Origin of the sequence: Serratia nevei (assembly GCF_024160145.1) — a bacterium.
GTDB classification, from domain to species: domain Bacteria; phylum Pseudomonadota; class Gammaproteobacteria; order Enterobacterales; family Enterobacteriaceae; genus Serratia; species Serratia nevei_A.
On sequence record NZ_JAMYWQ010000007.1, the window covers coordinates 57,319 to 113,061 of the forward strand.

Here is a 55,743-nt window from a genome sequence, read left to right on the forward strand (position 1 = left end):
ACCGCCCCTTTTCGCTGGTGACTACCCTGGAAAAAAGGCTCGAAAATCATGGCTCTTTCAGCTTCGGGGATCGGCGTGCCGGTATTGGCGACGTCGATTTGCACCCGTTGCCCAACCTGACGGCTGCGGATCCAAATGTTACCGGATTCCTTGCCGTAGTGCACCGCATTGGAGTAGAGATTATCCAGCACGCGCATTAATAGCGTAGGCTCTGCCCAGCAGATTTCCGCTTCCAGCGTAATTTCGGTGGAAATCATCTTCGCCCGCGCCGGCAAACTGTGCGCGGCAACCACCAAATCGACCATTTCGCGTAGCGCGACGTTCTCGTGTTCCGCCGGGCCATCGGCCAGTTTGCGGTTGTAATCCAACAGCTGTTCAATCAGCTGCTGCAAATGGCGGCTGCTGTTGTCGAGGATCGCCACCACCTCTTTCTGATCGGAAGTCAGCGGCCCCGCCACCTCGTCGGCCAGCAGTTCGGTGCCTTCGCGCATGCTGGCCAGCGGCGTTTTCAGCTCGTGCGAAATATGGCGCAAGAACTCGTGGCGCTGCGACTCCAGCCACGCCAGGCGCTCGCTCAGCCAGATAATGCGCTGCGCCAGCGAACGCAGCTCGCGCGGCCCTTTGAACGAGGCAGTGCTGCCCAGCGCACGCCCTTCCCCCAGGCGGTTGATCATCCGCTCCACGGCCTTGACCGGCCCGATGATCATGCGGGTGAACAGTACCACCAGCAGCACGCTGACCAGGAACAGCAGCAGCGCCTGCCAGCCGAAGAACTGGCCCCGCTCGGCGATGGCCTGCTGCAGCTGCTGGCCACGTGAGTACACGACCGCGCGCGTGGCCTGCACCATTTCGGCATTGGAACGCGAAAATGACTCGAGCAAAGCGGAAGCGTCTTTATCCGGCCCGCTGTTTTGGCATTTGATCGCCGCCAGCTGGGTCAGCAACTGGCGCAGCGTTTGGTAATAGCGCTCATCCGGCAGGATCGGCGCATGGGCGTCCAGCATCTGCGAATACTGCTTGCGTTGGTTCTGGTACAGCTTCTGCAGCGTAGGATCGACCAGCACGCAATATTGACGATAGCTGCGCTCCATCTCCAGCGCTACGCTGGTCATCGCCTCGCTGCGCCGCGCGTCCACCAGCGTGGTGCGGTTGATGTCCGCCGCCTGCGCGCTGAGGTGATCCAGGCTCTGGTAGGCCTGATAGGCCAACACCAGCAGCGGCAGCAGCACCAACAGGAACGCCAGCAGCACCAATTGCCGCAGCGAACGGGGGAATAAACGCCATTTTTTCAACGAAATCATCTCATTCTCTCAGCTCTGTTACGATGCTAACTGACTCGCCGGAAAGAGAAAAGCCCGGCAAGAGAGAATCCTGAACGCACAAGGAAAAAGCCGTGGGATCGGCGAACCGCGCCCATCGGCCTGGCCTGCCGACAGCACGCGGCCTCGGCAACATCAACCGATACGCAAGCGAGAATGTGGGAATAGCGTCTGCGTTCGCGGGCATAAGCAACGAAATGGGGGATAAGCGCAGCATTGAGAATTGACGCCGGGGCAAGCAGTTTGCCCCGCCGCAAGGAAAGTGTGGATGCCCTTGAATCTCGTCCCCAGGGTGATGTAGCGCAGCGGCTGGCATCGAACAGGACGAATAGCATCCGTAAGTATCCAGGATTGATGAACCCTTCATCACAGTTGGATACAGGCGGTGCCTCACTCCACGTGTCGCCCGATGCTTGATAAAGCCGTTTGCACGGTCTGTTATCGGTTTGGTTGGACGATAGGCACCATTTCTTTGGCATCATTCGGAGGCTTATGAGGCGATTTGCCGCTAATTGCGGCGCCGTCATAAAAAGGTGAATGAGCAGCCGCCGAGAATAATGCACGTTGCGTGCCAACTTTGCAATAAAAATCATAATCAATTGATTTTATTTAAAAATAAACAAAAAACAACAATTTCCCTTACCCATTACGCAGCGATGAGCAATGAAAAAAACGCCGCATTGTCGCCAAATGCAGACAACTAAAGCCAAACCCGCTTACTATCAATAAAATCAAACAGTTAAATGTCTCCATTTGGAGACAGAGAAAATGGCGGTTGTCGCAAAATGCAGACACTGCCGCCGGGCGGCGAACGCCGGCCATAAAAAAGGGCGCAATTGCTTGCGCCCTCTGTCCCGTAGCAGCCGTTTTAGCCCAGCTGCTTACGGGCGTTGCGGAACATGCGCATCCACGGGCTGTCCTCGCCCCACTCTTCCGGGTGCCAGGAGTTGCTGACGGTGCGGAACACGCGTTCCGGGTGCGGCATCATCACCGTGGCACGCCCGCTGGCGCTGGTCACGGCGGTAATGCCGTTCGGCGATCCGTTCGGGTTGGCCGGGTAGGCTTCCGTCACCTGACCGGCGTTGTTGACGAAGCGCAGCGCCACCAGGCCGTGGCTTTCCAGCGCCGCCAGATGCGCCGCATCGCGCACTTCGACATGCCCTTCACCGTGGGAAACGGCGATTGGCATGCGCGAACCGGTCATGCCCTGCAGGAACAGCGACGGGCTGGCCGCCACTTCCACCAGGCTGAAGCGCGCCTCGAAGCGATCCGACAGGTTGCGCACGAAGCGCGGCCAGTGTTCTGCCCCCGGGATCAGCTCGCGCAGGTTGGACATCATCTGGCAACCGTTGCACACGCCCAGCGCCAGCGTCTGCGGACGGTGGAAGAACGCTTCGAACTCGTCGCGTACCCGCTCGTTGAACAGGATAGACTTCGCCCAGCCTTCGCCGGCGCCCAGCACGTCGCCGTAAGAGAAGCCGCCGCAGGCCACCAGCGTGTGGAAGTCCTGCAGATCGCGGCGCCCTGCCAGCAGATCGCTCATGTGCACGTCCACCGCGTCAAAGCCGGCGCGGTGGAACGCCGCCGCCATTTCAACGTGGGAGTTCACCCCCTGCTCGCGCAGCACCGCCACTTTCGGGCGAGCGCCCTTGGCGATGTACGGCGCGGCGATGTCTTCCTCCGGTGCGAAGGTCAGTTTCACGTTCAGGCCGGGATCTTGTTCATCCTGCTTGGCCTGATGTTCCTGATCGGCGCACGCCGGGTTATCGCGCAGGCGCTGCATCTGCCAGGTAGTTTCCGCCCACCAGGTGCGCAGCGTATTGCGGCTTTCGCTGTACAGCGCCTTGCCGTGTTGGGTGATGACGAAACGATCGCCGGCCTGCACGCTGCCGATGTGATGCACATTGTCGGTCAGGCCGTGCTGCGCGAACGCCTGCTTCACGTCGTCGAGACGTTCGGCGCTCACCTGGATCACCGCGCCCAGCTCTTCGTTGAACAGCACCGCCAGCGCATCGTCGCCGAGGCCGTCGAGATTGACGTCCACGCCGCAGTGACCGGCGAAGGCCATCTCCGCCAGCGTCACCAGCAGGCCGCCGTCGGCGCGGTCGTGGTAAGCCAGCAGCGCCTGATCGGCCACCAGCTGCTGCATGGCGTTGAAGAAGCCCGCCAGCTGCGCAACGTTGCGCACGTCGGCCGGTTTGTCGCCCAGTTGGCGGTAAACCTGCGCCAGCGCGGTAGCACCCAGCGCGTTATGGCCGTTGCCCAGGTCGATCAACAGCAGCGCGCTGTCGCCCTTATCGGTGCGCAGCTGCGGCGTCACGGTGTGGCGCACGTCCTCCACGCGGGCGAAGGCGGTGATGACCAGCGACAGCGGCGAGGTCATTTCGCGCTGTTCGTTGCCTTCCTGCCAGCGGGTCTTCATCGACATGGAGTCTTTGCCCACCGGGATGGTGATGCCCAGCGCCGGGCACAGTTCTTCACCCACCGCTTTCACCGCTTCGTACAGGCCGGCGTCTTCGCCCGGGTGGCCGGCGGCGGCCATCCAGTTGGCGGACAGCTTCACGCGCTTCAGGCTGCCGATCTCGGTGGCCGCCAGGTTGGTCAGCGCTTCCCCGACCGCCAGGCGGCCGGAGGCGGCGAAGTCCAGCAGCGCCACCGGCGCACGTTCGCCGAGCGACATCGCTTCGCCGTAATAGCTGTCCAGGCTGGCGGTGGTCACCGCGCAGTCGGCTACCGGGATCTGCCACGGGCCGACCATCTGATCGCGCGCTACCATGCCGGTAACGGTGCGATCGCCGATGGTGATCAGGAAGGTTTTCTCCGCCACGGCCGGCAGATGCAGCACGCGTTTCACCGCGTCGGCCAACGTGATGTTTTCACGCTGCACCGCCTGGCCACGCGCCTGCAGACGGGTCACGTCGCGGGTCATCTTCGGCGTCTTGCCGAGCAGCACGTCCAGCGGCATGTCGATCGGCTGGTTGTCGAAGTGGCGGTCGTTCAACGTCAGGTGCTGTTCTTCGGTCGCTTCACCGATCACCGCGTAAGGTGCACGCTCGCGGCGGCAGATCTCGTCGAACTGCGCCATCTGCGCCGGGGCGATCGCCATCACATAACGTTCCTGCGATTCGTTGCACCACACTTCCAGCGGGCTCATGCCCGGCTCGTCGTTGAGGATGTCGCGCAGCTCGAAGCGGCCGCCGCGGCCGCCGTCGCTCACCAGCTCCGGCATGGCGTTGGACAGGCCGCCGGCGCCGACGTCATGAATAAACAGGATCGGGTTGTGGTCGCCCAGCTGCCAGCAGCGGTCGATCACTTCCTGACAGCGGCGCTCCATTTCCGGGTTGTCGCGCTGCACCGAAGCGAAGTCCAGATCGGCATCGGACTGGCCGGAAGCCATCGACGAGGCCGCGCCGCCGCCCAGGCCGATATTCATCGCCGGGCCGCCCAGCACCACCAGCTTGGCGCCGACGGTGATTTCCCCTTTCTGCACGTGATCGGCGCGGATGTTGCCGATACCGCCCGCCAGCATGATCGGTTTGTGGTAGCCGCGCAGCTCAACGCCGTTGTGGCTGTTGACGCGCTCTTCATAGGTACGGAAGTAGCCCAGCAGCGCCGGACGACCGAATTCGTTGTTGAACGCCGCGCCGCCCAGCGGGCCTTCGGTCATGATATCCAGCGCGGTGACGATGCGTTCCGGCTTGCCGAAATCCTGCTCCCACGGCTGTTCAAAGCCGGGAATACGCAGGTTGGACACCGAGAAGCCCACCAGGCCGGCTTTCGGCTTGGCGCCGCGGCCGGTAGCCCCCTCGTCGCGGATCTCGCCGCCGGAGCCGGTCGCGGCGCCCGGCCACGGCGAGATCGCCGTCGGGTGGTTGTGGGTTTCTACCTTCATCAGGATGTGCGCGTCTTCCTGATGGTAGTCGTAGGTGCCGTTGTCCGGCGCAGCGAAGAAGCGGCCGACCTGCGAACCTTCCATCACCGCGGCGTTATCTTTATACGCCGACAGCACGTAGTCCGGCGTCTGCTCATAGGTGTTCTTGATCATCTTGAACAGCGATTTAGGCTGCTGTTCGCCGTCGATGATCCAATCGGCGTTGAAAATCTTGTGGCGACAGTGCTCGGAGTTGGCCTGCGCGAACATATAAAGTTCGATATCCGTCGGGTTGCGCCCCAAACCGGTAAAGGCATTCAGCAGGTAGTCGATCTCGTCCTGCGCCAGCGCCAGGCCGAGCCGGACGTTGGCCTGCTCCAGCGCGGTGCGCCCTGCGCCCAGCACGTCGACCGACTGATACGGCGCCGGCTGATGGTGCGCGAACAGCTGTTCGGCCTGTTGCAGCTCGCTGAAGACGGTTTCCATCATGCGATCGTGCAGCAGCGCGGCGAGCTGGCGCCACTGGGTCTCCGTCAGCTCGGGCGCCTTGACGTAGAACGCCAGGCCGCGCTCCAGGCGCACCACCTGCTGCAGACCGCAGTTGTGGGCGATGTCGGTGGCTTTGGAAGACCAGGGAGAAATGGTGCCCGGGCGCGGCGTGACCAGCAGCAACCGGCCTTCAGGGGCATGTTCGGCGAGAGAAGGGCCGTACTTGAGCAGCCGCTGAAGTTTGGCGTGTTCTTCGGCACTGAGCGGTGCGCTAACATCGGCAAAGTGGACGTACTCGGCGTAGATATCACTGACGGGCAGGTGGGCGTCCTGGCAGCGGGACAGCAGTTTGGTAATGCGAAAAGCCGACAAAGCGGGCGAACCACGCAGAATTTCCATAATCAAAGTTCTCTCGTCTTCGAAGCGACGGATAAGACGCTTCATTGGGCGCAACAGGGGAAAACGCGCGCCATTATAGAGAATCCTCGCCGCCGACGAAACCGTTTGCGTAGGGATTATTGATAAAAGCGTGCCGCACCGTCGAATTGTCATAACGTGTCAATAAAGTTGCACACTGGCGTTTTGTTGCGCAAAATGCCCCCCGCACTGGTGATTTAACCATGAGAAAAGTCGCGGTTGTCGTCACCGGTGTACCTGTGCCACCACTGGATAACTATTTGAAACGTCTTAAAATAAACTACATCCTCATCGGCGTTGTCACCCTGCTTCTGGCTCTCGCGCTGTGGCCCAATATCACCTGGCGCAGCGGCCAGGGCGGGCAACTCCAGGAGATCATTTCCCGCGGCGAGTTGCGTATCAGCACGCTGAATTCACCGCTGACCTATTTCAACACCAAGCAAGGGCCGGGTGGGCTCGACTACGAACTGGCGAAGCGCTTCGCCAACTACCTCGGGGTGAAGCTGGTGGTGATCCCCCATCAGAACATCAATGACCTGTTCGACGATCTGGACGATGACGACGCCGACCTGCTGGCGGCGGGCCTTATCTACAACCAGGAACGCCTCAGCCGCGCGCGTACCGGCCCGGCCTACTACTCCGTTTCCCAACAGCTGGTGTACCGGCTGGGCACCCCGCGGCCGAAAAACTTCGCCGACATTAAAGGCAAGCTGGCGGTCGCCTCCGGTTCCGCGCACGTCAGCACGCTAAAACAGCTCAAGCAGGACAAATACCCGGATCTCGCCTGGGAGTCCTCCAGCGATCTCACCTCCAAAGAGCTGCTGGAGCGGGTAGCCGACGGCAAGCTGGACTACACCCTCGGCGATTCGGTGACCATCGCGCTGCTGCAGCGCATCCATCCGCAGCTGGCGGTGGCGTTCGACGTCACCGACGAGGAACCGGTCACCTGGTACCTCAAACGCGACGGCGACGACAGCCTGTACGCGGCGATGCTGGACTTCTACAGCCAGATGGTGGACGACGGCACCCTGGCGCGGCTCGAAGAGAAATACCTCGGCCACGTCGGCAGCTTCGACTATGTGGACACCAAAACCTTCCTGTCAGCCATCGATTCGGTGCTGCCCAACTTCCGCCCGCTGTTCGAGAAGCACGCCAACGAGATCGACTGGAAGCTGCTGGCGGCCATCGCCTATCAGGAATCGCACTGGAATCCGCAGGCTACCTCGCCCACCGGCGTGCGCGGCCTGATGATGCTGACCCGCGCCACCGCCGACGGTCTGGGCGTCAACGATCGCCTCGATCCGGAAGAGAGCATTCAGGGCGGCGCACTCTACCTGCAGCGGCTGATGGCCAAGGTGCCGGACAGCGTGCCGGAAGACGAGCGTATCTGGTTCTCGCTGGCGGCCTACAATATGGGCTGGGGCCACATGCTGGACGCGCGCAAGCTGACCAAGACGCAAAAAGGCAACCCGGACAGCTGGGTCGACGTCAAACAGCGCCTGCCGATGCTCAGCCAGAAGCGCTACTACCCGCAGCTGACCTACGGCTATGCGCGCGGGCGTGAAGCCTACAACTATGTAGAAAACATCCGCCGCTACCAGGTCAGCCTGGTAGGCTATCTGCAGGAAAAAGAGAGAAAGGCGGCGCAAGCGGCCGCCGAGCAGGAAGCGTTGGGGAAAGGCTACCCGACGGTGATGCCGGAACTGGCGCTCAACTACTGATTACTGCGGCTTATCCGCCGCCCGCTGCGCCAGTCTGAGCGCTTTTTTCTGTTCGCGGCGCAGGCGGAAGAAATTGCTCAGGGTGGCGGCGCATTCGTCCGCCAGCACGCCCGAGACGATCTCCACCTGATGGTTCATGCCCGGATGGCGCAGAATGTCCACCAGCGAACCGGCCGCGCCGGTTTTCTCGTCGGCGGCGCCATACACCAACCGGCGGATACGGCTGTGCACCATCGCACCGGCGCACATCACGCACGGCTCCAGCGTGACGTACAGCGTAGCGTTCAGCAGGCGGTAATTTTGCAGCACCGCGCCGCCCTGGCGCAGCGCCATGATCTCGGCGTGTGCGGTAGGATCGTGTCGGCCGATCGGGCGGTTCCAGCCCTCACCGATGACCTGATTGTCCAGCACCAGCAGCGCACCCACCGGCACCTCGCCCTCTTCCTGCGCGCGCAGGGCCAGCTGCAATGCCTGACGCATCCAGTACTCATCGTTATATTCAGTCATCGCATAATTCCTCGTGCGCTTTTGCGGCGGGCATTATACACACTAGCCTCCCTTTGTCGTAGCCGCCCGCCAATGGCTATACTGGCCGAATCAGCGTGTAATTCAGGGACAAGAAGCATGAAACTCAGTAAAAAGAACGCCACCGTGGTGCGCAAGGCGCTGGACGGCTGGGTGGGAGAAGGCGCCTTGACGCCCGAACAACGGCAGCAACTGCTGCAGCATGTGGCCGTGCAGCCTTTCGACTGGCGGCGGCTGGCGCGCTATGCGTTTCTCGCCGCGCTGGCCTCGCTGCTGATCGCCGTCACCAGCCTGTTCGCCGACAGCGCACTGCTTGCGTGGCTCAGCACGCTGTTCCGCTTCGACGCGCCGGTACGTATGGCGATCGCCGGCGTACTGGCGGCGCTGGCCTACGTCTGGGCGCTGCGCCGCCGCCAGCGCCACCCGGAAAAACGCTACGGCAACGAGGCGGCGCTGTTTGTCGCCGTGTTGCTTACCGCCTGCGCCTTATGGCAGCTGGGGGTCTGGCTGGATAACGGCAGCGGCCGGGTTTCCGTACTGCTGCTGTTCGCCGCGCTGCTGTACGGCGCGATCGGCTGGTTCAGCCGCTCCGGGCTGGTGTGGTGGTTCGCCCTGCTGTCGCTCGGCAACGCCTTCGGCGCCGAGACCGGCTACCTGTCCGGCTGGGGCGCCTACTGGCTCGGCATGAGCTACCCGATTCGCTTTATCGCCTTTGGTGCGGTGCTGATCGCCGCCGCACTGCTGCTGCGGCCGCTGTTGGCGCAGCGCGGCCTGCAGCGGGTGTCGCTGGCGATGGGCCTGCTGTACCTGTTTATCGCCCTGTGGCTGCTGTCTATCTTCGGCAACTACGGCGATCTCGACAGCTGGTACAACGCGCGCCAGATAGAGCTGTTCCACTGGAGCCTGCTGTTCGGGCTGGCCGCCCTCGCCGCCATCTGGCTGGGGTTGAAGCATGACGACGCCATGCTGCGCGGCTTCGGGCTGACCTTCCTCGGCATTAACCTTTACACCCGTCTGTTCGAGTTTTTCTGGGACAGCATGCCGAAGGCGGTTTTCTTCGTGCTGCTCGGCCTGAGCCTGTGGGCGCTGGGGCATTATGCGGAGAAGATTTGGCAGCTGGGGCGCAAGCCGCACGACGTGACCGACGACTGATCGCGCTGCCGATAGATAAAAGCAGAAAGGGCGGGATCCTCCGCCCTTGGTTTATTCCAGCTGCTGCAGCTCGCCCTGCTTGCTTACCCGCCAGCGGTGCTCGCAAAAGAACAGCAGCGGATTATCCTGCTTGCTGTCGCTGTAACCGCTGTACAGCTTCAGCGGCGCACCGAGCCGCTGCTCCAGCTGCACCACTTTCTGCGCCCCCAGGCAGCGCAGGGTCAAGACCCAGCCGCCGCAGCGGCGCGTGATGCGGCTGCCGATCAACCGCACCTGCGGCAGAAAAGCCGAATCGCGATACACCTGCTCCACCAGCCGTTCCGGCGAGCCGGTAATCAGCCACACCTCGGCATCGTGCTCCTCCAGGTACTGCCGCAGCCGCATTTGCACCACCGGAAACGCGGTCACCTTCTGGCGAAAGGCCTCGATAAACTGCCGCTCCAGCGCCTTTAGCGTCGTTTCGGAACGCCCGAAAGTGATCGCCCACAGCAGCAGGCTCATCGGCCAACGCGCGGCTCGCCCCAGCAGCAGCAGCGCCAGACCGATCGGCAGCAGTAGCGGTATCACCAGCAACAGGTTCAGCGGTAAGCGGCGCAGCAGAAAACGCAAAAAACTGCCGAACATATCCTCCTGATGCAGGGTGCCGTCCAGATCGAAAAAGACCACGCGGCGCCCCTCTGCGGCCGGTTGTTGCTGCTTGTCGCTCAAACGCTACTCCTCGGGATCGTTGAACCCCATCATCCAGGTGAAGAGAAAACCGGCGATAATCGTAATCAGCATCCCCGCCAGATACAACATCACCTTACCTGAGACGATGGTCAACGCCAAAGGCAGCCCCGAAATGCCGAAGGTGATCACCGTCGCCACCTTCCAGTAACTGATCAGCGCACCGCCGACCGCACCGCCGAGGCAGGCGCCGATAAACGGCCGGCCCAGCGGCAACGTCACCCCGAAGATCAGCGGCTCGCCGATGCCGAGAATACCGACCGGCAGCGCCCCTTTAATCACCTTCTTCAGGCGCGCGTTGCGGGTTTTCAACAGCACAGCCAGCGCCGCCCCTACCTGGCCGACGCCGGCCATCGCCAGGATCGGCAGCAGCGGGTTGGAACCGTGCGCCTGCACCAGCTCGACGTGGATCGGCACCAGCCCCTGGTGCAGGCCGGAAAGCACCAGCGGCAGAAACAGCCCCGAGAGCAGTGCTCCCACCAGCAATCCGCCCTTGTCGATCGCCAGATTGGCACCGTGGGCGATGGCGTCGGAGATAATACCGCCGATCGGCTGCAGAATCAGGATCGCTAACGAGGCGGTAACCAGCGTGGTCAGCAGCGGGTTAAGGATCAGCTCGACCGACTCCGGCAGCAGCGTGCGCAGACGTTTCTCTATCCAGCACATCAACGCCACCACCAGCAGCACGGCGATCACCCCGCCGCGCCCCGGCTGCAGCGCCTCGCCGAACAAGGTGATCTGCGCCAGCGCCGGGCTGGAGAGAATGCCGGCCATGACGCCGCCCATCGCCTGTGAGCCGCCGAATACCCGCGCGGCGTTGACCCCGACCAAAATGTTCATGATGGCGAACACCGCGCTGCCGAAGATCGCCAGCAGCCCCAGCACGTTCGGGTAGTCCACCGCCAGCTGGCCGGCGATGTCGGGCCGCTTCAGCAGGTTGATGATGCCGGTGATCAGGCCCGAGGCAATAAACGCCGGGATCAGCGGAATAAAGACATCGGCCAGCTTTTTCAGCGCGCCACTCATCGGCGCAGCGTATTTTTGCTTGGCCTGCGCCTTGGTGCGGGCGGTGTCGCCGACGACGGCAATGGGCTGCGCGTTACCGCTCAGCAACCGGCGCATGGCGTCCACCACCTTGGCGGCGGCGCCCGGGCCGACGATAAACTGATGCTGCTCCCCCTGTTTGATATAGCCCTTCACGCCGGGCAGCTGCCTAAGGGCGGCCAGATCCAGACGCTGCTCGTCGCTGACCTCGACGCGCACTCGCGTCATGCAGTTCTCCAGCTTGAGGATATTGCCCTCGCCCCCCACGCCCGCCAGGATCTGTGTCGCCAATGCCGTTGTCTTGTCCATCGCCGCCCCCAGTGTGGATTAACGCGCCAGCGCCGCGCGCAGGTAGCCGTCGTGCCGCTGCAACCGCTGCTGCGCCTCTTCGGCGCTGACACCGGCTAAAATCATCAGGATCGCCGGTTTGACTTCGAAGCCGGTCTGCGCCAGCGCCGCTTCCGCCTGAGCGCGTTCAGCGCCGGTGGCCTCCATCACAATGCGGCAGGCGCGATCCACCAGTTTGACGTTGGTGGCCTTCACGTCCACCATCAGGTTCTGGTAGACCTTGCCCAGCTTGACCATTGCGCCGGTCGACAGCATGTTGAGCACCAGCTTCTGCGCAGTGCCGGATTTCAGGCGCGTCGAGCCGGTCAGCGCCTCCGGCCCCACCACCGGCGAGATCGCCACCTGCGCTTCATGCGCGATCGGCGAGTCCGGGTTGCAGGAGATAGCCGCCGTCGGGCAGCCCAGCCCGCGCGCATAGCGCAGCGCACCGATCACATAAGGCGTGCGCCCGGAGGCCGCCAGCCCCACCACCATATCGACGGCGGTGAGGTTCAGCGCCCGGAGATCGGCTTCGCCCAGGGCCTCATCGTCTTCCGCCCCTTCTACCGCCTTGAGCAGCGCACCCGGCCCGCCGGCGATCAGCCCCACCACCACGCCGTGCGGCACGCCGAAGGTGGGCGGGCACTCGGAGGCATCCAGCACGCCCAGGCGGCCGCTGGTGCCGGCGCCCAAATAAATCAGCCGCCCACCGGCCTTTAACGCCGCCGCCGCCAAGTCGACCGCCTGCGCGATCGCCGGCAACACCTTTTCGATCGCCTCCGGCACCTTGCGGTCTTCCTGGTTAAAGCAGCGGACCATCTCCAGCGTCGACATCTCATCCAGCCCCATGGTGGCCGGGTTGCGGGTTTCCGATACCAGTGCGCCTAAGTTCATCAGTTCACCTTTGAATTTTTAATTCACAAAATTAAATTAATATTTGAATATTTTATTCAACAAAGCGAGCGCTATTTGCTATTTTAACGACGAGCTCACAAAAATTTTCACCGCGCGTTTTCGCCGCCTGCGTGGCAAAATGGCCGCTGGTTTCCAGGGAAAGATCAATGAGTACCCTTCTGCGCATTCGCCAGATGTATCCGACACTGGCGCAAAACGACCGCAAGCTGGCGGATTTTTTGCTGAACAACGCCGAGCAGGCGCGCCATCTCAGCTCGCAAAAGCTGGCCCAGCTGGCCGGCATCAGCCAGTCGAGCGTGGTCAAGTTCGCCCAAAAGCTGGGTTATAAAGGCTTTCCGGCGCTGAAGCTGGCGTTGAGCGAGACGCTGGCCCAGCCGCAGGCCGAACCGGTAGTGACCGTTCACAACCACATCCTCAGCAGCGACACGCTGAAAATCGTCGGTGAAAAACTGCTGGCGGAAAAGCAGGCGGCGCTGCGCGCGACGCTGGACATCAACAGCGAAGAGCGGCTGCATCAGGCGCTGGACATGCTGCGCCAGGCGCGCCGGGTCATGCTGATCGGCATCGGCGCTTCGGGACTGGTGGCCAAGGATTTTTCCTTCAAGCTGCTGAAAATCGGCGTGATGGCGGTGGCCGAAGCGGACATGCACGTTCAGCTGGCGGCGGTGCAGGCGCTGGACAAACGCGATCTGCTGCTGGCTATCTCCTTCAGCGGCGAACGGCGTGAAATCAATCTGGCGGCGGAAGAGGCGCGCCAGGCCGGCGCCAGGGTGCTGGCGCTAACCAGCTTCTCTCCCAACGGCCTGCAGCAGCGCGCGGACCACTGCCTCTATACCATCGCCGAAGAGCCCCGCACCCGCAGCGCGGCCATCTCCTCCAGCACGGCCCAGTACGCCCTTACCGACCTGCTGTTTATGGCGCTGATCCAGCACGATCTCGATCATGCCCGCGATCGCATCAAACACAGCGAACAGTTAATGAAAAAGCTGGTTTGAGGCGTATAATGGCGGCCGATAAAACGCCGCCGGTTCAATTATTTCCCTTTTCTGCATTCGAAAAATAATGTGCGGGCGGTAATTGCTCATTTATCAATCAATAAATGAGTGGGCAAGAACAGCATTATTTGACGATACCATAATGAATACACACACAGTTATTTTAGATAAGTTACGGCACTCCGTGACTCATCCGCTTCTGCGCACCTTTTTATTTTATTTCATCACCGCTCTGATATTAATCAAAGCGATGGGATACGGCGGTGGAAAAGGCATTGATATTCTTTTTATTGCGCTTACCTTGCTATTATTATCTGCCCATTCGCTTACCCGTTACGGCCTGATCATTCCTTTTATTCTGCTGTGCGCGCTGTATGCACCGGTTGGGGCCATTTACGGTTCCCCGTCAGTGGCAGTAGTGTCCGCCCTGCTGCAAACCAACCGCGCTGAAGCGAGCGAGTTTTTGCATGCCCTTCCGGCCAGCTGTTATCTGCTGCCCACCGTGATATTTATCATGCTTATTATTTTGAAAAGGTTTATTTGGCAAAAAGCCCTACCCCAAAAAGCCATATTATCTTTGCTGGCGCTATTTGCGGTTATCGTCATCACCAGAATCTTCAGCGGCAGCTTGGTCAAGCTTAAGTTACCTGACTTCTTTTTATCCACTTATTCCGCTTACCACCAATACCATCGGCAGATTGATGAATTAAACACCGGCGTTTCAGCACCGGGCGCTTGGTCAGTCACCGCCGGCGCACCGAAGAATGAATACTATGTCATTATCGTCGGCGAAAGTATGCGCAGGGATCACATGTCCCTGTTTGGTTATCCGATACCCACTACGCCTTTTCTTGATCGCGCTAAAGGACGGTTTTACAGCAATTATATTTCCACCGCGCCGAATACCTTCGAATCGCTCCCCCGCACGCTGGCGTTAAGCAACGGCCGCAACATTGCCCTCGGAGATAATATCATCACCCTGGCAAAAGCCGCCGGCCTCAAAACTCACTGGTTGTCCAACCAAGGGATGCTCGGGCAATTCGATACGCCGGTATCAAAAATCGCGATGTTCAGCGATAGCCATTACTTCCTGAAAAAAGGCGACTTCCAATCACGCAGCACCAATGATGATGCGCTGCTGCCGATATTTCACCAATTATTAAGCCACCAGAAGCAAGGCAACCTGTATGTGCTGCATCTGATGGGCTCGCACGCCGACTTTTGTGAGCGGCTCGGCGACGAGCCACCAAGCGTCGAGTCGTCGAATAAGGAGCTGGCCTGCTATCTCTCCACCTATCGCAAAACCGACCATTTTATCGAGCAGGTTTATCACAGTCTGAAACAGACCGGCGCGCCGTTTAAACTGTTCTATTTCTCCGATCACGGACTTTCCCATAAGGATATCGGCGGCACGCGTTCTCTGCGCCACGGCAGTGATACCCGGCAGAATTATCAGGTGCCGCTGCTGGTGCTGAGCGATCGCGACCAACAGCATCAGGTCATTGATGCCCCCTTGAGCGCTTTTGATTTTATCGGGCTATTTGCTCAAGCAACGGGGATACGGGTTGCCCATCCGGAGGTAATGCCCACGACGCGCATGGCGAATGCAGACAAACGCTGGGTGTTTGACGGGCAGAGGATGGTTGATTTCGATCAGTTGGCCGACGACCCGCCTGAGTTACCCTAAGCGGCAAGATGACGAAAAAACGCCCGCCGCGCAGCGATTCTATGATAGATTGCGCGCCAGCCCGAGCACACCGATGGAAAGATAACTGACAATGGCACTGCTGATTACCAAGAAATGCATCAACTGCGACATGTGCGAGCCGGAATGCCCGAACCAGGCGATTTCGATGGGCGATGAGATTTATCAGATCGATACCGATCGCTGCACCGAGTGCGTTGGCCATTACGATACGCCGACCTGCCAACAGGTCTGCCCGATCGACAACACCATCATCACCGATCCGCAGCATTGCGAGACCAACGAACAGCTGTGGGACAAATTCGTGGTGTTGCACCACGCCGATCGCATTTAATCCGCCGCAGGACAGACAAGGGCGCCACAGGCGCCCTTTCTCTTTTCAGCTTTCGACGATCACCGTCGCGCAGGCATAGCGCCGTTCGTCGGCCAGCGAAACGTGGATCGCGGCAACGCCCATCTCCCCCGCCAGCTCGGCGGCGCGGCCGTGCAAACGAATATTCGGCTTGCCCAACGCATCGTTGAACACTTCGAACTGATTGAACGCCAGGCCGTTGCGGATGCCGGTGCCGAACGCCTTGGCGGCGGCCTCTTTCACGGCGAAACGTTTGGCCAGAAAGCGAATCGGCTGCTGGTGCTGCTGATACAGCGCCCATTCGGCGTCGCTCAGCACCCGGCGCGCCAGACGATCGCCGCTGCGCTCCACCACCGCTTCGATACGCGCCATCTCGACGATGTCGGTACCCAGCCCGAGCACCGCCATTACCGGCGCGCTTCCCGCATCAGCACTTTCATGTCGGCAACCGCGGCCGGCAGCCCGCACATCACCGCCTGACCGATAATCGCGTGGCCGATGTTCAGCTCGTGCATTTCCGGCAGCGCGGCGATCGGCTGCACGTTATGATAAGTCAGGCCGTGGCCGGCGTTGACCTTCAGCCCCTTCTCGGCCGCGTAGGCGGCGGCTACCGCGATGCGGCGCAGCTCGGCCTGTACCGCCAGCTCGCCCTGCGCTTCGGCGTAGGCGCCGGTGTGGATCTCGATATAAGGAGCGCCCACCGCCACCGCCGCGTCGATCTGGCGATGATCGGGATCGATGAACAGCGAGACCAAAATGCCCGCCTGCGCCAGGCGCTCAACCGCCACGCTCATTTTGTCCAGTTGGCCGGCGACGTCCAGGCCGCCTTCGGTGGTCACTTCTTCGCGTTTTTCCGGCACCAGGCAGCAGAAATGCGGCTTCAGCTCAATGGCGATGTCCAGCATCTCGTCGGTCACCGCCATCTCCAGATTCATGCGCGTCTGGATAGTCTGGCGCAGCAGGCGCACGTCGCGGTCGGTGATGTGGCGACGGTCTTCGCGCAGATGCACGGTAATGCCGTCGGCCCCCGCCTGTTCGGCAATGAATGCCGCCTGAACCGGATCCGGGTATTGGGTTCCGCGCGCGTTACGTAACGTGGCGATGTGATCGATATTGACGCCCAGCAACAAATCAGCCATGACAACCTCTAAATACGATTTTCAGTGCCAGCAGTTTACACGCGGGCGCAGGGCGGGAAAAGGTCAGGCGTCGTCGACCGGCGTATTCGGCTGTTTGCGCACGAACTGGCGGAACAGTTCGCGGCTCTTTAACGGCTTGCCGCCGAGGTAGGGTTTCAACGCCATGCGGGTGAAACGCTTGGCGGCACGCAGCGTCTCGGCATCGGGAAACTGCCGCTCCGCCAGCGCGCGCAGTTCGCGCCCGGTGAAGCTGTAGTGATCCACCACCAGGCTGGCGATAAAGCCTTTCTCTTCGCGGTAGCGGTAGGTCATAGCGTCATCCACCGGCAGGCCGCTGCCGGCGCAGTGCAGGAAATCGAGGCCGTAGCCCAGGTGGTGCAGCAGGGCCAGTTCGAACTGGCGCAGCGCCTGTTCCGGCGAGCTGTCTTCCGCCGCCAGCGCCTGCAGGCATTGCAGGTAGTCGAAGAACAGCACCGAGTAGTTGGTTTCCTGCTCCAGCACCCGCGCCAGCAGTTCGTTCACGTACAGGCCGCTGTAAAGCATCATGCCGCTGAGGGGTAAACCGAGGGAGACCGCTTCGGCGTTGCGCAGCGTTTTCACTTCGCCGCGGCCGCCCCAGCGCACTAACAGGGGGGTAAAGGGTTGCAGGCAACCCTTCAGATTGGAGCGGCGGCTGCGCGCGCCTTTCGCCAGCAAGCGCACCCGCCCATGACCTTCGGTAAACAGATCCAGCATCAGACTGGTTTCACTGTACGGCCGCCCATGCAGGACGAAAGCGCGCTCCCAGCCGTCCACGGATCGTTACTTCAGATCGTCAACATAGCCCAGGCTGCGCAGCGCACGTTCGTCGTCTGCCCAACCGGATTTCACTTTCACCCACAGCTCCAGATGCACTTTGGCGTCGAACATCTGCTCCATGTCCTGGCGCGCTTCGATGCCGATGGTTTTGATCTTGGCACCCTTGTTGCCGATGACCATTTTCTTCTGGCCTTCGCGCTCGACCAGGATCAGGCCGTGCACATCGTAGCCGCCGCGATCGTTAGCCACGAACTGTTCGATTTCTACCGTCACCGAATACGGCAGCTCTTCGCCCAGGAAACGCATCAGCTTCTCGCGGATGATCTCGGACGCCATAAAGCGCTGGGAGCGATCGGTGATGTAATCTTCCGGGAAGTGGTGTTCCGCTTCCGGCAGCAGCTTGCGCACGATGCCGGCGATGGTGTCGACGTTCATCCCTTTCTCGGCGGAGATAGGCACCACGTCGAGGAAGTTCATCTGCTGGCTGAGGAACGCGATGTGCGGCAACAGCTTGGATTTGTCGGTAACGTTATCGACCTTGTTGATCGCCAGCAATACCGGGCAGCGCAGGCTGCGCAGCTTGTTGACCACCATTTCGTCGTCGGCGGTCCAGTTGGTGCCTTCGACCACGAAGATCACCAGTTCGACGTCGCCGATCGAGCTGCTGGCCGCGCGGTTCATCAAGCGGTTGATGGCGCGTTTTTCTTCGATGTGCAGCCCAGGGGTGTCGACGTAGATCGCCTGATAGGCGCCATCGGTGTCGATGCCCATGATGCGGTGACGGGTCGTCTGCGGCTTACGCGACGTAATGGAAACCTTCTGCCCCAGCAGTTGGTTCAGCAACGTCGATTTGCCCACGTTCGGGCGGCCGACGATGGCAATAAACCCGCAGTGTTGTTTTACTTCGCTCATTCAAGCTCCAGCTTTTTCAGCGCTTGTTCCGCTGCCGCCTGCTCGGCTTTACGGCGGCTCGAGCCGGTGCCCACCACGGGCTCGCTCAAACCACTCACCTGGCAGTGGATGGTAAACTCCTGGTCGTGCGCTTCACCGCGAACCTGCACCACCAAATAAGAAGGCAACGGCAGATGACGCCCCTGCAAAAACTCCTGCAAACGGGTTTTCGGGTCTTTCTGCTTATCACCGGGGCTGATTTCGTCCAACCGGCTGCGATACCAGTCCAAAATCAGACGCTCGACGGTCTGGATATCGCTGTCCAGGAACACGCCGCCGATCAATGCCTCCACCGTATCCGCCAGGATTGACTCGCGGCGGAACCCACCACTTTTCAATTCGCCCGGCCCCAGCCGCAGACATTCGCCCAGATCAAACTCGCGCGCCATCTCCGCCAGCGTGTTGCCGCGCACCAGCGTGGCGCGCATGCGGCTCATATCGCCCTCGTCTACGCGAGGAAAGCGGTGATAAAGCGCATTGGCGATGACAAAGCTCAGAATCGAGTCACCCAGAAACTCAAGACGTTCATTGTGTTTACTGCTGGCGCTGCGGTGAGTCAAAGCCTGCAGTAAAAGCTCCTGCTGTTGAAAAGTGTAGCCCAGCTTCCGCTGCAGCCTGTTTATTACGATGGGGTTCATGAGTTACCAATAGATCAAGAATGCGTCAAAAACTTGCAGCATACGGAACAGGCCTGCTTCGCCGAAAGCCGATCCAAAGCTGTTTCGTTTGCAGTGGCTCCCAGCAGGAGCCAACTTTTTATCGCTCGAGAAAGTATTCTACAACGAGTGGAAACATAATGCTGTGTTTATATCCCCTTAATCTTTCACGCCGCAGTAAGCTGCGGCGTGAAATTGGCGGAGAATAAGTCAGCGATTAATGAATGCCGCCGATCCGGCTGAAACGCACACCGGTAGGCCACTCACCTTCCTGCTTTTCAAAGCTCATCCAGATGGCCGTGGCTTTACCCACCAGATTCTTCTCCGGCACAAAGCCCCAGTAGCGGCTGTCCGCGCTGTTGTCGCGGTTGTCGCCCATCATGAAGTAATGCCCGGCCGGCACCACCCACTCCGCCAGCTGTTTACCCGGCTGTTGGTAGTAAGCGCCCACCTGATCCTGCGTGCCCGGCACGGTCAGGATGCGGTGCGTGACGTTGCCCAGGCTCTCCTGACGCTCACGCAGACGAATGCCGCCCTGCGGCACGTTGTCGTTCAGCGGGATCTGGTAGAAGCCGTTGCTGGCCTCGCCCATGCCGCTGCGGCTGAACAGCTGCACGAAGTCGCTCGGCTGCGCGTCGGCGTAGGTCACCGCCAGCGCGGTATCGAAGGACGGCCCGCTGTTGCAGGACGGCTGCACCGTGACGCGCTTATTCACCGGATCGTAAGTAATACGATCGCCCGGCAGGCCGATCACGCGCTTGATATAATCCAGTTTCGGATCCAGCGGATATTTAAATACCGCAATATCGCCGCGCTTCGGATGGCCGGTTTCAATGAGCGTGGTCTGGGTAATCGGATCTTTAATGCCGTAGGCATATTTCTCCACCAGAATGAAATCGCCAATCAACAGCGTCGGCATCATTGAGCCGGACGGGATCTGGAACGGTTCGTAAATAAACGAACGCACCACAAAGACCAGCAACAGCACCGGGAACACCGATGCGCCAGTCTCTACCCAACCCGGCTGCTTCGCCACTTTCGCCAGCGTTTTATCGTCTACGGCGCCCGCAGTCTGCTCGTTGACCGCCGCGATCTTCGCGCGGCGGGCCGGCGCCCATTTAAAGCGCTCGAAGCACCAGATGATCCCGGTGACCAGGGTGGCCAACGCCAGGATCAGGGCAAACATATTCGCCATGCAAACTCCCTCGTTTCGCGAACTCGTCGCGGTTACTTGCCGTCTTTACCAACGTGCAGAATGGCCAGGAACGCTTCCTGCGGCAGCTCGACGTTGCCGACCTGCTTCATGCGTTTCTTACCGTCTTTCTGTTTCTGCAGCAGCTTTTTCTTACGGCTGACGTCACCGCCGTAGCATTTCGCCAGCACGTTTTTACGCAGTTGCTTCACGGTGGAACGCGCGATGATGTGCGTGCCGATCGCCGCCTGAATCGCGATGTCGAACTGCTGACGTGGGATCAGATCTTTCATCTTCTCCACCAGCTCACGGCCGCGATACTGCGAGTTGTCGCGGTGGGTGATCAGCGCCAGCGCATCCACGCGCTCGTTGTTGATCAGCACGTCCACGCGCACCATGTCGGAAGCCTGGAAGCGCTTGAAGTTGTAATCCAGCGACGCATAACCGCGCGACGTGGACTTCAGGCGATCGAAGAAGTCGAGCACCACTTCCGCCATCGGGATTTCATAGGTCAACGCCACCTGGTTACCGTGGTAGACCATGTTGGTCTGCACGCCGCGCTTCTCAACGCACAGGGTGATGACGTTGCCCAGGTACTCCTGCGGCATCAGCATGTGACATTCGGCGATCGGCTCGCGCAGTTCCTGGATATTGTTCAACGGCGGCAGCTTGGACGGGCTGTCGACGTAGATCACTTCTTTGCCGGTGGTTTCCACTTCGTAGACGACCGTCGGCGCGGTGGTGATCAGATCCAGATCGTATTCACGCTCCAGACGCTCCTGAATGATCTCCATGTGCAGCAGGCCGAGGAAGCCGCAGCGGAAGCCGAAGCCCAGCGCGGTGGAGCTTTCCGGCTCGTAGAACAGGGAGGCGTCGTTGAGGCTCAGTTTGCCCAGCGCATCGCGGAAGGATTCATAGTCGTCGGAGCTGATCGGGAACAGACCGGCGTACACCTGCGGCTTCACTTTCTTGAAGCCCGGCAGCGCTTTATCCGCCGGCTGACGCGCCTGCGTCAGGGTATCGCCCACCGGCGCGCCGAGGATGTCTTTGATCGCACAGACCAGCCAGCCCACTTCGCCGCAGTTCAGCACATCGCGATCGACCTGCTTCGGCGTGAAGATGCCCAGGCGATCGGCGTTGTACACCTGGCCGGTGCTCATGACCTTGATCTTGTCGCCCTTGCGCAGCGTGCCGTTCTTGACGCGCACCAGAGACACGACGCCCAGGTAGTTATCGAACCAGGAGTCGATGATCAGCGCCTGCAGCGGCGCATCCGGATCGCCCTGCGGCGGTGGGATGTCGCGCACCAGGCGCTCCAGCACGTCGGGCACGCCGACGCCGGTTTTGGCCGAGCAGCGCACCGCATCGGTGGCGTCGATACCGACGATGTCTTCGATTTCCTGTGCGGCGCGATCCGGATCGGCGGCCGGCAGGTCGATTTTGTTCAGTACCGGCACCACTTCCAGATCCATTTCGATCGCGGTGTAGCAGTTGGCCAGCGTCTGAGCTTCTACGCCCTGACCGGCATCCACCACCAGCAGCGCGCCTTCGCAGGCCGCCAGCGAGCGGGAAACTTCATAGGAGAAGTCAACGTGGCCGGGGGTGTCGATAAAGTTGAGCTGATAGGTCTGCCCATCCAGCGCCTTATAATCCAGCGTTACGCTCTGCGCTTTGATGGTGATGCCGCGCTCGCGCTCCAGATCCATGGAATCGAGCACCTGCGCGGCCATTTCACGGTCGGACAAGCCACCGCAGATTTGGATAATGCGGTCAGACAGCGTCGACTTACCGTGGTCAATATGGGCAATAATGGAGAAATTTCGTATATGCTTCATTATAAAAGTTTTTCTGCCTTGGTATTTCTGAATTACTCGCCTATAGAAACCCGCATGGACCTAAAGCGACAGTGAATGGGTTAGGCCGTCTTGCACCTGAATCGCTGCATTCTACATGCCACACCACTGAAAACCTAGCGATCGGTGCAGTGAAGGCATTCTATTATGCGCAGCTAAATGTTACAGGGCACCCCGGCGGGTGAAAACAGATGTTAACACGGCAGATACGGCCTGCAGCCAAGGCCTACAGGTGCTCCGTGGCCGTCAAACTCCGGCGGTAATACATAACCGGCCGCAGCGCAATAAACCCTCTCCGAAATTATAAGAAAAGAATATTTGGATCAACCTGTTAGAATTCCATTTTGCCTCTCTTCCTTTAGGAAAAACCCCATATACGCCACCACCGCCCCTCGGATAGAAAGGGCGTGAACTCCGCGACAAAACATTATTCCGGGCACGACATCGGCAGCTCACCGGGGTTCACCAGCATATCTGCGTACGTTGATTGGAAGGTGCATATGATCGATAAAGGGCAAATGCTGAGCCGACACGATTTTTCGAAGATCAACTGGGGCATTCTGGCGGCGGCGGCGCTGTTGTTTAGCGTGGGGGCCGCGCTGTTGGTGCTGCCGCTGCTGAGCAGCATCGATGAGGGCGAAGTCATCACGCTGTTGCAGGCCGGCGCGGGCACGGTTTTACTCGGCTGTACGCTGCTGGCGCTGCGGCATTATCTGCGCCCGGCGCTGACCTATCGCCTGTACGAGCACGGCGTGCGGGTCTTTGACGGCGACCATCACAAAGAGCGCTTTATCCCGTTTGAGAAGATCGGCGATATCTATCGCTTTCGCGGCGGCAAGGCTTTTGGCGGGCTGTTTGACGTCACGGCGTTCCGCACCGGTGCGGAGCAGCCCTGGTGTACGGTTTTCAGCAACGTCGCCCATTCGTGGCGGCTGGCGGACGTGATCGTCGACCAACAGCTGCAGCAGCGCGGGCCGCTGGCGTTGAATGCGCTCTATCAGGGGGAGACGGTGCCGTTTCACACCGTGGAGGGCGACGCACGCTGGCTGTGGCAGCTGCTGCTGGGCAAGCGGCAAGGCACGCCGACCGAAACGCTGCGGCTGAGCGCCACCATGTTGACCACGGAACGGGGAAACGTGCCGATCGAGCAAATCCGCGCGTTGGAAAACCACCCGCAGCGCGGCATCCGTTTGCTGGACGGCCAGGGAAATGTGCTGTTTGCTATTCACTACGATTCGCTGCTCAGCGCCGATCTGTTCATCGCGCTGCTGGAGCATATGATCCACAACCGCATCCCCGCCTATTACAACCCGGCGATGACGCGGCCATCGGTTTAAATCAGCGGGGAGTTTTCCGCCTGCATGCGCATCGCGGTAGGCGGCAAGCCAATCTGCAGCACCACCGGTTGGTAATCGGCCTGCTCGCCCAGACGCCGGGCCAACCGGCGCGCCAGCATAAAGGCCGCCCCGCCACCCAACACCGCGCCGATCGCCGCCGAGGCGTCGCTGCCGAAACAATATTGCAGCAGCGTGCCACCCAGCATCATGCCCAGTAGCGGCGTCAGGTAAACCAGCATGGCGGAGCGCAGCAGGCTGCCTTCCGCAATGCCGACCTCGACGCGCTGCCCCGGTTCGAGCGGCTGCTCGATATGCACCTGCAGCTGATGCTCGGTTTCCGGCACCAGCTCGTTCAACGCGCGCGCGCCGCAGCCGGAGCGCGCGGTGCAGCTGCCGCAGCCGGCCTTGGGTTCACAGCGCAGCAGCGCTACGCCCTGTTGCCACGAAACCACCGTGGCCCACTCTTTCATCATTACGGCGATACCTTGAAAGAAATGCTGTCGGCGATGCGCTTGGCCGTAGCCGGCGGCAATTCGCCCACGATAGTGATTTCGTTGCCCGAGCGCACTTCGGTCTGAATGGTGCGGCGCCCCTGACGGTAATACTGCTGCCCGGCGCCGCTGCCCGCTGGGCTGACGTTGACCGAGAAGCTGAACAGGCCGTCGCTGTAGAGCCGGGATTCGACCGGCACGGCGACGTTCGGCAATTTGCGGCGATTGCGCGCCACCTCGTCCACCCCGGCCGGTAGCCAGCCGGTGCTCCAACTGAGCTGGACATTTTCTACCGCCGGCAGCGACAGCAGCGGCGGCAGGTTGGCCTTGAGCAGCCCCTGCATCGCGCCCTGCACGTCGGCGCCGACCGCGAAGGAGATCACCCGATATTGCTCCAGCGTTTCGCCGTCGCGATCGAGCAGATCCACCCGCAGCGGCAGCTTGGTGTCCTCATCCATCCAGACGATGTAGCTGTAGCGGGAACCGTCGCGCGCCACCACGCGCAGCACTTCACACGGCCGATCGGCGATACGGGTGCTGCCCACGGAGATGAAGTCGTAATACTTGGCCAGGCGGGTGAAATCGGCATAGACGATCGCCGGCAGCGCATCGACGATGTGATCGCCGGTGAGCGTGAACGGCTCCAGGCCAGGCTCGAAGTAGCTGATCCCGCCGCCACGCTGCAACACTTCGCGGCGCGGGCCGTCCATATGCAACAGCTGGCCGAGCGGCACGTTGCCGATCACCGCGTGGCGATAGCGCAACGACTCGATCCCCTGCTTGCTGATGCTGATGTAGGCGAGCTCATAATTGAGAGAACGGCTGGCGCTGCTCATCTGTTGCAATAACGCCCCGGACGCAGCTGGCTGCGCCGGGGCGATGCTGGAATAGAGCAGGCTGCCCGTCAATAAACAAACGGAGAACCAGATTGGCTTCATTACTGCTGTTGCATTCCTAAAGACTGAGTTCCGGGAACCTGAATGGCAGCCTGTTGCGGGTTGCTTTGTTCAAGCTGCAGCTGATCCGAATGCAGGCGACGTTGCAGTTCATAGTCCTGCAGCATAGCGTTGATGCGCTTGCGCTGTTCCTGCACCTGCTGCTGTTGGCCGCTGCCGGTGGAGAAACTGTCGGCCGGAACGCCCAGGCTGACCGGGGAGGCCTGGCCCATGATCGGCAGCGTGGTAAACGCCGGCGATTCAGGCGCGCTCGATTGCGCGGACGGCTGGTTATAGTGCTGCACACCGACGATCACCGCCAGCGACACGCAGGCCGCCATACCGATTTGCGTAATCTGGCTCGCCCAAGGACGCACTTTGTTCCAGAACGGCATTTTCTGCCAGGTGTGAGGCTGCGGCTGAGATTCCTGGACGGCGGAAGGCACCAGCCGGGCGGGTTCTTTCTCAAGTGCAGCGGCTACGCGATCGGCGATATCGAGATGCATCACTTGCCCGACATCACCTCTCAGCGTGTCACGAATCAGGTGATAGCTCTGCCAGCTTTGTTGAAGCGTTCGATCTTGCGACAGAGAACTCAACAGTTCGCTGTCGAACGATTCACCATCCATCAGAGCGGAAAGCTTTTCTTTCTGCATGCCTAAGTACCCTTCCTGTGCCCGCCATTGCTAACGCTGGATCAGCGGTTGAACTTTATTATCGATAGCTTCCCGGGCGCGGAAAATACGCGAACGTACGGTTCCAACCGGGCAATCCATGATGGCGGCTATCTCTTCGTAGCTTAGACCATCCAACTCCCGCAGGGTAATCGCCATGCGAAGATCCTCGGGGAGCGACTCTATGGTACGGAAAACTATCTGTCTCAGCTCTTCTGACAACATTAAGTTCTCAGGGTTCGAAATTTCTTTCAGTGCGCCCGCACTTTCGTAATTTTCCGCATCGTTGGCGTCCACATCACTGGATGGCGGACGGCGCCCCTGAGCAACCAGATAATTCTTTGCCGTGTTCACGGCGATTCGATACAACCAGGTATAAAAAGCGCTGTCGCCACGGAACGATTCCAGTGCGCGATAGGCCTTGATAAACGACTCCTGCACCACATCGGGCACATCGCCCTGCGGCACATAGCGGGAAACGAGACTCGCCACCTTATGCTGGTAGCGCACTACCAGTAGGTTAAACGATTTCTGATCGCCCTTTTGGACCCGCTCGACCAGAACTTGATCCGTTAACTGCTCGCTCATCCGAGGTAAACTCTCCCCAAATCCGTCTCCACGCGTAAAATTGTACTGCCAGCCATACATTATTTTCCTGAGCAAGCACTCGCTTGGAGTTCATATAGAACACGAAGTTCCATATCGCCATTGTTTTTTCTGTTGATGTCGCCCTATCCGTGGCTTTTGCCCGGACAGTTAGGCTAACATGAAATTCACTCTTCTTCTGCACACATCATACGTTATGCAACCATCATCTGAACATGTTAGCGATGTACTGATCGTCGGCAGCGGCGCTGCGGGCCTGTCACTGGCGCTGCGCCTGGCGCAGCATTGCAAGGTTACCGTTCTCAGCAAGGGCCCGCTCAGCGAGGGCGCCACCTTTTACGCCCAAGGCGGGATCGCCGCGGTGTTCGATGAAACGGACAGCATTGCCTCACACGTTGATGACACTTTGATTGCCGGCGCCGGCCTGTGCGACAAAGAGGCCGTCGAATTCATCGCCGGCAACGCGCGCCACTGCGTGCAGTGGCTGATCGATCAGGGCGTGCTGTTCGACACCGAGGTCAACGCGCAGGGCGAAGAGCATTATCATCTCACGCGCGAAGGCGGCCACAGCCATCGCCGCATTCTGCACGCCGCGGACGCGACCGGTAAGGAAGTAGAGACCACGCTGGTGGGGAAAGCAAGCGCTCACCCCAATATTTGCGTGATGGAGCGCCGCAACGCGGTTGACCTTATCACCTCGAACAAAATCGGCCTGCCGGGCACCCGGCGAGTGGTGGGCGCTTACGTCTGGAACCGCGAGCTGGAACGGGTGGAAACCTACCGCGCCAAAACGGTGGTGCTGGCGACCGGCGGTGCGGCCAAGGTGTACCAATACACCACCAACCCGGACATCTCTTCCGGCGATGGTATCGCCATGGCCTGGCGCGCCGGCTGCCGAGTCGCCAACCTGGAGTTCAACCAGTTCCACCCGACCTGCCTGTTCCATCCGCAGGCGCGCAACTTCCTGCTGACCGAAGCGCTGCGCGGCGAAGGGGCTTACCTGAAGCGCCCGGACGGCAGCCGCTTTATGCCGGAGTTCGACCCGCGCGGCGAACTGGCCCCGCGCGATATCGTCGCCCGTGCCATCGACCATGAAATGAAGCGCCTGGGCGCCGACTGCATGTACCTGGACATCAGCCACAAGCCGGCGGAATTCATCACCCAGCACTTCCCGATGATCCACGAGAAGCTACTGACGCTGGGCTTCGATCTGACCCGGCAGCCGATCCCGATCGTCCCGGCGGCGCACTACACCTGCGGCGGCGTGATGGTCGATCAGCACGGCCGCACCGATCTCGACGGGCTGTACGCCATCGGTGAGGTCAGCTATACCGGCCTGCACGGCGCCAACCGCATGGCGTCAAATTCGCTGCTGGAGTGCCTGGTGTACGGTTGGTCGGCGGCGGAAGACATTCTGCAACGCCTGCCGTTCATTCAGCAGGCCAAACAGGTGCCGCAGTGGGATGAAAGCCGGGTGGACGATGCGGACGAACGGGTGGTGATTCAGCACAACTGGCACGAGCTGCGGCTGTTCATGTGGGATTACGTCGGCATCGTGCGCACCACCAAGCGGCTGGAACGCGCCCTGCGCCGCATCAACACGCTGCAGGCGGAAATCGACGAGTACTACGCTCACTTCCGCATCTCCAACAACCTGCTGGAGTTGCGCAATCTGGTGCAGGTAGCCGAGCTTATCGTGCGCAGCGCCATGGCGCGCAAAGAGAGCCGCGGCCTGCACTACACGCTGGACTACCCGGACTTGCTGCCGGAAGCGCTGCCAACCATATTGCAGCCTTAAACTCTGCGACAGGGCGCCTAATCGGCGCCCTTTTCTTTTCAGTAGAACAGGTAGAAGTCGGCGATCAACCGGCGGAAATCCTCGGTATAGCTGCCATCGGCCTGTTTGATCGCCAGCGCCTGCTCCTGCAGCGGCGTTTCCCGCCGCGTCAGCGCCAGCAGCACCCGGTGCAGCGGCGTATCGGCCCGATCGCTGACGTTCACCTTCGCCGCCGTCTGCCAGCCGTTTTGCTGCGCCAGACGTTCGAATTCGGCGCCGATGTCGTGCGGCAGCACCACGCAGAACGTTCCCTGTTCCGCCAGCAGCTGTGCCGCACAGGCCAACAGCGCATCGTGCGTCAGGGTTTCGGTGTAGCGTGCGTTATGGCGCGCCTGGTCGCGGCAGGCCACCGCCGGCTCGAAATACGGCGGATTGCTGACGATCAGATCATACTCAGCGGCATGCTGCTGCGCATAATGATGAATATCCTGCGCATGCACGCGGATCCGCTGCGGCCACGGCGATTCCGCCGCATTTTCACGCGCCTGGCCGGCGGCGACGTCATCCAGCTCCACCGCATCAATGGTCACGTCGTCGCCGCTGCGCTGCGCTAGCATCAGCGCGATCAGCCCGCTGCCGCTGCCGATGTCCAACACCCGGCGCGCCTGCCCCAGCGGCGCCCAGGCGCCGAGCAGCACCCCGTCGGTGCCCACTTTCATGGCGCACCGATCGTGGGCGACAAAGAATTGTTTAAAGGTAAAACCCCCGCGGCGCGGGGTAAAATCGGCTTTCGATCGCTTGCTCACACTCACCACCTGGCTATAAAACTGGCGTAGCATAAGGCAATCTGATCGACGGGAAAAGCGCGGCTTTCCGCTTAAATAGGTGAAGATCGCGGCCAACCCGTCTATAATCGGCGCCCCAAGTAGAGGTAGACCATGACAGCAACCACTTTTTCCGAACTCGAACTCGATGATCGCCTGATCGACGCGCTGCGCGACAAAGGCTACGATCGCCCCACCGCCATTCAGGCCGCTGCGATCCCGCCGGCGATGGACGGGCGCGACGTCTTAGGTTCGGCTCCGACCGGCACCGGCAAAACCGCCGCCTTCCTGCTGCCCGTGTTGCAGCACCTGCTGGACTTCCCACGCAAAAAATCCGGCCCGCCGCGCGTGCTGATCCTGACGCCAACGCGTGAACTGGCGATGCAGGTCGCCGATCAGGCGCGTGAATTGGCTGCTCATACCTCGCTGGATATCGCCACCATCACCGGCGGCGTCGCTTACATGAACCACGCGGAAGTGTTCAGCGAAAACCAGGACGTAGTGGTCGCCACCACCGGCCGTTTGCTGCAATACATTAAAGAAGAGAACTTCGACTGCCGCGCGGTGGAAACCCTGATCCTCGACGAAGCCGACCGCATGCTCGACATGGGCTTCGCGCAGGACATCGAAACCATCTCCGCCGAAACCCGCTGGCGCAACCAGACGCTGCTGTTCTCCGCCACGCTGGAAGGCGAAGCGATCCGCGAATTCGCCGAGCGCATCCTGAAAGAGCCGGTGGAAGTGGAAGCCGATCCGTCGCGCCGCGAACGCAAAAAGATCCTGCAGTGGTACTACCGCGCCGATGACGTGCAGCACAAAACCGCGCTGCTGATCCACCTGCTGAAGCAGCCGGACGTGCAGAAATCGGTGATCTTCGTGCGCAAACGTGAGCGCGTGCACGAGCTGGCCACCTGGCTGCGCGAAGCGGGCATCAACACCTGCTATCTCGAAGGCGAAATGGTGCAGGCCAAACGCAACGAAGCGGTCAAACGCATGATGGATGGCCGGGTTAACGTGCTGGTCGCCACCGACGTTGCCGCACGCGGCCTGGATATCCTCGATATCACCCACGTGTTCAACTTCGACATGCCGCGCACGGCAGACACCTACCTGCACCGCATCGGCCGTACCGGCCGCGCCGGACGCAAAGGCACCGCCATTTCACTGGTGGAAGCGCACGACCATCTGCTGCTGGGCAAAGTGGGCCGTTACCTGAACGAGCCGCTGAAAGCGCGCGTGATCGACGAACTGCGGCCGAAAACCAAGGTGCCGAACGAGAAGAGCAACGGCAAGCCATCGAAAAAAGTGCTGGCCAAACGCGCGGAAGATAAAGCGAAGAATAAAGAAAAGGCCAAGGTGAAAGTACGCCATCGCGACGCCAAAAACGTCGGCAAACGCCGTCAGGCGAAGGCCAAACCGGCCGGCGACGCGGAATAACCATCGCTGTCTAAGAAAAAACCGCCTGTACAGGCGGTTTTTTTATGGGCGTCTACTGCTGCGCGTAATGCGTGGCCAGGTGGTGCCCCTGCAGCCATTTATCCAGCTCGCGGAACTGCGCCTTCAGCTCGTCATTCTGCAAATGCGCCGGCGTTTGCGAGAAGTAAAACTGGAACGCGACGCCCTGCTGGTTACGCACCCGGGCATCAGCCCCGGCCTGCAACAGCAGCAGCGCCAGGTGTGGCGCGTTGATCTTCGCCGCCAGATGCAGCGGGGTATCCCCCAGCCGGTCGCTCAAGGTGGTGTCCGCCCCGGCCGCCAGCAACATCCGCAGCTGCTCTTCACGCCCGGCCAGCACCGCCGCCGCAAGCGGCGTGGCGCCGGTAACGGCATTACGCACGTTCACCGCCCCCCCTTTGGCCAACAGCAACCGCAGGTACTGCGCGTCTTGCAGCATCGCCGCGGTGTGCAGCGCGCTGTTGCCGTCCAGCCCCGCCGCCGCCGGGTCAGCCCCGAGATCCAGCAACGCCTGCACGCTGCCCGGCTGCTGCGAAAGCACCGCCCACTGCAACAGCGTGACCTGCCGATCGCCCCGCTCGCGCAAGCGCTCCTGCGTGGCCTGCGCAGGGATACCCTGCGTATCGCCACGCGCCACCGCCTGAGCCAGCGCCAGATTGCTGTGGCCGTCAAACGGCGAAATCTCCTGCCCCATCTGTTGCTCCTTAGCCATCATCAGTAAACCGGTCACCGCGACCAGCGCCAGTAAGGCTATCGCCAGCGCCCACCGCAAGCGACGCCCTTCAGGCATTGGCCTTCGCCTCCCACGGCTTTTGTTCCGCCATCGAGCTTATCACCTTGTCGATGCCGTGCGCCGTCAGGCTGCGATCCAGATGCTTGCTCGGCCGCCAGTCATCGATGCCGGTCAGGGTATCGTTGTTGGCCAGGGTGATGTTGTGGCCGATGGCGTCCGGGATCAGCGAGGTCGATTCCTGGGTGCTGGTCAGCATGTCATATTGCTCGCTGTAGCGGCGAATGCCGCCGGCTTCGGCATCTTTCTTCGCCGCCGCCGGATCGATGCCCAGGCGATTCAGGGTGTAATCCGAGACCCCTGCCGCGTTGAAGGTGACCGCGACGGTGCCGGTCGCCAGCGCGGCCGTGGCCGCCAGGCCGCCACCCAGCGAATGGCCGGCGATCACCAGCGCATCGCCGAAGGCCGCCTTGGCGCTTTTGGCAGCGGCAACCGCCTGATTGTACTGCACATCGTCATAACCCGTCGCCTGCCGCACGTTGCTCAGCCAGTCGCGCCAGTCGTTGGTACCGGCGAACGCCAACACATACTGCTTGTCGTTGCTGTAAATCCCGGCCTGGAAACCGCTGCCCGCGTCGTGCAGGCTGGCGGGATCGATGCCGAAACCGAGCAGCGCGCTGTCGCTCAGGCGGTTGAACCCGGCGGCACCCTGGCCATTGAGTGAGTAAACGTCCTTGGCCAACAGCGCCAACGCATAATCCCCCTCCTGCGATTGCTGCCCCCGCGTCACGCCCGGCGCTGCCGCCGCCGTCGGCGCCGCCGCTGAGATATCGCCGACCAGCGTATTCAACAGATTCTGCGCATTGAGCGTGTTCTGAGAGGGGATGGCCACCGGCGCCGGATTAGCCGGCGCTGCCGCGGGCTGCGCCGCCGTCGCCGTCTCGGCGGCGGCGCGAGGCATAGGGAGCGCGGCCACCGGGGATACTGCAGAGGTAAAACTTAAAGGCATACTCATGCCGACTCCTTGTCGATAGACTTTTTATTGAGCACCTGAATAGGTGCTGATTTAGCTATCGGCAGGTCGGATGAGTTCTGTATTAGAAATGCTTATCTTTGTATAGAATGTGATCCGCGTTCGGTTTTCGGCCGCCAAACGCAAAAAAGGGAGCCGAAGCTCCCTTATTGACTGCATTGACTGCGCCGTAAATTACAGGCTTTCGGTAAAGGTGCGGGCGATGACGTCGCGCTGCTGTTCCGGCGTCAGAGAGTTGAAGCGCACCGCATAGCCGGACACGCGGATGGTCAGCTGCGGGTATTTTTCCGGGTGCTTGACCGCGTCTTCCAGGGTTTCGCGACGCAGCACGTTGACGTTCAGGTGCTGACCGCCTTCCACGCGCACGGTCGGCTGCATTTCCAGCGGCACTTCACGGTATTCGATCTGGCCCAGGTCGCTCACCGCGACAACCTGATCTTCCGCGTAGTTGGCCTTGGCGCACACGCAGCGAGCTTCCGCTTTTTCATCGTCCAGCAGCCAGAAAGAATTCACCAGCGCCTGGTCGTTCGCTTTGGTAATTTGAATACCGGTAATCATTATGTTGCCTCCGTACAAGGGCGTAAAAATTCACGTCGTGAGAAAACCCAATTCTGGTTTCGGCCATTTGGTAAAACCATTGTTGTCTTGTTGTTCTGTATACCAGCCTGACCGGGCCAGTTCCTTGATTAAAGTCAATTTTTACCGGGTAGGCACAGGGCGTGAAGGGGCAAATTTATGTTTTATATCAATTTTCCCACTGCGGCAAAAACCAATTATTTTTGTAAATTTTCAAAAATAATTGCATAAGGCACGGCGGCGAGAAATGAAAAGCGGGTTTCGCTGCGCGTGCCGAAACGGTAAGCTATAGCCCATGAATTGCTAAAGAAAACAAAGGAGAGCGTTTATGACCACCTCCCTCACCTGGCATGACGTGATCGGCAAAGAGAAAGAGCAGCCCTATTTTGTTGAAACGCTCGCCTTTGTTGCCGCTGAGCGCCAGGCCGGTAAGACCATTTATCCACCGCAGAAGGACGTGTTCAACGCTTTCCGCTATACCGAGCTGGCGGACGTCAAGGTCGTCATCCTCGGCCAGGATCCGTATCACGGCCCCAATCAGGCGCACGGTCTCTCTTTCTCGGTGCGCCCAGGCGTGCCGGCGCCGCCGTCGCTGGTGAACATGTATAAAGAGCTGGCCACCGACATTCCCGGCTTCGAACGCCCGGATCACGGCTACCTGCAAAGCTGGGCCGAACAGGGGGTGCTGCTGCTCAACACCGTGCTGACGGTGGAAGGCGGCCGCGCGCACTCGCACGCCAACCTGGGCTGGGAAACCTTTACCGACAAAGTGATCGCCGCCCTGAACGAGAACCGTGAAGGCGTGGTGTTCCTGCTGTGGGGCTCGCACGCGCAGAAGAAAGGCAACTTTATCGACCGCAACCGCCACCATGTGCTGAAGGCGCCGCACCCGTCGCCGCTTTCCGCGCACCGCGGTTTCCTCGGCTGCCGCCATTTCTCGCAGGCCAATCAGCTGCTGGAGCAGCAGGGGCTCACGCCGATCGACTGGATGCCGCGCCTGCCGCAGGCGTAGTACAGAGACAAAAAAGGCACCCTCGGGTGCCTTTCTTTATGCCGTTGCCGGGGCGATTACGCCTTGGCTTTGGAGACTGCAACCATCGCCGGACGCAGCAGGCGGCCGTTCAGCGTATAGCCTTTCTGCATCACCATCATCACGTGGTTCGGCTGGTGATCGGCGGATTCCATCATGCTCATCGCCTGATGCACTTCCGGGTTGAACGGCACGTTGACGTCGCCGACGATTTCGATGCCGTACTTGCGCACCACGTCCAGCAGCGATTTCAGCGTCAGCTCGATGCCTTCGATCATCGCGGCCAGTTCCGGGTTGTTTTTATCCGCCAGATCCAGCGCGCGCTCCAGGTTGTCGATCACCGGCAGCAGATCGCCGGAGAATTTCTCCAGGGCAAACTTGTGCGCTTTCTCGACGTCCAGTTCGGCGCGGCGGCGAATGTTTTCCGCTTCCGCTTTGGCGCGCAGCAGGCTGTCGCGCTCGTGCTGCTGAGCTTCCGCCAGTTGGGCTTCCAGTTCGGCGATACGCGCATCGCGCAGATCGACGCCTTCCGCCGCTTCCGGCAGCGTATCCTCGTGATGAGCGTGTTGTTCCATTTCTTCCGAGACTTGCTCGTTTGGCGTCTTCTGTTCTTTACTACTCATGAATATCTCCGCGTTTTAGCATTAATCTCGCAACTTGGCTTATTATGGGGATCAAAACCGGGGTTTCAAGTCAACCGGTCACAATGTGGGGCATAAACGGCTCCCGGTGAGGAAAATCACAACAAATGAATAAAAAATTCGCCTGTATTGGCATTGTTGGCCACCCGCGTCACCCTTCAGCGCTGGCAACCCACGAGATGCTGTTCCACTGGCTGGTCGCCCGCGGCTATTCGGTGATGGTCGAACGCCAAATCGCCCATGATTTGGGGCTGAAAGACGCCGTGACCGGCAGCCTGGCGGATATCGGCCAACGCGCCGACCTGGCGGTGGTGGTTGGCGGCGACGGCAACATGCTCGGCGCCGCGCGCGTGCTGGCGCGCTACGATATCAAGGTGATCGGGGTCAACCGCGGCAACCTCGGCTTCCTCACCGATCTCGATCCCGACAACGCCCTGCAGCAGCTGGCGGACGTGCTGGAAGGCGAGTACATCGACGAACAGCGTTTCCTGCTGGAAACCATCGTGCATAAAGAGCACCAGCAGTGCCGCATCAGCACCGCCATCAACGAAGTGGTGCTGCATCCCGGCAAAGTGGCGCACATGATCGAATTCGAAGTGTACATCGACGACCGCTTCGCCTTCTCGCAGCGCTCCGACGGCCTGATCATCGCCACGCCGACCGGCTCCACCGCCTACTCGCTCTCCGCCGGTGGGCCGATCCTCACCCCGTCGCTGGAGGCGATCGCGCTGGTGCCGATGTTCCCGCATACCCTCTCCGCCCGGCCGCTGGTGATCAACGGCGACAGCACCATCCGCCTGAAGTTTTCGCAGATCGGCAGCGATCTGGAGATCAGCTGCGACAGCCAGATCGCGCTGCCGATCCAGGAAGGGGAAGAAGTGCTGATCCGCCGCAGCGATTTCCACCTGAATCTGATTCACCCGAAGGACTATAGCTATTTCAACACGTTAAGCACCAAACTGGGGTGGTCGAAAAAATTGTTCTAAAATTTGCGTCGGCCACTTTACTGTATATAAAACCAGTTTATACTGTATGAAACTACAGTTATGTGTTTATACACAGGAAGGTTCCCATGCTGGCGCAATTAACCATCAGCAACTTTGCTATCGTTCGTGAGTTGGAAATCGATTTTCAACCGGGTATGACGGCGATCACCGGTGAAACCGGCGCCGGCAAATCCATCGCCATCGATGCGCTGGGGCTGTGCCTCGGCAACCGCGCCGACGGCAACGTGGTGCGCCTGGGAGCCGCCCGCGCCGACATCTGCGCCCGCTTCTCGCTGGCGGACACCCCGTCCGCGCGCGAGTGGCTGGAGCAGAACCAGCTGGACGACAGCAACGAATGCCTGCTGCGCCGGGTGATCAACGCCGACGGCCGTTCGCGCGGCTTTATCAACGGCACCGCCGTGCCGCTGTCGCAGCTGCGCGAGCTGGGGCAGCGCCTGATCCAAATCCACGGCCAACACGCCCATCAGCTGCTGCTCAAACCGGAGCACCAAAAAGCGCTGCTCGACGCCTACGCCGACGAACCCGCCCTGCTGGCGGCGATGAGTGAGGCCTACCAACGCTGGCACCAGAGCTGCCGCGAGCTGGCGCGCCATCAGCAGCAGTCCATCGAGCGCGAAGCACGCAAGCAGCTGCTGCAATACCAATTGAAAGAGCTGAACGAATTCGCGCCGCAGGCCGGCGAGTTCGAACAGACCGACGCCGAGTACAAGCGCCTGGCCAACAGCGGCCAGCTGCTGACCCTCAGCCAGCAGACGCTGCAGCTGCTGGCCGACAGCGACGAGAACAACATGCTCAGCCAGCTCTACAGCGCCAAGCACCTGCTGCTCGAGCTGGCCGGGTTGGACGACAAGCTCAGCGGCCTGCTGGACATGTTGGAAGAGGCCTCTATCCAGATCAGCGAAGCCAGCGACGAGCTGCGCCACTACGCCGATCGCATGGATCTCGATCCCAACCGCCTGCACGAGCTGGAACAGCGCCTGTCGCGCCAAATCAGCCTGGCGCGCAAACACCAGGTTGCGCCGGAAGAGCTGCCGCAGCTGCATCAGCAGTTGCTGGATGAACAGCAGCTGCTTTCACAGCAGGAAAGCGACCATGAGCATCTGAACGAGGCGGTCACCCTGCATCACCAGCAGGCGCTGGCGCTGGCGGAGCAGCTGCATCAGAAACGCCTGCACTACGCCGCCGAGCTGACCACGCTCATTACCGACAGCATGCAGGCGCTCTCCATGCCGCACGGCAAGTTCAACATCGACGTGCGTTTCGAGCCGCAGCATCTGAGCGCCGAAGGGGCCAGCCGCACCGAGTTCTGCGTCTCCACCAACCCGGGGCAGCCGCTGCAGCCGCTGGCGAAGGTCGCCTCCGGCGGTGAGCTGTCGCGTATCGCGCTGGCCATTCAGGTGATCACCGCCCGCAAGATGGAAACCCCGGCGCTGATCTTCGATGAGGTGGACGTGGGCATCAGCGGCCCGACCGCCGCCATCGTCGGCCGCCTGCTGCGCCAGCTCGGCGAATCCACCCAGGTGATGTGCGTGACCCACCTGCCACAGGTGGCCGGATGCGGACATCAGCACCTGTTCGTCAGCAAGCAGACCGACGGCACGGTCACCGAAACCCAGATGGCGCCGCTGGATAAACGCGCCCGGCTGCAGGAGCTGGCGCGCCTGCTCGGCGGCAGCGAAGTCACCCGCAATACGTTGGCGAACGCCAAAGAACTGCTGGCGGCATAAAAAAGCTCAACTTTTTCACTTTCCTGCGGTCTGACAGTGACGCTGTTGACCCGAAAGATATCTAAAGTGCGGCGCGGCGGCGATTCGAAGCCTCCTCAACGGCCTGAAACAGGCCAAGCGCTTGAGGTGCTGAAGGAAAGCCAACGCGTCGCAACTTGAAAGATGAAGGGTATAAAGGTTTCCAACTGCCGCAAGGTCTATTATCATCGGCATCCTATGCCCTAAAGGAATGTGATTACTATGCGCTGTAAAACGCTGACTGCCGCCGCTGTAGTTCTTGTGATGCTGACTGCAGGCTGTTCTACTTTTGAAAAGGTGGTTTATCGTCCTGACATCAACCAGGGGAACTACCTGACGTCGACCGACGTGGCGAAAATTCAGAAAGGGATGACCCAGCAACAGGTCGCTTACACATTGGGCACCCCAATGCTGCAAGACCCGTTCGGGACTCAGACGTGGTTCTATGTGTTCCGCCAGCAGCCTGGCCATGAAGACATCACCCAGCAGACGCTGACGCTGACCTTCGACAGCGCAGGCGTGTTGACCGATATCCAGAACAAACCGGCGCTGACCAAGTAATCGGCGCCGCCCGCTCTTCCGGCCCATGAGGGGGCATGATGTTCCTCATGACAGTCGCAGGCTGCAACGCGGAAGAGAAAATCAGTTTCAGATAAAAAATAAGGCGCTATAAGCGCCTTATTTTTTTGCCTTTTCTGCCCGTTGCCGGCGCAGCTCTTTCGGATCGGCTATCAGTGGCCGGTAGATCTCCACCCGGTCGCCGTCGTTCAGCGTATCGCCCAGCTTAGCCGGGCGGCTGTAGATGCCGATTTTGTTGCTCTTGAGATCGATATCCTGGCGCAGCTCCAGCAGGCCCGAAGCCTGGATCGCCTGCTCGACGCTGCTGCCCTCGGCCAGCTTCACCTTGCGCAGGTACTGACGCTCCGGCAAGGCGTACACCACCTCGACCTGGATGTCAGACACTGTAGACCTCTTTCGCCCGCTGGGTAAATGCCTGCACCATGCTGCCCGCCAGCTCTTTGAACACCTTGCCGAACGCCAGCTCAATCAGTTTGTTGGTGAATTCGAAATCCAGGTGCAGCTCCACCTTGCAGGCCTCTTCGCTCAGCGGCGTGAACTGCCAGCCGCCCATCAGCTTGCGGAACGGACCATCGACCAGCTGCATATTGATGCTCTGGTTATCCAGCAGCGTATTGCGCGTGGTAAAAGTCTTGCTGATACCGGCCTTGGCGACGTCCACCGCGGCGGTCATTTCGTTGGAGGTAGCGTTAAGCACCCGGCTGCCGGTGCAGCCTGGCAGAAAATCGGGATAAGAATGAACATCGTTAACCAACTGATACATCTGCTCGGCGCTGAACGGCACTAATGCAGACCGACTGATCTGGGGCATATCATTTCCTGTGAGACATAAAACGTACAGATAATACCATTTATCTGGCGGCAAACAAAAAATCTGCTAAGGGATGGGGGCGCCAAAAATGCGAAAAATTGCGCAGGTGCTGAACGGGAAAGGATTTCTTTCGCTGAAGCATCCAGTATAATGAACGCACTATGACAAAGAAAAAAGCACACAAACCCGGTTCCGCCACCATTGCTCAAAACAAGCGCGCACGTTTCGAATACTTCATTGAAGAAGAGTTCGAGGCGGGCCTGTCGCTGCAAGGGTGGGAAGTTAAATCGCTGCGTGCAGGCAAAGCCAACCTCAGCGACAGCTACGTGACGTTCCGTGACGGTGAAGCCTATCTGTTTGGCGCCACCATCACCCCGCTCAACGTGGCTTCGTCGCATGTGGTGTGCGATCCGACGCGTACCCGTAAACTGCTGCTGAACCGACGCGAGCTGGATACCCTGCTCGGCCGCGTCAACCGCGAGGGTTACACCGTGGTGGCCTTGTCCCTGTATTGGAAAAATGCCTGGAGCAAGATCAAGATCGGCGTAGCCAAAGGCAAGAAAGAGCACGACAAACGCGATGACATCAAAGATCGCGAATGGCAGACGGCGAAAGCCCGTATCATGAAGCACGCCAATCGTTAAGCCGCTGGCTTATCGAAGTAAACTTCTGGTATACTGCACAAAGTTACTTGGGGCTGATTCTGGATTCGACGGGATTTGCGAAGCCCTAGGAGCATGCCGAGGGGCGGTTGGCCTCGTAAAAAGCCGCAAAAAAATAGTCGCAAACGACGAAAACTACGCTTTAGCAGCTTAATACCCTGCTTAGAGCCCTCTCTCCCTAGCCTCCGCTCTTAGGACGGGGATCAAGAGAGGTCAAACCCAAAAGAGATCGCGTGGACGTCCTGCCTGGGGCTGAAGCGTTAAACTCAATCAGGCTAGTCTGTCAGTAGCGTGTCCATCCGCAGCTGGCCGGCGAATGTAAAGATTGGACTAAGCATGTAGTGCCGACGGTGTAGTAATTTCGGACGCGGGTTCAACTCCCGCCAGCTCCACCAAATACGTCGCCAGTGAACCAGATAGACCCGGCGATAATAGCGAAAAAGCCCACAACTTCGGTTGCGGGCTTTTTTGTTTTTGTCGTATTCCGAAGGCTCGTCCCACGGCCCGGGCTGTTCCGGGCCAATGCGGGCTAGTGATCCAGATAGAGGTAATGCAGCCAGCTGGTCATGCGCAGCAGCACTTTGCGCATCACGGAGACGTGCTCGAAGTGCCCGGTATAGACCGCCGCCTGGGCGCTCACGCCGTCGGGCAGATGATCCAGATCCGGGTTGGCCGCCAGATCGATCATCACATACACCCCTTCCCGGCCCGGCGTGGCGCTCAGGCCCTGCAGTGCGCCGCTGGCCTGGTAGCTGCCGTCCGGTATCGCCGGCAACACCCGGCTTACGGTGCCGCCATAAACCTGCCCCGGCAAGCCGTTGAACACCACCTCGGCCTGGTCCCCCTGCGCCAAGCGCAGGATGGCGTTCTGGCGGAACACCGCCACCACCTGGCGCTTTTGCTGCGGGATAAAGATCATCACCGGTTTGAACGGCAGACGAACCGCCGCCGTGCCCGGCCGCGCCAGCACCTGCGTGACATAACCGTCGCTCGGCGCACGCACCACCGTTTGTTCCAGGTTGTAGCGTGCTTCGGCTATCTGCGATTTCAGGCTGGCTATCGTGGCGTCTTCGCCGTCATAGCGCCCGGACAACCGCGCCTGTTCCTGCTGGAACTGGGCTTTCGCAGCCTGCAGCGCGGCGGATTGCGCCTGGTACTGCTGCTGTGCATGGCTGACGTCCTGTTCCGAGAACGGGTTGACCGGCATCGCCGCCCCTTTCGCGTAGCGCTGGTAGTCCTTACGGGCACGCTCGTACTCCGCGTTCGCCCGCTGTACGTTGGCGGCGGACTCGCTGAGCGCCGCCCGGCGCATTCTTATCTCCGCCTCCGCCCCGGCCAGATCCGCCTCCAGCCTGGTGAGCCGCGCACGGTAGCGGCTATCGTCAAGCCGGAACAGCACCTCGCCTTTGCGCAGCAGCACGTTGGTTTTCTCCGTCACCTCAACGATCATGCCTGAGACCTGCGGTACCATCGGCACCGACACGGCAATTTTCTGCGCCCGATCGCTGTACGGATGGTTGTAGTTCATCGTCAGAATCAACGCGCCGACGATAACGATCCCACCGAGTACGGCGGTCGGTACGGTCCATTTATTGACCGGAATGCGGAACAGTTTAAATACGCCGTAGCTCAGCGCCACGTAGCTGAGAATAATGAGCAAATCCATAGGCTACGCTCAACTTACCGTCGGGCCGGAAACCGCCGACGGCTTTTCCTGCAGGCGTTGCAATTCGGCTTCGAGCAGCGCGATGCGCGCCTGCAGGTCCGTTGAAGGTTCTGCCTTCTCACTCATGCCCCAGCCGCGTTCCGGCCGATAGAGCGTCGCCCAGATCCACAGCAGTGGCCAAATAGCGTGCAGCGTAAACAGGCTAACCCAGCCGGCGACGTGAATCGCATCTTGATGCGGGTGCTGGCGCTTTTTGGCCAGCAAATAGGGAATGTCATGAATAATAATGACGCCGTAGAATAAAATCAGGAATACCGCAATCAGTACGCCTAAAGCAAAATAATTAAGAAACATGTAAAGCCCTGGTTGGTCATAGCGGAAATAAACGAAGTTTATAGCGTGTTATATTGTCTGATATCGTTGGCGATGGTATCGATGGCATTCTTCACGTCGGTGATTTTAAGCTGCGCTTTCTCGTTATTGAGATTTTCCCCCGAAGCCTTGCGCACCACTTTAATGACCGGCTGATTGGTCGCCGCATCGATAAACTCACCCTCCATATAGACCGCACTCTCCATGGTGCGATGGCCGGTCACGCTTTGCGTCGCGGCAATCAGCAGGGTGATCGGCAAGACTTCATAGATCTGCAGCCCTTTCTGCTGCGTGTCGATCGCCGTGATGGCGCCGCGGAAAATCAGCGTATGCTCGCGCGGCATGTCCACCAGCGTAAAGTGGGTGCCCATCGCCTGCTTAAACTGCTGGTTGGTGTAATTCAGGATATTGTCGAGCGCGCGTTGGCTCACCATCTCGCTCGGTTTCGGCCGCGGGAAATAGATCATCGGTTGATAAACCAGATATTGATAACGGGAAAAATCGACGTTCTTGTCCTTCCAATATAAAACGTCTTTGCCGGACGCGGATTGACCTTTATTGATATCGTTATAATTGGTCAGAAAGGTCGAGTACTTTTCTTTTTCGGTCACGGCGGAAGAGCACGCGGCCAGTAATAACAGCGCAGGCAAAATAGCCGCTCTTGTCACTTTCATTGACGGGTTTCTCTTTATTTTGGTGGATAGCAAATAATCAAATCGAATGATACCCAGCCGTCCGCGATAAGTCATATGACAATGCCGCCAAAGGTGTATATCATTTTTGATATACAAACTCATAAGAGCCGGCCAGTGAAAGAGAAAGACTTCCGCATTGAAGAACTCAGGATTGTCCGCATCATTGCCGAAACGGCGAGCGTCAGCAAAGCGGCGCAGCGGTTGAATATGCCGCAGTCTAACGTGTCGCGCGCCCTCACCGCGCTGGAACGGCGGCTCGGGCTGGAACTGTTCCTGCGCGGCCCGCGTACCCTGGCACTGACCGAGTTCGGCGAGCAATTCTTGCGGCGCGCCTCGCAGTTGCTGGACGAGCACAGCGATCTGCTCGATATGTCCGGCACCTATAAGCGCAGCCTGAACGGCATGGTCACACTCGGTGCGCCGATCGGCATCCACGCTTTCCTGGCCCGTTATTTACTGCCGCCGCTGCTGCACGCTGCGCCGGCGCTGACTGTCGATCTGGTGACCCGCCACCCCGACGAACGCGAGAAAAAGTACGGCGCGGTGTTCGACAGCGACTGCGACCTGCTGATCAGCCTCTTCCCACCGCAAAACGAAAGCCTGATCGCCAGGCCCTTTACTCGTTTTCGCGTCGGGCTGTTCGCCGCACCGGATTACATCGCCCGTTCGCCGTTGGCGGCGTTGGACGAGCTGTCTCAGCATCGTTGCATCACCTTGCGCATGCTGGGCGGCATCCGCAATACCTGGAGCGTCTACAATGCACAGGGAGAATTGGTGCAGGTCGAAATCAATGGCACCAGCGTCTGCGATAATATTCTGCCGGCGATCGAGCTGGCCAAACAGGGCCTGGGCATCGTCTACGCCCCGTATTATTCCGTGGCTGCCGAGCTGGATGCCGGCACCCTACAGCCCTGCCTGGCGCGCGAGCGCGGCATCGATATGCAAGCCTACCTGATCTACCGCCGGCGCGGCGTGTTGCCGCACCGCGTGCAGGTGACGATGGACAGCATCATGGAGAACGTCAAGCTGCACGCGCACCGGCTGATGTAACCAAGAACGCTCAGGAAGCCTTTTGCGCCATAATTTCGATGATCTGTCTGTCGGTGTGCTGCATCGATCGATTGGCCAGCGCGCAAAGGTTAGCGATCGACTGCTCGACATCGTTCGCCACGATCCCCTCATTGCCGCTTACCGCCGTGTCGTCCAGTGCCATCAGCACCGCTTTCCACGCCGAAGAGGCGCTGGTGGAAACCTTCATTGCGCAACTGTTGGAGGCGCCATCGCAAATCATCCCGCTCACATCGCCAATCATGCTGCCGATGGCCTTGGCGAGGGTGTCGTACCGGCCATCCGCCAACCATGCCATGCCGGCGGCGGCCCCCATCGAAGCGGTGGTAGCGGCGCACAACGCAGAGAGGCGCGGCAGACGATAGTGGATATAAATGGCGCTCAGGTGGGACAACATCAGCGCTCGCGCCAGCTTTTCTTCACCGGCCGCGAAGTGCTCCGCCACCACCATCACCGGCATGGTGGCGGCAATGCCCTGATTGCCGGAACCGGAGTTGCTCATCGCGGGCAGCGTCGCGCCCCCCATGCGCGCATCGGACGCCGCGCTGGTGCGGATCACGATGTCGCTGGCCAGATCGCTCGCCATCAATCCGCGCGCGCGCTGTTTTTGCAACGTAGCACCCACGTGCAATCCCCACTGGCCGCGCAGCCCTTCACGCGACAGCGCCTCGTTAAGGTGCGCGGCATCGAGAATAAAGCGGATATCGTCGAACGGTACCCGCTCAATAAAATCCACTATCTCACGCAGCGAAGTCTGCGCCAGCACCTGCAGCGGGCACACAGGTGCTTCGCCCTGCGCCTGCTCCGTCAACGTGAACAGCGTGGCCCCCTGCTGCTCGATGCTCACAATGCGGGTATGTCCGCCGACGATGGTGGCGCTGGCCCAGCGCTCACCGGCGTACACCTTCGCCCGGGCATAGAGAATATCGTCGCAAGGCGCCTGCAGCATGACGCGCACCGCCCCCTGTTCCAACAGCCACTTCGCCTGGGTGACGGCTTTTGCCGAAGCCTTCTCAAGCACTTGTAAACCGCCGTTAGCATCGCCGCCTACGGCCCCCAACGCGGCGGCGATCGGCAATCCCGCCATGCCGGTGCCGGGCACCGTCACGCCCATGCCGTTTTTCATCAAATTCGGCGAAACCCAGGCTTCAATGCGATCCACCGCCCCCGATAAATGGGCCGCCGCCGTGGCGCTGGCCAGCGCCAGAGAAACCGGTTCGGTACACCCCAGCGCAGGCTTTACCTCCTCCTGCACTGCGCGAATGTATTTTTTCCATAATGAAAGACTTTCAGGGTTCAACATAATGACAACCTTAATGCCGTGTTAGCGATATCAGGAGAATGCCAGGAACGGGGAGACGCACAGCAATAGACCGGTCACGATGATAAGCACCAGCGATGCGCCTTTATATTTATGCAGCGCGGGCACTTTATGAACCAGCCACGCCGGAATAAGACAGCCGACCAGGCCAAAGATGGGGCTGCAAATAGATGTGAAGCTCAGCACCGGGGCATTCAACACAATGGCGCTCCAGGCCAGCAGAATGGCGAACACCATAATGCCGCGCTGCACATATTTTTCATTGATGCTTTCCAGCGGCAGCTTACGGCGCAGCAGGTTCATCACGATACCCTGCGTCGCTTCACGAAACCCCAAGTAAACGCCGAAAAATGCGGTCATCACGGCGAAAATATTCAGTATCACGCTGACGATTTTTACCCAAGCGGCGCCATCGCCGCTTATGAATTGAGCGGCAATCGCCAGCGCGGAAATATTCTGCTCATAGGCCTTAACGGCCTCGTCATGCCCCATCGCCAGAGTGAAAGAGACGGCATAGAAAAAGACGGTGGTAAACAGGATACCGAAGGCGATATTCATGGCGCGCAACGCTTTATGCCGGGCAACCTCAATGGATTTTTCGCGCGAGCGATAAGAAATGACCATTGGGCTGAGCGTCTGAATAAACAGAATCGAGGTCAGGGTAAACGGCAGCGTAATGATGGCGTTTTTAATCAGCAGCGCCGCCGGCGGCAGCGCGCCGATATGATGCACGTGCCACAGGCCAATCATCGACACGCCGAGCGCCGCCACAACCAGCAGCTTGGTCAACACCATCAGGCTTGAAAGCTTAAACAGCAGCTGTTCGCCGCGAGATGAAATCGCCACTAAAATGCAGATCAGCGCCAGGCCGTAAAAGGGATTGTCGGACAACAGCCCTTCCGTCACGCCAAAGGTGTGCAAATAAGAAGCGCTGTCGTTGGTGATGGCGGTGGAATAAACAAACATCCAGATCACCAGCATGACAAAATAGAGCGCACCGAGCAGGATGCCCCAGTTTTTCCCCAGATAGCCGCTAATCACGCTGGGATAATCTTTACACTCCGGCGACTCCGCAAGGGTATTGATAAATAAACGCTGGAATAAATACATTGCCGGATAACCGATAATTGAGGAGAGCAAAAATACCCATAGCCCCATCAATCCGACCTGAACCGGTAAAAACACAATGCCTGCGCCAATGGCCATGCCAATACTCATAATGACCCAGCCGGTATCAGTGCTGTCGAATTTAATTGCCTCGCGCCATTCACTTTCCGTCATCTTCGCCCGCAAAGCAGGCGATGTATCATCCAATAGCACGCTATTATTTGAAGCCGTTTCCATAAGTTTCTCGCTTGTGTAGGTGGAGGTTTTTTTTAATAGTTTCGGCACGATGGACGGTACGAAAATGCAGGCAAGTTATGGTTTTAATGGGGGAAATCTTACCCCTGAAACAAGAGAAAAAAGTCACAATATTAGTGTGGATTAGCACCATCAAAGAGAAAAAAATTCCATGTATAAAAAATAAGAAGAAATAAATTCTATCGAAAACCGGTATGAGAGGCGCATCACATTATCCCGATGCGCCACGGCGTTCATCGCCAAACGGTGTTAACTCAAGCTTTCTATCCGTTTCTCATGAGCCGCGTCCGGCAGGCCACTCCGCCGGCCGGACGCCCCCCTCAGCGCGCCTCTTTCTCCCCCAGGAAGAAATACCACAGCGGAATGGAAAGCAGCAGGGTAAACACCAGCGTATACAGCAGCACCATCAGGCTCTGCATGATCACCATCTGGGCGCTCCAGTCACCAATCGGCAGCTGAAATTGCTCGACGGTGCCGCCGAGGATCGCTCGGCCCATCACACAGCCGATCGCCACCGCGACCGTCGCCACCGCCGCGCGGAACTTGCGCACCTCGGCGCGGCGGGCGGCCGCTTCCGGCGTTTCGTCCCGCTGGCCTTGCCGTTGACCACGCCAGCGCCACACGTCCACCAGCAGCAACGCCGCCAGGCTCACCCCCATCAGCGGCAGGCAATAGCCCAGCGCCGCCGCGATCAGCAATGTGCCTGCTCGCCCCGACAGGGAAAGCGCCAGCCAGGCGGCGATCAGCATCTGCACCGGATGCTGCGCCCCCGCCGCCGGGCGGCGGAGCCACCACATGCGGTAACCCAGCGCAATCATCAGGCACAGCCCGAGGCCAAACGCCGCCAGCAGCAGCTGATTCGGCAACCCGAACAGAATGCCCATATGGGCGTCGATGCCCCAGCGGGTCAGCTTGGCGATCAGCGGGAAGGTGTCGAACCGCACCTGGTCGACGACGGCAAAGCTTTGCGGCGCGATGGCAACCGCGTCTACCTGCGTTGGCCAGCTGCGATCCACTTCGGTCACCGTCCAGGCTTTGCCCTCGCCTTTCGGCTGGCGCAGCTCAACCTTAGCGGCGTCGATACCGACGGCGCGCGCGGCGTGCAGCGCCCGATCCCAGTCGCCGTTCAGCGCATTGCTCTGCGCGGCAGGGCCCATCTTCATGCCCGGCATCATCCCGCGGTGCTCGGCGTGCGGATCGGCCGGCGCCTGCGGCGCCTCGGCCAGCAGGCTGGTGTTGACCTGCGGCGTCAGCCAGCCCAGGTTGGCCCGCAGCGCATCGATGTTGCCGCCGGCCCACTGTGACCAGGTCAGCCCGGTGGCCGAGAAGAACAGCAGCCCGGCCAGCAATGCCACGCCCAGCGTGATATGCCAATGGCGGTTGGCGGCAAAGCCCCCTTTCGCCCTTTTCAGCTTGCGCTTCGGCCGCGTCGCCAGCCACAGCGCTACGCCGCCCAGCGCAGCCACCCACAGCCAGGAGGCCGCCAGCTCGCTGTAGTTGCGCCCCAGATCGCCGAGCAGCAGGCTGCTGTGCAACTTATCCAGCCAGGTGCGTAGCGGCAGCACGCCGGAGGTGCCGTATACCGTCATATCGCCCTTGATCGCCAGCGTGTAAGGATCGACAAACAGCGCGCGCGACTCGGAAGCGCCCAGATCGGCACCGACGAACTGTACGCGCGTGGTGTCCATTGCGCCGGGTGCCGGGCGAACGGCATAGATGTGCGCCTCGTCACCCGCCGCACGGCGGGCGGCGGCGATCTGGTCGGCCAGCGATCTCGCCTGCCCGTGCGGTTCGGTGAAAAGCGCATCGCGATACAGCGCCTCTTCAAGCTGCGGCGTCAGCACATACAGCGTGCCGGTCAGCGCAGCGACAAAAATAAAAGGGGCGACCAGCAGGCCGATATAAAAATGTAGCCGTCTGATCAGGTTCAGCATCGCGCCACGCGGCGATGCGGCAGGTGGAGTTTTGGTTATAGAAGACATGCTCTTTCTCGTTTTTCAAACTGTACGCGCAGGCAAACCGTCCGCAGCGATACGGACGGAATTCCCATGTTCAAGCTATAAGGAAAAACGGGTGGCCGGGCGGCCCGCGCGGGCTTGGCCGCAGAGCAAGGCGCCGAAGGGGCGGAGAAACGATGCGCGGCGCGCAAGGCAGGCGCGCGATGCGCGTCATCAGCCACAGCAGCGGGACGAATGCCCACAGCAGCAGCGGCACGTGGATCAGCAGCTCGCAATAGCCGCAGAAAATCATCTCCGCCGAGTCCATGCCGTGGTGGCCGACATGCTCGGCGGCGGGCATCGCCATCGCGTGCATCTCATGCGGCATGGCGGCGTCCGGCTGCGCCATGCCGCCCATCATCTGGTGGTGCATCAGCGATTTCGACACCACCGGCGCCACAAACAGCAACAGCACCGCCATAATGGCGATGCAGGCGGTAAAGCGTTGCTGTAACTGGCGTGGCACTCTCATCGCGGCGGCGAATTAACCCGGTCGGTTGCGAACAAGCGGCCAGTGTAACCCGCGATGCGTGCTCAGGTGAAAGAAAAATGAAATCGGTGTGGCGAGTCTCTAACGCCCCTCACCCGACACACTGTCCCTCCCCTCGCTATCCCCCCTTCATGCATGTTCTGCAGACCAGAAAATTTTTATCACACTGATTTAATTATTTTTATTTTCTCAACTTTCATTCTGCCGCTACTGGATTGCGCAAAAAAACAACATTGTATGACCGCCCTCACAAACATGATAACATTATATTGTTATAACAAAGGCGATAACAACCAAAAAGGAACCTCTGGATGAACTACCATCTTGTTGGCAACGCCATTGTTGAACACAGCGGCGGTTTAAATAACTTACGCCATGTCACTAACTGTATGACCCGGGTTCGTATGACGCTTGCCGATCCTGCCAAGGTGAATATTCAGGCGCTTAAAAGTATCGAAGGCGTGCTGGGCGTCGTGGAAGACGATACTTTGCAAGTGATTGTCGGCCCTGGTAAATCGTCGAAAGTGGCGACAGTGATCAATGAACGACTTGCTTCCTGTTCGCAAACGGCAACGTTGAGCGACGTTGAGCAAAAAGCGGCATTAGCGCGAGATAAATCTCACAAACCCACGCGCACCAAAGCCGTGTTGAAGCACATCGCCAACATTTTCGTTCCCATACTGCCGCCGCTGATCGCCGCCGGGATTTTGATGGGGTTGAACAACGTGTTGGTCAATTCTGCCGCCGCCTATGCGCTGACGCACGCCATTGCGGCCAGCGGCGAGCTTTCTCCAGCCCAGATCGTATTGGAACAGCGGCATCTGCTGGGGGTGAGCCAATTCCTCGATATCATTTCCAAAGCCTTGTTCAGCTTTCTGGCCATCTATACCGGCGTAACTACGGCGAAAGAATTCAGCGGCAACGCCATCATGGGCGGCCTGCTGGGCGCCATCACCATCGCTCCCCAGCTGCCTCTGCTGGGGCTGCTCCCCGGCCAGGGCGGATTGATCGGCGTTATTTTCTGCGTCTGGCTGATGTGCGTGCTGGAAAAGCAGGTGCGCCGTGTCGTTCCTGACATTCTGGACGTAGTACTGACGCCGACCATCGTGCTGACGGTGATGGCCGGCGCATTGTTGTTCGCCATCATGCCCGTTGCCGGTATTCTGTCTAACGGCATCCTGCACAGTTTGAACGGCCTGCTGGCCACAGGTGGACTGGCCGCCGGTTTCGTGCTGGCTTCGCTGTTCCCGTTCCTGATCTCGCTCGGCCTGCACCACGGCTTATTCCCAATCCATCTGGAGATGATCAATGCGACCGGTCATGCCCCCCTGTTCGCTATCCAGATCATGTCCAACGCGGGTATGGTCGGTGCCGCCACGGCGGTGCTTCTGCTAACCCGCGATCCAGTGATGAAAAAGATCGCCAAAGGCGCCATTCCCACCTCGATCCTCGCCGTAGGGGAACCTACCATCTTTGGCGTAAATATTCCGGCAGGATTCGCTTTTATCACCGGCTCCATCGGCGCCGGTTTCGGCGGCATGATGGTCGTGCTGCTCGGCGTCTCCACCAATGGCGTCGGCGCCGCAGGCCTGTCGGCCCTGCCGCTGATCGCAGACGGCAAATATCTGCAATATATCTTCGCCTGGCTTACCGGCTGCCTGGCAGCCTTCGTACTGACTTACATCACGGGCAAACTGCGCAAATACGATCGGGAAAGCGTCTGACGGGACGACAAACAGTTAAGGGAGCAAAAATGAAAGCCATCATGTTGATGTTCGACTCGCTGAACAAGCATCTGCTGTCCGCCTATGGCAGCGACCGGGCCATCACACCCAACTTCCAGCGGCTGAAAGAAAGAACGGTGCGTTTCGACAATTTCTACGTCGGCAGCATGCCCTGCATGCCGGCCAGGCGCGAGATCCATACCGGCCGCTACAATTTCCTGCACCGCTCTTGGTCGCCATTGGAGCCCTTCGATGACTCCATGCCGGAAATTCTGAAAAAACACGGTATCCACACGCATCTGGTCACCGATCACAAGCATTACTGGCGCGACGGCGGTGCCACGTATCACTCCCGCTACAACACCTACGAGTTCGTTCGCGGACAAGAGGGCGACTCCTGGAAAGGCGTGGTCGACAAGCCGATTTATCATTATGAGTCCGGCGAGCCGGAAGAGCTTAAGCAACGTCGCATCGCCAGCCGTACCCAGCACCAAATCAACGTGCAGTTTATGAAGGATGAGCGGGAGCACCCGCTAGCCAGAACCATTCATAAAGGCCTGGACTTCATCGATGAGAACCACGCGGCCGATAACTGGTTCCTGCAACTGGAATGCTTCGATCCCCACGAGCCGTTTTTCGTGCCGGAAAAATACCTGCGGATGTACGGCATTGACGACGCCAGCGTTTTCGACGGCTGGCCGCCCTATTACTTCGTGACCGAAAGCGAAGAACGCAAGGACGCCATTCAGAAGTACTACCTGGCATTGCTGACCATGGTGGACGACTATGTCGGCAAGGTTCTGGACTACATGGACAAGTACGATTTATGGCAGGATACCCTGTTAATCGTCAACACCGACCATGGTTTCCTGCTGGGGGAGCATGAGTGGTGGGGCAAAAACATCATGCCGCTGTATAACGAAGTGGCGAATATTCCCTTCTTCATCTGGCATCCCGAATATCCCTACAGCGGCGAATCGCGGCAGGCGCTGGCGCAAACCATCGACATCCCCGCCACGCTGCTCGATTTCTTCAAATTGAACAAACCAGCGGATATGCAGGGCGTCTCTCTGGTGCCGGCGATTTGCGACGATACCCCAATACGCGACTATGCGTTGTTCGGCTACCACGGTTGCCATATCAACATTACCGACGGCCGCTATGTCTATATGCGTTCACCGCAGGTACATGGGGCCGAAAGTCTGTTCGAGTACACCCTGATGCCCACCAGCATCAACCGACGGCTATCGCCCGAAGAGCTCCGGCACATGACGCTGCACCCGGGATTTCGTTTCACCAAGGGTTGCCAGGTATTGCGTATCCCCGCCTCTTCAGTGATGGCTCGAGGCGCCGATCGCTTCGGGCACCGGCTGTATGACCTGACGGAGGATCCTAAGCAGGATCGCCAGTGCCGCGACATCGTCGTCGCCGAACGCATGCTGTCTGCCATCCGTTGCATACTGGAACAAAGCGACGCGCCGCCCGAACTCTGGGCACGCTACCAATTGTCAGCCCCCGCGGCTCCGCTGTTGGGTACCGATCCGGACTGGGTGCCGGCATTCAGAGAGTATGTGCCGCAACTGCGCTACGGTATGTTGGCCCTGACGCAACATCTGGAAGGCACTCACCAAACAGCGATAATTGATAAACTGAATGTTTCCGCCAAACCATCATGGACCGCCGCCGATCTGTGGGCCTTCGTGCAACGAGAAGTCCCGCCTGAACAGCACGCTGGCGTGTTTTATAAACTGGCACTGGAAATGCGGCTTGATTGAGAGGTCGCCCCCGCTACGGGGGCGTCTGCAGTACGGGAGAAAAATAACGATGGAACAAGAACTAGACTACTCACGCGGCGCCAAGCCGCTGTATGCCCAGCTGCATGACATCTTGCTGGAGAAGCTGAAAACCGGCGAATACCGGAAGAACGACGTGCTGCCGACAGAGGCAGAGTTTGAAGAAATGTTTGGCGTCAGCCGCATTACCGCACGGCGAGCGCTGGCCGAATTGGTCGCCAAAGGGCTGGTCAAACGCCAGGCGGGCATCGGCACCATGGTCATCAGCACATCGGAAAAGCAGAGCGTCAAGACCCGAATCAGCTTGCTCGACGGCCAGCAAACGCAGGCGATAGCACGCAACAACCTGTCCCTGGCCCCTGTGCAGCCCCCGGCGCCTATCGCACAACTGTTTAACGCCAATAGCGCGATCCTGCTGACGCGCACCATTTACCGCCAAAACGAGGTGCCGGCGCAGGTCAACTACATCTATCTGACCCCGCGTTTAAACACGCTGACGTTGTCAGATCTGGAGAGAGGGTTGTACTGCGCGTTGGAACAGCGTAACGAAAACATCGATGCCTTCGAGGACATCATCACAGCCGAGTTACCGACGCCTGAAGACTGCGAAATCCTCGACATTGCCCCCTCCGTACCGCTGCTGGTCAAAACCCGTAAAGGTTACAACGAACAGGGCCAACTGGTGGAATATACCATCGCCAAACATATCGCACGTTATTATCAATACATCGTCGAGAATGGTAAATGAGCTGGTGGACACAGGGAAAGTCACCGGATTACCGGTTTACATTAGCCAATGAACGCACTTTTTTGGCCTGGATCCGCACGGCTCTGACCTTTATGGCCGCTGCAGTCGGGCTGGATCAACTGACAGACTCAACATCGCTGAAGGCGTTGATTGTAGCGTTGGCCCTCACGGCCGCTGTACTGGCCTGCTACGCCTACCATCGATGGGCAGGCAACGAGAAAGCGATGCGGCATGAACAAGCGTTAGGCTACCCGCGTCTGCTCATTTGGCTCAGCACAGGCCTGGCAGCGGGGATATTGCTCACGCTGGCTATGTTGGTTCGGCCATGAACGCCTCTAGCCGACAGCAAGATCCTGGCCTGCAACCGGAAAGAACGGCTCTGGCCTGGCAGAGAACCACATTCTCCCTGTTGTTACTGGCACTTATCACCGCGCGCACCGGCCTTTACCGCGAAGAATATAGACTTGCTGCGCTTGGCTGCGTTTCTTTTATGATGGCGATGCTGCTGGTGATCGGCTCTTTTGTTCGCCAAAAGTCGTTGATGGGCGTGATGGAAACTCAACTTGTATGGTCAGCATGGCTTAAAGGGCTACTCAGTCTCGCCATATTGCTCAACGCACTGGGTCTCGCACTGCACAGCGCATTCATGCTGTTATCAGAAGGAAGTACTCAATGACGGCCACCAACGGTTGCCAGGTCATGGCGAAACCCACCGGCTCGGTTTGCAACATCGACTGCACCTACTGTTTTTATCTTGAAAAAGAAGCGCTTTATCCCGAGCGTCAACAGAACTGGCGTATGTCGGATGAAACACTGGAAACGTATATTCAGCAGCATATCCATGCCCAGGATAGCGAGCAGGTGTTCTTCTCCTGGCAAGGCGGCGAACCTACTATGATGGGGCTGCCTTTTTTCCGCCGCATCGTGGAACTGTGCCAAAAATACGCCGACGGCAAACGTATTCAGCACGCTTTGCAAACCAACGGGCTGTTGCTGAACGAAGAGTGGGCACGCTTTTTCGCCGAGCACCGCTTTCTGATCGGCATTTCGATCGATGGCCCGCGAGCGCTGCACGATCGTTACCGCACCTCGCGCTCGGGCAAAGGCACCCACGCCCAGGTGCTGGCCGCCCTGGCTCTGCTGCAAGAGCACGGCGTCGAATTCAACACGCTTACCGTCGTCGGCAAGCATAACGTTGGCCAGGCTCGCGAGGTTTACGAGTTTCTTCTGGCAGCAGGCTCTCGCCATATTCAGTTCATTCCGCTGGTTGAACGCCTGAGCACGACGGAGAGTGCCACGCTGAAGCTGGTGATGCCGGGCGAAAGCGCTGCCACTCTGGCCCCTTGGACAGTGCCAGCCTGGCAATACGGCGAGTTTCTCAATCAAATTTTCGATATATGGGTGCGGCGGGACGTCGGACAAGTCTACGTACAAATGTTTGAGGTGGCGCTTTCTGCCTGGTGTGAGCGGCCGCCGGTGCTGTGCGTATTCGCCGAAACCTGTGGGCACGCCTTCGCTCTGGAAGCCAACGGCGACTTATATAACTGCGATCACTTCGTCTATCCGGAGCACCGGCTGGGGAATATTCATCAGCAAGATATCCGCACCTTAAACAACAGCGAAAAAGCGCATGCGTTCGGCCGCGCTAAAAAGACATCGCTGACGCCGGATTGCCGCCAGTGCGAATTCCGCTTCGTCTGCCACGGCGGCTGCCCCAAACACCGCTTCACCGTGTCACCGTCCGGTCATCCAGGGCATAACTATCTCTGCCCGGGGTATAAACATTTCTTCCGGCACATTTCGCGTGAGATGAACGTGATGAAGGATTTGCTCGCCAACGGTTATCCGGAGCACGCCATCATGTACGCACTGGCTCAGGAAAAGCGGGCTGGCGCCAGCAGCGCCAAACCCAACGCGCCCTGCCCATGCGGCAGTGGAAAAAAATATAAGAAGTGCTGCGGTTGAACTCCCCGGCATTGAGAAATATGACGCAATGTTAGGCTGAATGGCCAAACCACGAGCGATCACAGCGTCCGCGAATAAACCCGCGAGGCGTCGCCCCAGGGGTGATACCCGAGCCCGTTATAAACGAAGCCGCTGCGCTCGTAGTAGCCTTCCAGATCGGTGCACAGGTGCAGCTGCGGGAAGCCCAGCCGGCGGGTTTCCGCCGCCACATGCTCAATCAGTTTGGCGCCGTAGCCCCGGCCGCGCTGCGCTTCCTCTACGTAGAGTGCGCACAGCCAGGGATACAGTTCGCCACGGCTGATAAAGTCGTTGGTGATAAGCCCCGCACAACCGAGGATCTGGTCATTTTCCATCAGCAGGTACCACTGCGGCAGCGGGTTGGCGGCGCCGAGGCTGCGCTTGATGGCGTCTTCATACATCATCAGCGTCTGTGCCGTGGCCCAGTGCCGCTGAAAATACGCAATGGCGCGCGGCGCCAGCTCGGGCGCTTGCCGCACCGAAATCATGTCCATCGTCATTCCCGTTATTCATGTTGTCAGCGTAGAATTATGCAGCACTATGCACGGTATGGCAGCGGTATTCCGCCGCCGTCATTCACCCCAAGGAGTCATCATGACGCAAAACATCTATGACAATCAGACCTTTTTCGACGGCTATGCGCAGCTCAGCCGCTCGCAGCACGGCCTGGACGGCGCGCCGGAATGGCCCGCCATCCGCCGCATCCTGCCGGATTTGCAGGGCAAAAGCGTGGTCGATCTCGGCTGCGGCTACGGCTGGTTCTGCCGCAGCGCGCGCGAACAGGGCGCCGCCGAGGTGCTGGGGCTGGACGTCTCGCAAAAGATGCTGGCCAGGGCGCGGGAGATGACCGCCGACGCGGGCATCGCGTATCGTCGGCAGGATTTGGCGCAGCTGCAGCTGCCGCCGGAAAGTTACGATCTGGTCTACAGCTCGCTGACGCTGCACTACCTCGAGGATCTGGCCGCGCTGTTCGCCACGGTTTACGCCGCGCTGAAACCCGGCGGGCAGTTCATCTTCACCGCCGAGCACCCGATCTACACCGCCCCGGCGCAGCAGGGCTGGCTGACCGACGGCAACGGGCAGAAATCCTGGCCGGTGAACGGCTACCAGCGAGAAGGCCAGCGCGTTTCCAACTGGCTGGCGGAAGGCGTCATCAAGCAGCACCGCACGCTCGGCAGCTATATCAACCCGCTGGCGCAGCAAGGATTTATCATCCGACATTTGAACGAATGGGGCCCCAGCGCGCAGCAAATCGCCGCTAACCCGGCGCTGGACGAAGAGCAGGAGCGCCCGATGATCTTCATTCTCGCCGCCCGCAAACCCGCCTGATTCACCCGCAGTAAACCGTTCACATCATCACAGTTGGGGAGGCCGCCTCCCCCCAACGGCTATTATGCCGGCAGCGCCGCCCCGTGCGCCGCGAAGTGCGTCAACGCCTCACCCTCCATGCGATAGCGCACCCAC

General features: G+C 59.8%; 54 protein-coding genes and 1 other RNA gene (2 of these 55 cut by a window edge). 22 read left to right on the plus strand and 33 right to left on the minus strand.

The genetic code is table 11. From position 1 onward, the window contains the following. Together M6G53_RS07370 and purL are read right to left on the minus strand one after the other, a co-directional pair. Nucleotides 1–1,301, minus strand: partial view of a sensor histidine kinase gene (locus M6G53_RS07370; protein WP_253330169.1) — the 5' portion only. The gene continues 136 nt to the left of window position 1, outside the view; only the first 1,301 of its 1,437 coding nucleotides appear in the window; its start codon is at nucleotides 1,299–1,301; the stop codon falls past the left edge of the window. Between the two features lie 886 nt (nucleotides 1,302–2,187). Next, nucleotides 2,188–6,081 carry a phosphoribosylformylglycinamidine synthase gene (gene purL / locus M6G53_RS07375; RefSeq protein WP_253330320.1) on the minus strand — a complete coding sequence of 1,298 codons (3,894 nt, stop codon included), beginning with the start codon at nucleotides 6,079–6,081 and terminating at the stop codon, nucleotides 2,188–2,190. A gap of 275 nt (nucleotides 6,082–6,356) precedes the next feature. On the opposite strand from purL, the gene mltF reads away from it, so the two are divergent. Next, the gene (mltF, locus tag M6G53_RS07380; RefSeq protein WP_084827256.1) at nucleotides 6,357–7,817 is read left to right on the plus strand and encodes a membrane-bound lytic murein transglycosylase MltF; all 1,461 of its coding nucleotides are present in this window, start codon (nucleotides 6,357–6,359) and stop codon (nucleotides 7,815–7,817) included. On the opposite strand, the gene tadA is transcribed toward mltF, so the two are convergent. Next, entirely contained in the window at nucleotides 7,818–8,324 is a 507-nt protein-coding gene (gene tadA, locus M6G53_RS07385; RefSeq protein ID WP_142110398.1) for a tRNA adenosine(34) deaminase TadA, read from the minus strand. A gap of 117 nt (nucleotides 8,325–8,441) precedes the next feature. On the opposite strand from tadA, the gene M6G53_RS07390 reads away from it, so the two are divergent. Next, complete coding sequence (locus M6G53_RS07390) at nucleotides 8,442–9,494, plus strand: DUF2157 domain-containing protein (protein WP_253330171.1); 1,053 nt, start codon at nucleotides 8,442–8,444, stop codon at nucleotides 9,492–9,494. A gap of 51 nt (nucleotides 9,495–9,545) precedes the next feature. Here M6G53_RS07390 and yfhb read toward each other — a convergent pair whose 3' ends face one another. The 3 genes from yfhb to murQ are packed head-to-tail and all read right to left on the minus strand — an operon-like array spanning nucleotide 9,546 to nucleotide 12,485. Beyond that, nucleotides 9,546–10,202 (minus strand): phosphatidylglycerophosphatase C, encoded by a 657-nt coding sequence (gene yfhb / locus M6G53_RS07395; RefSeq protein ID WP_253330173.1) that lies wholly within the window; start codon nucleotides 10,200–10,202, stop codon nucleotides 9,546–9,548. A 3-nt stretch (nucleotides 10,203–10,205) separates the two neighbouring features. Continuing rightward, nucleotides 10,206–11,573: a PTS transporter subunit EIIC gene (locus tag M6G53_RS07400; protein ID WP_253330176.1), complete on the minus strand. Its 1,368-nt coding sequence runs from the start codon at nucleotides 11,571–11,573 to the stop codon at nucleotides 10,206–10,208. Nucleotides 11,574–11,591: 18 nt separating this feature from the next. After that, nucleotides 11,592–12,485 carry an N-acetylmuramic acid 6-phosphate etherase gene (gene murQ, locus M6G53_RS07405; RefSeq protein ID WP_253330178.1) on the minus strand — a complete coding sequence of 298 codons (894 nt, stop codon included), beginning with the start codon at nucleotides 12,483–12,485 and terminating at the stop codon, nucleotides 11,592–11,594. A 167-nt stretch (nucleotides 12,486–12,652) separates the two neighbouring features. Between murQ and M6G53_RS07410 the strand changes: the two genes are divergently transcribed. The 3 genes from M6G53_RS07410 to M6G53_RS07420 all read left to right on the plus strand — a co-directional run bounded on the left by M6G53_RS07410 (nucleotide 12,653) and on the right by M6G53_RS07420 (nucleotide 15,540). Then, a complete protein-coding gene (locus M6G53_RS07410) occupies nucleotides 12,653–13,501 on the plus strand; it encodes a MurR/RpiR family transcriptional regulator (RefSeq protein WP_253330180.1) in 849 nt (282 codons plus the stop codon). 142 nt (nucleotides 13,502–13,643) lie between these two features. Next, nucleotides 13,644–15,188, plus strand: a complete 1,545-nt coding sequence (locus tag M6G53_RS07415; RefSeq protein ID WP_253330182.1) for a phosphoethanolamine transferase family protein — start codon at nucleotides 13,644–13,646, stop codon at nucleotides 15,186–15,188. 91 nt (nucleotides 15,189–15,279) lie between these two features. Then, nucleotides 15,280–15,540 (plus strand): YfhL family 4Fe-4S dicluster ferredoxin, encoded by a 261-nt coding sequence (locus M6G53_RS07420; RefSeq protein WP_253330184.1) that lies wholly within the window; start codon nucleotides 15,280–15,282, stop codon nucleotides 15,538–15,540. Nucleotides 15,541–15,585: 45 nt separating this feature from the next. Here the strand turns inward: M6G53_RS07420 and acpS are convergent, their stop codons facing one another. The 7 genes from acpS to lepA all read right to left on the minus strand — a co-directional run bounded on the left by acpS (nucleotide 15,586) and on the right by lepA (nucleotide 22,129). Then, nucleotides 15,586–15,966: a holo-ACP synthase gene (gene acpS / locus M6G53_RS07425; protein WP_019452319.1), complete on the minus strand. Its 381-nt coding sequence runs from the start codon at nucleotides 15,964–15,966 to the stop codon at nucleotides 15,586–15,588. After that, entirely contained in the window at nucleotides 15,966–16,697 is a 732-nt protein-coding gene (pdxJ, locus tag M6G53_RS07430) for a pyridoxine 5'-phosphate synthase (RefSeq protein ID WP_047730060.1), read from the minus strand. The genes acpS and pdxJ overlap by 1 nt, the downstream gene beginning before the upstream one ends. A 63-nt stretch (nucleotides 16,698–16,760) precedes the next feature. Next, a complete protein-coding gene (gene recO, locus M6G53_RS07435; RefSeq protein WP_004929165.1) occupies nucleotides 16,761–17,492 on the minus strand; it encodes a DNA repair protein RecO in 732 nt (243 codons plus the stop codon). Nucleotides 17,493–17,498: 6 nt separating this feature from the next. Continuing rightward, nucleotides 17,499–18,407 (minus strand): GTPase Era, encoded by a 909-nt coding sequence (era, locus tag M6G53_RS07440; RefSeq protein ID WP_004929162.1) that lies wholly within the window; start codon nucleotides 18,405–18,407, stop codon nucleotides 17,499–17,501. Then, nucleotides 18,404–19,084 (minus strand): ribonuclease III, encoded by a 681-nt coding sequence (gene rnc / locus M6G53_RS07445; protein ID WP_004929158.1) that lies wholly within the window; start codon nucleotides 19,082–19,084, stop codon nucleotides 18,404–18,406. The genes era and rnc overlap by 4 nt, the downstream gene beginning before the upstream one ends. Before the next feature lie 235 nt (nucleotides 19,085–19,319). Then, nucleotides 19,320–20,297: a signal peptidase I gene (gene lepB, locus M6G53_RS07450; protein ID WP_253330186.1), complete on the minus strand. Its 978-nt coding sequence runs from the start codon at nucleotides 20,295–20,297 to the stop codon at nucleotides 19,320–19,322. 32 nt (nucleotides 20,298–20,329) lie between these two features. Beyond that, on the minus strand, nucleotides 20,330–22,129 hold the full coding sequence (gene lepA, locus M6G53_RS07455; RefSeq protein WP_033648940.1) for a translation elongation factor 4: 1,800 nt from the start codon (nucleotides 22,127–22,129) through the stop codon (nucleotides 20,330–20,332). A gap of 518 nt (nucleotides 22,130–22,647) precedes the next feature. Between lepA and M6G53_RS07460 the strand changes: the two genes are divergently transcribed. After that, the gene (locus tag M6G53_RS07460; RefSeq protein ID WP_253330188.1) at nucleotides 22,648–23,484 is read left to right on the plus strand and encodes a hypothetical protein; all 837 of its coding nucleotides are present in this window, start codon (nucleotides 22,648–22,650) and stop codon (nucleotides 23,482–23,484) included. On the opposite strand, the gene rseC is transcribed toward M6G53_RS07460, so the two are convergent. From rseC to rpoE, 4 genes are read right to left on the minus strand one after another with little or no spacing between them, the layout of a single operon-like run. After that, complete coding sequence (gene rseC / locus M6G53_RS07465) at nucleotides 23,481–23,957, minus strand: SoxR-reducing system protein RseC (protein WP_253330190.1); 477 nt, start codon at nucleotides 23,955–23,957, stop codon at nucleotides 23,481–23,483. The two genes, M6G53_RS07460 and rseC, sit on opposite strands and share 4 nt — an antisense overlap. Beyond that, on the minus strand, nucleotides 23,957–24,913 hold the full coding sequence (gene rseB, locus M6G53_RS07470) for a sigma-E factor regulatory protein RseB (protein WP_253330192.1): 957 nt from the start codon (nucleotides 24,911–24,913) through the stop codon (nucleotides 23,957–23,959). The genes rseC and rseB overlap by 1 nt, the downstream gene beginning before the upstream one ends. Beyond that, on the minus strand, nucleotides 24,913–25,566 hold the full coding sequence (rseA, locus tag M6G53_RS07475; protein ID WP_253330194.1) for an anti-sigma-E factor RseA: 654 nt from the start codon (nucleotides 25,564–25,566) through the stop codon (nucleotides 24,913–24,915). Before rseA ends, rseB begins: the two co-directional genes overlap by 1 nt. Before the next feature lie 30 nt (nucleotides 25,567–25,596). After that, nucleotides 25,597–26,172, minus strand: coding sequence for an RNA polymerase sigma factor RpoE (gene rpoE / locus M6G53_RS07480; protein WP_004929136.1), 576 nt, complete (start codon nucleotides 26,170–26,172; stop codon nucleotides 25,597–25,599). Between the two features lie 214 nt (nucleotides 26,173–26,386). Here rpoE and nadB point away from each other — a divergent pair, with 214 nt between their 5' ends. Beyond that, nucleotides 26,387–27,988: an L-aspartate oxidase gene (gene nadB / locus M6G53_RS07485; RefSeq protein WP_253330196.1), complete on the plus strand. Its 1,602-nt coding sequence runs from the start codon at nucleotides 26,387–26,389 to the stop codon at nucleotides 27,986–27,988. Nucleotides 27,989–28,026: 38 nt separating this feature from the next. Here the strand turns inward: nadB and trmN are convergent, their stop codons facing one another. Further along, entirely contained in the window at nucleotides 28,027–28,806 is a 780-nt protein-coding gene (gene trmN, locus M6G53_RS07490; protein WP_253330198.1) for a tRNA(1)(Val) (adenine(37)-N(6))-methyltransferase TrmN, read from the minus strand. A gap of 99 nt (nucleotides 28,807–28,905) precedes the next feature. Between trmN and srmB the strand changes: the two genes are divergently transcribed. Continuing rightward, entirely contained in the window at nucleotides 28,906–30,228 is a 1,323-nt protein-coding gene (gene srmB, locus M6G53_RS07495; RefSeq protein ID WP_016929798.1) for an ATP-dependent RNA helicase SrmB, read from the plus strand. 52 nt (nucleotides 30,229–30,280) lie between these two features. On the opposite strand, the gene M6G53_RS07500 is transcribed toward srmB, so the two are convergent. The 3 genes from M6G53_RS07500 to grcA form a co-directional block, all read right to left on the minus strand. Continuing rightward, entirely contained in the window at nucleotides 30,281–31,036 is a 756-nt protein-coding gene (locus M6G53_RS07500; protein ID WP_253330199.1) for an ankyrin repeat domain-containing protein, read from the minus strand. After that, complete coding sequence (locus M6G53_RS07505; RefSeq protein WP_253330200.1) at nucleotides 31,029–31,991, minus strand: Tle-like phospholipase domain-containing protein; 963 nt, start codon at nucleotides 31,989–31,991, stop codon at nucleotides 31,029–31,031. Before M6G53_RS07505 ends, M6G53_RS07500 begins: the two co-directional genes overlap by 8 nt. Nucleotides 31,992–32,183: 192 nt before the next feature. Next, nucleotides 32,184–32,567 carry an autonomous glycyl radical cofactor GrcA gene (grcA, locus tag M6G53_RS07510; protein ID WP_004929114.1) on the minus strand — a complete coding sequence of 128 codons (384 nt, stop codon included), beginning with the start codon at nucleotides 32,565–32,567 and terminating at the stop codon, nucleotides 32,184–32,186. A 346-nt stretch (nucleotides 32,568–32,913) separates the two neighbouring features. On the opposite strand from grcA, the gene ung reads away from it, so the two are divergent. After that, entirely contained in the window at nucleotides 32,914–33,597 is a 684-nt protein-coding gene (gene ung / locus M6G53_RS07515; protein WP_253330201.1) for a uracil-DNA glycosylase, read from the plus strand. Between the two features lie 56 nt (nucleotides 33,598–33,653). Here ung and grpE read toward each other — a convergent pair whose 3' ends face one another. Beyond that, on the minus strand, nucleotides 33,654–34,238 hold the full coding sequence (gene grpE, locus M6G53_RS07520; protein WP_025159545.1) for a nucleotide exchange factor GrpE: 585 nt from the start codon (nucleotides 34,236–34,238) through the stop codon (nucleotides 33,654–33,656). Nucleotides 34,239–34,363: 125 nt separating this feature from the next. On the opposite strand from grpE, the gene nadK reads away from it, so the two are divergent. The 3 genes from nadK to bamE all read left to right on the plus strand — a co-directional run bounded on the left by nadK (nucleotide 34,364) and on the right by bamE (nucleotide 37,569). Further along, nucleotides 34,364–35,242, plus strand: coding sequence for an NAD(+) kinase (gene nadK / locus M6G53_RS07525; RefSeq protein ID WP_019452304.1), 879 nt, complete (start codon nucleotides 34,364–34,366; stop codon nucleotides 35,240–35,242). Nucleotides 35,243–35,328: 86 nt separating this feature from the next. After that, nucleotides 35,329–36,990, plus strand: coding sequence for a DNA repair protein RecN (gene recN, locus M6G53_RS07530; protein WP_253330202.1), 1,662 nt, complete (start codon nucleotides 35,329–35,331; stop codon nucleotides 36,988–36,990). A gap of 240 nt (nucleotides 36,991–37,230) precedes the next feature. Next, nucleotides 37,231–37,569: an outer membrane protein assembly factor BamE gene (bamE, locus tag M6G53_RS07535; RefSeq protein WP_004929101.1), complete on the plus strand. Its 339-nt coding sequence runs from the start codon at nucleotides 37,231–37,233 to the stop codon at nucleotides 37,567–37,569. Nucleotides 37,570–37,686: 117 nt separating this feature from the next. Here the strand turns inward: bamE and M6G53_RS07540 are convergent, their stop codons facing one another. Together M6G53_RS07540 and M6G53_RS07545 are read right to left on the minus strand one after the other, a co-directional pair. Then, nucleotides 37,687–37,971, minus strand: coding sequence for an RnfH family protein (locus M6G53_RS07540; RefSeq protein WP_004929098.1), 285 nt, complete (start codon nucleotides 37,969–37,971; stop codon nucleotides 37,687–37,689). Then, nucleotides 37,964–38,398, minus strand: a complete 435-nt coding sequence (locus M6G53_RS07545; RefSeq protein WP_004929096.1) for a type II toxin-antitoxin system RatA family toxin — start codon at nucleotides 38,396–38,398, stop codon at nucleotides 37,964–37,966. Before M6G53_RS07545 ends, M6G53_RS07540 begins: the two co-directional genes overlap by 8 nt. A gap of 161 nt (nucleotides 38,399–38,559) precedes the next feature. On the opposite strand from M6G53_RS07545, the gene smpB reads away from it, so the two are divergent. Both smpB and ssrA read left to right on the plus strand, forming a co-directional pair. Further along, nucleotides 38,560–39,042 carry an SsrA-binding protein SmpB gene (gene smpB, locus M6G53_RS07550; protein WP_004929094.1) on the plus strand — a complete coding sequence of 161 codons (483 nt, stop codon included), beginning with the start codon at nucleotides 38,560–38,562 and terminating at the stop codon, nucleotides 39,040–39,042. A gap of 49 nt (nucleotides 39,043–39,091) precedes the next feature. Beyond that, nucleotides 39,092–39,455: a transfer-messenger RNA gene (gene ssrA / locus M6G53_RS07555) on the plus strand. 134 nt (nucleotides 39,456–39,589) lie between these two features. On the opposite strand, the gene M6G53_RS07560 is transcribed toward ssrA, so the two are convergent. From M6G53_RS07560 to M6G53_RS07570, 3 genes are read right to left on the minus strand one after another with little or no spacing between them, the layout of a single operon-like run. Next, nucleotides 39,590–40,726 (minus strand): HlyD family secretion protein, encoded by a 1,137-nt coding sequence (locus tag M6G53_RS07560; protein ID WP_253330203.1) that lies wholly within the window; start codon nucleotides 40,724–40,726, stop codon nucleotides 39,590–39,592. Between the two features lie 9 nt (nucleotides 40,727–40,735). Then, complete coding sequence (locus tag M6G53_RS07565; protein ID WP_253330205.1) at nucleotides 40,736–41,080, minus strand: DUF3302 domain-containing protein; 345 nt, start codon at nucleotides 41,078–41,080, stop codon at nucleotides 40,736–40,738. A 38-nt stretch (nucleotides 41,081–41,118) separates the two neighbouring features. After that, entirely contained in the window at nucleotides 41,119–41,772 is a 654-nt protein-coding gene (locus tag M6G53_RS07570) for a DUF3313 domain-containing protein (RefSeq protein ID WP_253330207.1), read from the minus strand. 135 nt (nucleotides 41,773–41,907) lie between these two features. Between M6G53_RS07570 and M6G53_RS07575 the strand changes: the two genes are divergently transcribed. Further along, nucleotides 41,908–42,843 (plus strand): LysR family transcriptional regulator, encoded by a 936-nt coding sequence (locus tag M6G53_RS07575; protein WP_253330209.1) that lies wholly within the window; start codon nucleotides 41,908–41,910, stop codon nucleotides 42,841–42,843. 10 nt (nucleotides 42,844–42,853) lie between these two features. Here M6G53_RS07575 and M6G53_RS07580 read toward each other — a convergent pair whose 3' ends face one another. The 4 genes from M6G53_RS07580 to M6G53_RS07595 all read right to left on the minus strand — a co-directional run bounded on the left by M6G53_RS07580 (nucleotide 42,854) and on the right by M6G53_RS07595 (nucleotide 48,013). Further along, on the minus strand, nucleotides 42,854–44,164 hold the full coding sequence (locus tag M6G53_RS07580) for an L-cysteine desulfidase family protein (protein ID WP_253330212.1): 1,311 nt from the start codon (nucleotides 44,162–44,164) through the stop codon (nucleotides 42,854–42,856). Nucleotides 44,165–44,194: 30 nt separating this feature from the next. Then, complete coding sequence (locus M6G53_RS07585) at nucleotides 44,195–45,526, minus strand: amino acid permease (protein WP_253330322.1); 1,332 nt, start codon at nucleotides 45,524–45,526, stop codon at nucleotides 44,195–44,197. 338 nt (nucleotides 45,527–45,864) lie between these two features. After that, nucleotides 45,865–47,526, minus strand: a complete 1,662-nt coding sequence (locus tag M6G53_RS07590; RefSeq protein WP_253330214.1) for a DUF2534 family protein — start codon at nucleotides 47,524–47,526, stop codon at nucleotides 45,865–45,867. A 70-nt stretch (nucleotides 47,527–47,596) separates the two neighbouring features. Next, entirely contained in the window at nucleotides 47,597–48,013 is a 417-nt protein-coding gene (locus M6G53_RS07595; protein ID WP_253330216.1) for a DUF2946 domain-containing protein, read from the minus strand. Nucleotides 48,014–48,342: 329 nt separating this feature from the next. Here M6G53_RS07595 and M6G53_RS07600 point away from each other — a divergent pair, with 329 nt between their 5' ends. From M6G53_RS07600 to M6G53_RS07625, 6 genes are read left to right on the plus strand one after another with little or no spacing between them, the layout of a single operon-like run. Beyond that, nucleotides 48,343–49,755, plus strand: a complete 1,413-nt coding sequence (locus M6G53_RS07600; RefSeq protein ID WP_253330218.1) for a PTS transporter subunit EIIC — start codon at nucleotides 48,343–48,345, stop codon at nucleotides 49,753–49,755. A gap of 29 nt (nucleotides 49,756–49,784) precedes the next feature. Beyond that, nucleotides 49,785–51,530: a sulfatase gene (locus M6G53_RS07605; protein WP_253330220.1), complete on the plus strand. Its 1,746-nt coding sequence runs from the start codon at nucleotides 49,785–49,787 to the stop codon at nucleotides 51,528–51,530. Nucleotides 51,531–51,579: 49 nt separating this feature from the next. Further along, complete coding sequence (locus M6G53_RS07610; protein ID WP_253330222.1) at nucleotides 51,580–52,296, plus strand: GntR family transcriptional regulator; 717 nt, start codon at nucleotides 51,580–51,582, stop codon at nucleotides 52,294–52,296. Then, nucleotides 52,293–52,625, plus strand: coding sequence for a YidH family protein (locus M6G53_RS07615; protein ID WP_253330224.1), 333 nt, complete (start codon nucleotides 52,293–52,295; stop codon nucleotides 52,623–52,625). Before M6G53_RS07610 ends, M6G53_RS07615 begins: the two co-directional genes overlap by 4 nt. Then, the gene (locus M6G53_RS07620; protein ID WP_253330226.1) at nucleotides 52,622–52,972 is read left to right on the plus strand and encodes a DUF202 domain-containing protein; all 351 of its coding nucleotides are present in this window, start codon (nucleotides 52,622–52,624) and stop codon (nucleotides 52,970–52,972) included. The genes M6G53_RS07615 and M6G53_RS07620 overlap by 4 nt, the downstream gene beginning before the upstream one ends. Continuing rightward, nucleotides 52,969–54,261, plus strand: coding sequence for an anaerobic sulfatase maturase (locus M6G53_RS07625; protein WP_253330228.1), 1,293 nt, complete (start codon nucleotides 52,969–52,971; stop codon nucleotides 54,259–54,261). The genes M6G53_RS07620 and M6G53_RS07625 overlap by 4 nt, the downstream gene beginning before the upstream one ends. 59 nt (nucleotides 54,262–54,320) lie before the next feature. Here the strand turns inward: M6G53_RS07625 and M6G53_RS07630 are convergent, their stop codons facing one another. After that, nucleotides 54,321–54,773, minus strand: a complete 453-nt coding sequence (locus tag M6G53_RS07630; RefSeq protein ID WP_253330230.1) for a GNAT family N-acetyltransferase — start codon at nucleotides 54,771–54,773, stop codon at nucleotides 54,321–54,323. Nucleotides 54,774–54,873: 100 nt separating this feature from the next. On the opposite strand from M6G53_RS07630, the gene M6G53_RS07635 reads away from it, so the two are divergent. Beyond that, nucleotides 54,874–55,608: a class I SAM-dependent methyltransferase gene (locus tag M6G53_RS07635; RefSeq protein WP_253330232.1), complete on the plus strand. Its 735-nt coding sequence runs from the start codon at nucleotides 54,874–54,876 to the stop codon at nucleotides 55,606–55,608. Between the two features lie 62 nt (nucleotides 55,609–55,670). On the opposite strand, the gene M6G53_RS07640 is transcribed toward M6G53_RS07635, so the two are convergent. Further along, nucleotides 55,671–55,743: the end of a GNAT family N-acetyltransferase gene (locus M6G53_RS07640; protein ID WP_087762388.1), read on the minus strand. 425 nt of this gene lie beyond the right edge of the window; 73 of the gene's 498 nt are visible here — the last part of the coding sequence; its start codon lies off the right edge, out of view; it ends in the stop codon at nucleotides 55,671–55,673.

Excerpts from the sequence above, each read along its gene's own strand:
- rseC (WP_253330190.1), bottom strand. The coding sequence starts at position 23,957 with ATGATGAAAGAGTGGGCCACGGTGGTTTCGTGGCAACAGGGCGTAGCG.
- rnc (WP_004929158.1), bottom strand. The coding sequence starts at position 19,084 with ATGAACCCCATCGTAATAAACAGGCTGCAGCGGAAGCTGGGCTACACT.
- M6G53_RS07610 (WP_253330222.1), top strand. The coding sequence starts at position 51,580 with ATGGAACAAGAACTAGACTACTCACGCGGCGCCAAGCCGCTGTATGCC.
- M6G53_RS07625 (WP_253330228.1), top strand. The coding sequence starts at position 52,969 with ATGACGGCCACCAACGGTTGCCAGGTCATGGCGAAACCCACCGGCTCG.
- bamE (WP_004929101.1), top strand. The coding sequence starts at position 37,231 with ATGCGCTGTAAAACGCTGACTGCCGCCGCTGTAGTTCTTGTGATGCTG.
- M6G53_RS07390 (WP_253330171.1), top strand. The coding sequence starts at position 8,442 with ATGAAACTCAGTAAAAAGAACGCCACCGTGGTGCGCAAGGCGCTGGAC.
- M6G53_RS07580 (WP_253330212.1), bottom strand. The coding sequence starts at position 44,164 with ATGTTGAACCCTGAAAGTCTTTCATTATGGAAAAAATACATTCGCGCA.
- M6G53_RS07620 (WP_253330226.1), top strand. The coding sequence starts at position 52,622 with ATGAACGCCTCTAGCCGACAGCAAGATCCTGGCCTGCAACCGGAAAGA.
- nadK (WP_019452304.1), top strand. The coding sequence starts at position 34,364 with ATGAATAAAAAATTCGCCTGTATTGGCATTGTTGGCCACCCGCGTCAC.
- M6G53_RS07590 (WP_253330214.1), bottom strand. The coding sequence starts at position 47,526 with ATGTCTTCTATAACCAAAACTCCACCTGCCGCATCGCCGCGTGGCGCG.
- ung (WP_253330201.1), top strand. The coding sequence starts at position 32,914 with ATGACCACCTCCCTCACCTGGCATGACGTGATCGGCAAAGAGAAAGAG.
- M6G53_RS07585 (WP_253330322.1), bottom strand. The coding sequence starts at position 45,526 with ATGGAAACGGCTTCAAATAATAGCGTGCTATTGGATGATACATCGCCT.
- M6G53_RS07630 (WP_253330230.1), bottom strand. The coding sequence starts at position 54,773 with ATGGACATGATTTCGGTGCGGCAAGCGCCCGAGCTGGCGCCGCGCGCC.
- srmB (WP_016929798.1), top strand. The coding sequence starts at position 28,906 with ATGACAGCAACCACTTTTTCCGAACTCGAACTCGATGATCGCCTGATC.
- nadB (WP_253330196.1), top strand. The coding sequence starts at position 26,387 with ATGCAACCATCATCTGAACATGTTAGCGATGTACTGATCGTCGGCAGC.
- rpoE (WP_004929136.1), bottom strand. The coding sequence starts at position 26,172 with ATGAGCGAGCAGTTAACGGATCAAGTTCTGGTCGAGCGGGTCCAAAAG.
- M6G53_RS07595 (WP_253330216.1), bottom strand. The coding sequence starts at position 48,013 with ATGAGAGTGCCACGCCAGTTACAGCAACGCTTTACCGCCTGCATCGCC.
- M6G53_RS07500 (WP_253330199.1), bottom strand. The coding sequence starts at position 31,036 with ATGCCTGAAGGGCGTCGCTTGCGGTGGGCGCTGGCGATAGCCTTACTG.
- M6G53_RS07420 (WP_253330184.1), top strand. The coding sequence starts at position 15,280 with ATGGCACTGCTGATTACCAAGAAATGCATCAACTGCGACATGTGCGAG.
- pdxJ (WP_047730060.1), bottom strand. The coding sequence starts at position 16,697 with ATGGCTGATTTGTTGCTGGGCGTCAATATCGATCACATCGCCACGTTA.
- rseB (WP_253330192.1), bottom strand. The coding sequence starts at position 24,913 with ATGAAGCCAATCTGGTTCTCCGTTTGTTTATTGACGGGCAGCCTGCTC.
- M6G53_RS07505 (WP_253330200.1), bottom strand. The coding sequence starts at position 31,991 with ATGAGTATGCCTTTAAGTTTTACCTCTGCAGTATCCCCGGTGGCCGCG.
- era (WP_004929162.1), bottom strand. The coding sequence starts at position 18,407 with ATGAGCGAAGTAAAACAACACTGCGGGTTTATTGCCATCGTCGGCCGC.
- M6G53_RS07460 (WP_253330188.1), top strand. The coding sequence starts at position 22,648 with ATGATCGATAAAGGGCAAATGCTGAGCCGACACGATTTTTCGAAGATC.
- smpB (WP_004929094.1), top strand. The coding sequence starts at position 38,560 with ATGACAAAGAAAAAAGCACACAAACCCGGTTCCGCCACCATTGCTCAA.
- grcA (WP_004929114.1), bottom strand. The coding sequence starts at position 32,567 with ATGATTACCGGTATTCAAATTACCAAAGCGAACGACCAGGCGCTGGTG.
- M6G53_RS07615 (WP_253330224.1), top strand. The coding sequence starts at position 52,293 with ATGAGCTGGTGGACACAGGGAAAGTCACCGGATTACCGGTTTACATTA.
- M6G53_RS07635 (WP_253330232.1), top strand. The coding sequence starts at position 54,874 with ATGACGCAAAACATCTATGACAATCAGACCTTTTTCGACGGCTATGCG.
- M6G53_RS07560 (WP_253330203.1), bottom strand. The coding sequence starts at position 40,726 with ATGGATTTGCTCATTATTCTCAGCTACGTGGCGCTGAGCTACGGCGTA.
- M6G53_RS07545 (WP_004929096.1), bottom strand. The coding sequence starts at position 38,398 with ATGCCCCAGATCAGTCGGTCTGCATTAGTGCCGTTCAGCGCCGAGCAG.
- M6G53_RS07570 (WP_253330207.1), bottom strand. The coding sequence starts at position 41,772 with ATGAAAGTGACAAGAGCGGCTATTTTGCCTGCGCTGTTATTACTGGCC.
- M6G53_RS07605 (WP_253330220.1), top strand. The coding sequence starts at position 49,785 with ATGAAAGCCATCATGTTGATGTTCGACTCGCTGAACAAGCATCTGCTG.
- lepB (WP_253330186.1), bottom strand. The coding sequence starts at position 20,297 with ATGGCGAATATGTTTGCCCTGATCCTGGCGTTGGCCACCCTGGTCACC.
- acpS (WP_019452319.1), bottom strand. The coding sequence starts at position 15,966 with ATGGCGGTGCTCGGGCTGGGTACCGACATCGTCGAGATGGCGCGTATC.
- tadA (WP_142110398.1), bottom strand. The coding sequence starts at position 8,324 with ATGACTGAATATAACGATGAGTACTGGATGCGTCAGGCATTGCAGCTG.
- recN (WP_253330202.1), top strand. The coding sequence starts at position 35,329 with ATGCTGGCGCAATTAACCATCAGCAACTTTGCTATCGTTCGTGAGTTG.
- murQ (WP_253330178.1), bottom strand. The coding sequence starts at position 12,485 with ATGAACTTAGGCGCACTGGTATCGGAAACCCGCAACCCGGCCACCATG.
- rseA (WP_253330194.1), bottom strand. The coding sequence starts at position 25,566 with ATGCAGAAAGAAAAGCTTTCCGCTCTGATGGATGGTGAATCGTTCGAC.
- M6G53_RS07415 (WP_253330182.1), top strand. The coding sequence starts at position 13,644 with ATGAATACACACACAGTTATTTTAGATAAGTTACGGCACTCCGTGACT.
- M6G53_RS07565 (WP_253330205.1), bottom strand. The coding sequence starts at position 41,080 with ATGTTTCTTAATTATTTTGCTTTAGGCGTACTGATTGCGGTATTCCTG.
- trmN (WP_253330198.1), bottom strand. The coding sequence starts at position 28,806 with ATGCTACGCCAGTTTTATAGCCAGGTGGTGAGTGTGAGCAAGCGATCG.
- M6G53_RS07400 (WP_253330176.1), bottom strand. The coding sequence starts at position 11,573 with ATGGACAAGACAACGGCATTGGCGACACAGATCCTGGCGGGCGTGGGG.
- M6G53_RS07600 (WP_253330218.1), top strand. The coding sequence starts at position 48,343 with ATGAACTACCATCTTGTTGGCAACGCCATTGTTGAACACAGCGGCGGT.
- M6G53_RS07410 (WP_253330180.1), top strand. The coding sequence starts at position 12,653 with ATGAGTACCCTTCTGCGCATTCGCCAGATGTATCCGACACTGGCGCAA.
- grpE (WP_025159545.1), bottom strand. The coding sequence starts at position 34,238 with ATGAGTAGTAAAGAACAGAAGACGCCAAACGAGCAAGTCTCGGAAGAA.
- lepA (WP_033648940.1), bottom strand. The coding sequence starts at position 22,129 with ATGAAGCATATACGAAATTTCTCCATTATTGCCCATATTGACCACGGT.